Source organism: Nisaea sp., assembly GCF_017640745.1.
Taxonomy (GTDB): domain Bacteria; phylum Pseudomonadota; class Alphaproteobacteria; order Thalassobaculales; family Thalassobaculaceae; genus Nisaea.
The window spans coordinates 227,298-284,968 of sequence record NZ_JAEPQA010000002.1; the positions used below are offsets into that span (position 1 = coordinate 227,298).

At 63.3% G+C, this 57,671-nt stretch carries 47 protein-coding genes (2 of these 47 cut by a window edge); 24 read left to right on the top strand and 23 right to left on the bottom strand.

Translation table 11 applies throughout. The features are described from left to right. The 3 genes from JJ959_RS02940 to JJ959_RS02950 form a co-directional block, all read right to left on the bottom strand. On the bottom strand, window positions 1-442 hold the beginning of the coding sequence (locus tag JJ959_RS02940; RefSeq protein ID WP_292879768.1) for an EAL domain-containing response regulator. 734 nt of this gene lie to the left of the window's left edge; only the first 442 of its 1,176 coding nucleotides appear in the window; the start codon lies at window positions 440-442; its stop codon lies beyond the left edge, outside the window. After that, window positions 417-3,014, bottom strand: coding sequence for a PAS domain S-box protein (locus tag JJ959_RS02945; RefSeq protein ID WP_292879769.1), 2,598 nt, complete (start codon window positions 3,012-3,014; stop codon window positions 417-419). The genes JJ959_RS02940 and JJ959_RS02945 overlap by 26 nt, the downstream gene beginning before the upstream one ends. 133 nt (window positions 3,015-3,147) lie before the next feature. Continuing rightward, a complete protein-coding gene (locus JJ959_RS02950) occupies window positions 3,148-5,238 on the bottom strand; it encodes an acetate--CoA ligase family protein (RefSeq protein ID WP_292879770.1) in 2,091 nt (696 codons plus the stop codon). Window positions 5,239-5,417: 179 nt separating this feature from the next. On the opposite strand from JJ959_RS02950, the gene JJ959_RS02955 reads away from it, so the two are divergent. The 8 genes from JJ959_RS02955 to JJ959_RS02990 all read left to right on the top strand — a co-directional run bounded on the left by JJ959_RS02955 (window position 5,418) and on the right by JJ959_RS02990 (window position 17,532). Continuing rightward, a complete protein-coding gene (locus JJ959_RS02955; RefSeq protein ID WP_292879771.1) occupies window positions 5,418-7,802 on the top strand; it encodes a hypothetical protein in 2,385 nt (794 codons plus the stop codon). Window positions 7,803-7,928: 126 nt separating this feature from the next. Next, complete coding sequence (locus tag JJ959_RS02960; RefSeq protein WP_292879772.1) at window positions 7,929-9,515, top strand: HD domain-containing phosphohydrolase; 1,587 nt, start codon at window positions 7,929-7,931, stop codon at window positions 9,513-9,515. A 209-nt stretch (window positions 9,516-9,724) separates the two neighbouring features. Then, on the top strand, window positions 9,725-12,679 hold the full coding sequence (locus JJ959_RS02965) for a PAS domain-containing sensor histidine kinase (protein WP_292879773.1): 2,955 nt from the start codon (window positions 9,725-9,727) through the stop codon (window positions 12,677-12,679). 199 nt (window positions 12,680-12,878) lie between these two features. After that, a complete protein-coding gene (locus JJ959_RS02970; protein WP_292879774.1) occupies window positions 12,879-14,063 on the top strand; it encodes an ABC transporter substrate-binding protein in 1,185 nt (394 codons plus the stop codon). Window positions 14,064-14,180: 117 nt separating this feature from the next. After that, window positions 14,181-15,104: a branched-chain amino acid ABC transporter permease gene (locus tag JJ959_RS02975; RefSeq protein WP_292879775.1), complete on the top strand. Its 924-nt coding sequence runs from the start codon at window positions 14,181-14,183 to the stop codon at window positions 15,102-15,104. A 3-nt stretch (window positions 15,105-15,107) separates the two neighbouring features. Further along, complete coding sequence (locus tag JJ959_RS02980) at window positions 15,108-16,082, top strand: branched-chain amino acid ABC transporter permease (RefSeq protein ID WP_292879776.1); 975 nt, start codon at window positions 15,108-15,110, stop codon at window positions 16,080-16,082. Continuing rightward, entirely contained in the window at window positions 16,079-16,831 is a 753-nt protein-coding gene (locus JJ959_RS02985; protein WP_292879777.1) for an ABC transporter ATP-binding protein, read from the top strand. The genes JJ959_RS02980 and JJ959_RS02985 overlap by 4 nt, the downstream gene beginning before the upstream one ends. Next, on the top strand, window positions 16,831-17,532 hold the full coding sequence (locus JJ959_RS02990) for an ABC transporter ATP-binding protein (protein WP_292879778.1): 702 nt from the start codon (window positions 16,831-16,833) through the stop codon (window positions 17,530-17,532). Before JJ959_RS02985 ends, JJ959_RS02990 begins: the two co-directional genes overlap by 1 nt. 66 nt (window positions 17,533-17,598) lie before the next feature. On the opposite strand, the gene hemA is transcribed toward JJ959_RS02990, so the two are convergent. Then, window positions 17,599-18,810 carry a 5-aminolevulinate synthase gene (gene hemA / locus JJ959_RS02995; protein ID WP_292879779.1) on the bottom strand — a complete coding sequence of 404 codons (1,212 nt, stop codon included), beginning with the start codon at window positions 18,808-18,810 and terminating at the stop codon, window positions 17,599-17,601. 408 nt (window positions 18,811-19,218) lie between these two features. On the opposite strand from hemA, the gene leuA reads away from it, so the two are divergent. Then, window positions 19,219-20,889, top strand: a complete 1,671-nt coding sequence (gene leuA, locus JJ959_RS03000; RefSeq protein WP_292879819.1) for a 2-isopropylmalate synthase — start codon at window positions 19,219-19,221, stop codon at window positions 20,887-20,889. A gap of 6 nt (window positions 20,890-20,895) precedes the next feature. Here leuA and JJ959_RS03005 read toward each other — a convergent pair whose 3' ends face one another. Next, window positions 20,896-22,278 (bottom strand): DASS family sodium-coupled anion symporter, encoded by a 1,383-nt coding sequence (locus JJ959_RS03005; RefSeq protein ID WP_292879780.1) that lies wholly within the window; start codon window positions 22,276-22,278, stop codon window positions 20,896-20,898. A 37-nt stretch (window positions 22,279-22,315) separates the two neighbouring features. On the opposite strand from JJ959_RS03005, the gene JJ959_RS03010 reads away from it, so the two are divergent. Then, window positions 22,316-23,206 (top strand): metallophosphoesterase, encoded by an 891-nt coding sequence (locus JJ959_RS03010; RefSeq protein ID WP_292879781.1) that lies wholly within the window; start codon window positions 22,316-22,318, stop codon window positions 23,204-23,206. Here the strand turns inward: JJ959_RS03010 and JJ959_RS03015 are convergent. Then, window positions 23,203-24,066 carry a DMT family transporter gene (locus JJ959_RS03015; protein WP_292879782.1) on the bottom strand — a complete coding sequence of 288 codons (864 nt, stop codon included), beginning with the start codon at window positions 24,064-24,066 and terminating at the stop codon, window positions 23,203-23,205. The genes JJ959_RS03010 and JJ959_RS03015 overlap by 4 nt on opposite strands. Before the next feature lie 50 nt (window positions 24,067-24,116). Then, complete coding sequence (locus tag JJ959_RS03020; RefSeq protein WP_292879783.1) at window positions 24,117-24,728, bottom strand: LysE family translocator; 612 nt, start codon at window positions 24,726-24,728, stop codon at window positions 24,117-24,119. A gap of 214 nt (window positions 24,729-24,942) precedes the next feature. Here JJ959_RS03020 and JJ959_RS03025 point away from each other — a divergent pair, with 214 nt between their 5' ends. Beyond that, on the top strand, window positions 24,943-25,503 hold the full coding sequence (locus tag JJ959_RS03025; RefSeq protein ID WP_292879784.1) for a hypothetical protein: 561 nt from the start codon (window positions 24,943-24,945) through the stop codon (window positions 25,501-25,503). Between the two features lie 113 nt (window positions 25,504-25,616). Here JJ959_RS03025 and JJ959_RS03030 read toward each other — a convergent pair whose 3' ends face one another. Together JJ959_RS03030 and JJ959_RS03035 are read right to left on the bottom strand one after the other, a co-directional pair. Next, window positions 25,617-26,078, bottom strand: coding sequence for an Lrp/AsnC family transcriptional regulator (locus JJ959_RS03030; protein WP_292879785.1), 462 nt, complete (start codon window positions 26,076-26,078; stop codon window positions 25,617-25,619). Continuing rightward, window positions 26,075-27,325: an adenylate/guanylate cyclase domain-containing protein gene (locus JJ959_RS03035; protein ID WP_292879786.1), complete on the bottom strand. Its 1,251-nt coding sequence runs from the start codon at window positions 27,323-27,325 to the stop codon at window positions 26,075-26,077. The genes JJ959_RS03030 and JJ959_RS03035 overlap by 4 nt, the downstream gene beginning before the upstream one ends. Before the next feature lie 84 nt (window positions 27,326-27,409). On the opposite strand from JJ959_RS03035, the gene JJ959_RS03040 reads away from it, so the two are divergent. The 3 genes from JJ959_RS03040 (at window position 27,410) to JJ959_RS03050 (ending at window position 33,234) form a co-directional block, all read left to right on the top strand. Then, complete coding sequence (locus JJ959_RS03040) at window positions 27,410-30,190, top strand: ATP-dependent DNA helicase (RefSeq protein WP_292879787.1); 2,781 nt, start codon at window positions 27,410-27,412, stop codon at window positions 30,188-30,190. A 73-nt stretch (window positions 30,191-30,263) separates the two neighbouring features. Then, entirely contained in the window at window positions 30,264-31,370 is a 1,107-nt protein-coding gene (locus tag JJ959_RS03045; RefSeq protein WP_292879788.1) for an NAD(P)/FAD-dependent oxidoreductase, read from the top strand. Between the two features lie 103 nt (window positions 31,371-31,473). Beyond that, window positions 31,474-33,234, top strand: a complete 1,761-nt coding sequence (locus JJ959_RS03050; RefSeq protein ID WP_292879789.1) for an NAD(P)/FAD-dependent oxidoreductase — start codon at window positions 31,474-31,476, stop codon at window positions 33,232-33,234. 17 nt (window positions 33,235-33,251) lie between these two features. Here JJ959_RS03050 and JJ959_RS03055 read toward each other — a convergent pair whose 3' ends face one another. Further along, complete coding sequence (locus JJ959_RS03055) at window positions 33,252-34,736, bottom strand: hypothetical protein (RefSeq protein ID WP_292879790.1); 1,485 nt, start codon at window positions 34,734-34,736, stop codon at window positions 33,252-33,254. A gap of 353 nt (window positions 34,737-35,089) precedes the next feature. On the opposite strand from JJ959_RS03055, the gene JJ959_RS03060 reads away from it, so the two are divergent. Further along, the gene (locus JJ959_RS03060; protein ID WP_292879791.1) at window positions 35,090-35,752 is read left to right on the top strand and encodes an OmpW family outer membrane protein; all 663 of its coding nucleotides are present in this window, start codon (window positions 35,090-35,092) and stop codon (window positions 35,750-35,752) included. A 78-nt stretch (window positions 35,753-35,830) separates the two neighbouring features. Here the strand turns inward: JJ959_RS03060 and JJ959_RS03065 are convergent, their stop codons facing one another. After that, the gene (locus tag JJ959_RS03065; protein WP_292879792.1) at window positions 35,831-37,435 is read right to left on the bottom strand and encodes a lysine--tRNA ligase; all 1,605 of its coding nucleotides are present in this window, start codon (window positions 37,433-37,435) and stop codon (window positions 35,831-35,833) included. A gap of 203 nt (window positions 37,436-37,638) precedes the next feature. Here JJ959_RS03065 and JJ959_RS03070 point away from each other — a divergent pair, with 203 nt between their 5' ends. Further along, window positions 37,639-38,166, top strand: a complete 528-nt coding sequence (locus tag JJ959_RS03070; protein ID WP_292879793.1) for a hypothetical protein — start codon at window positions 37,639-37,641, stop codon at window positions 38,164-38,166. A gap of 124 nt (window positions 38,167-38,290) precedes the next feature. Beyond that, the gene (locus tag JJ959_RS03075; protein WP_292879794.1) at window positions 38,291-39,469 is read left to right on the top strand and encodes a multidrug effflux MFS transporter; all 1,179 of its coding nucleotides are present in this window, start codon (window positions 38,291-38,293) and stop codon (window positions 39,467-39,469) included. Window positions 39,470-39,482: 13 nt separating this feature from the next. Here JJ959_RS03075 and JJ959_RS03080 read toward each other — a convergent pair whose 3' ends face one another. Further along, window positions 39,483-39,905 carry a hypothetical protein gene (locus tag JJ959_RS03080; protein ID WP_292879795.1) on the bottom strand — a complete coding sequence of 141 codons (423 nt, stop codon included), beginning with the start codon at window positions 39,903-39,905 and terminating at the stop codon, window positions 39,483-39,485. Window positions 39,906-40,120: 215 nt separating this feature from the next. Here JJ959_RS03080 and rpmI point away from each other — a divergent pair, with 215 nt between their 5' ends. The 4 genes from rpmI to pheT all read left to right on the top strand — a co-directional run bounded on the left by rpmI (window position 40,121) and on the right by pheT (window position 44,305). After that, on the top strand, window positions 40,121-40,318 hold the full coding sequence (rpmI, locus tag JJ959_RS03085) for a 50S ribosomal protein L35 (protein ID WP_292879796.1): 198 nt from the start codon (window positions 40,121-40,123) through the stop codon (window positions 40,316-40,318). Between the two features lie 15 nt (window positions 40,319-40,333). Next, window positions 40,334-40,699 carry a 50S ribosomal protein L20 gene (gene rplT, locus JJ959_RS03090; RefSeq protein WP_292879797.1) on the top strand — a complete coding sequence of 122 codons (366 nt, stop codon included), beginning with the start codon at window positions 40,334-40,336 and terminating at the stop codon, window positions 40,697-40,699. 136 nt (window positions 40,700-40,835) lie between these two features. Further along, window positions 40,836-41,912 carry a phenylalanine--tRNA ligase subunit alpha gene (gene pheS / locus JJ959_RS03095; RefSeq protein ID WP_292879798.1) on the top strand — a complete coding sequence of 359 codons (1,077 nt, stop codon included), beginning with the start codon at window positions 40,836-40,838 and terminating at the stop codon, window positions 41,910-41,912. Continuing rightward, entirely contained in the window at window positions 41,909-44,305 is a 2,397-nt protein-coding gene (gene pheT / locus JJ959_RS03100; protein ID WP_292879799.1) for a phenylalanine--tRNA ligase subunit beta, read from the top strand. The genes pheS and pheT overlap by 4 nt, the downstream gene beginning before the upstream one ends. 111 nt (window positions 44,306-44,416) lie before the next feature. On the opposite strand, the gene JJ959_RS03105 is transcribed toward pheT, so the two are convergent. From JJ959_RS03105 to thrS, 5 genes are all read right to left on the bottom strand, one after another. Beyond that, window positions 44,417-44,914 (bottom strand): hypothetical protein, encoded by a 498-nt coding sequence (locus JJ959_RS03105; protein ID WP_292879800.1) that lies wholly within the window; start codon window positions 44,912-44,914, stop codon window positions 44,417-44,419. Window positions 44,915-45,181: 267 nt separating this feature from the next. After that, complete coding sequence (locus tag JJ959_RS03110; protein ID WP_292879801.1) at window positions 45,182-45,787, bottom strand: hypothetical protein; 606 nt, start codon at window positions 45,785-45,787, stop codon at window positions 45,182-45,184. A 334-nt stretch (window positions 45,788-46,121) separates the two neighbouring features. Further along, window positions 46,122-47,159: a ferrochelatase gene (gene hemH / locus JJ959_RS03115; RefSeq protein ID WP_292879802.1), complete on the bottom strand. Its 1,038-nt coding sequence runs from the start codon at window positions 47,157-47,159 to the stop codon at window positions 46,122-46,124. A gap of 152 nt (window positions 47,160-47,311) precedes the next feature. Further along, window positions 47,312-47,800, bottom strand: a complete 489-nt coding sequence (infC, locus tag JJ959_RS03120) for a translation initiation factor IF-3 (RefSeq protein ID WP_292879803.1) — start codon at window positions 47,798-47,800, stop codon at window positions 47,312-47,314. Window positions 47,801-47,907: 107 nt separating this feature from the next. Continuing rightward, entirely contained in the window at window positions 47,908-49,827 is a 1,920-nt protein-coding gene (gene thrS / locus JJ959_RS03125) for a threonine--tRNA ligase (RefSeq protein WP_292879804.1), read from the bottom strand. Window positions 49,828-50,127: 300 nt separating this feature from the next. Between thrS and JJ959_RS03130 the strand changes: the two genes are divergently transcribed. After that, window positions 50,128-51,003, top strand: a complete 876-nt coding sequence (locus JJ959_RS03130) for an FkbM family methyltransferase (RefSeq protein ID WP_292879805.1) — start codon at window positions 50,128-50,130, stop codon at window positions 51,001-51,003. Here JJ959_RS03130 and JJ959_RS03135 read toward each other — a convergent pair whose 3' ends face one another. Next, window positions 51,004-51,957: a glycosyltransferase family 9 protein gene (locus JJ959_RS03135; RefSeq protein ID WP_292879806.1), complete on the bottom strand. Its 954-nt coding sequence runs from the start codon at window positions 51,955-51,957 to the stop codon at window positions 51,004-51,006. Next, complete coding sequence (locus JJ959_RS03140) at window positions 51,944-53,164, bottom strand: glycosyltransferase family 4 protein (protein WP_292879807.1); 1,221 nt, start codon at window positions 53,162-53,164, stop codon at window positions 51,944-51,946. Before JJ959_RS03140 ends, JJ959_RS03135 begins: the two co-directional genes overlap by 14 nt. A gap of 63 nt (window positions 53,165-53,227) precedes the next feature. Here JJ959_RS03140 and JJ959_RS03145 point away from each other — a divergent pair, with 63 nt between their 5' ends. Together JJ959_RS03145 and JJ959_RS03150 are read left to right on the top strand one after the other, a co-directional pair. After that, window positions 53,228-54,010, top strand: coding sequence for an alpha/beta hydrolase (locus JJ959_RS03145; RefSeq protein ID WP_292879808.1), 783 nt, complete (start codon window positions 53,228-53,230; stop codon window positions 54,008-54,010). After that, entirely contained in the window at window positions 53,992-54,753 is a 762-nt protein-coding gene (locus tag JJ959_RS03150) for a tetratricopeptide repeat protein (protein ID WP_292879809.1), read from the top strand. Before JJ959_RS03145 ends, JJ959_RS03150 begins: the two co-directional genes overlap by 19 nt. Window positions 54,754-54,874: 121 nt before the next feature. Here JJ959_RS03150 and JJ959_RS03155 read toward each other — a convergent pair whose 3' ends face one another. The 4 genes from JJ959_RS03155 to JJ959_RS03170 all read right to left on the bottom strand — a co-directional run. Then, window positions 54,875-55,543, bottom strand: a complete 669-nt coding sequence (locus JJ959_RS03155) for a glutathione S-transferase family protein (protein ID WP_292879810.1) — start codon at window positions 55,541-55,543, stop codon at window positions 54,875-54,877. 43 nt (window positions 55,544-55,586) lie between these two features. Then, window positions 55,587-56,345, bottom strand: a complete 759-nt coding sequence (locus JJ959_RS03160; protein WP_292879811.1) for a sulfite exporter TauE/SafE family protein — start codon at window positions 56,343-56,345, stop codon at window positions 55,587-55,589. A gap of 30 nt (window positions 56,346-56,375) precedes the next feature. Continuing rightward, window positions 56,376-56,939, bottom strand: a complete 564-nt coding sequence (locus JJ959_RS03165) for an N-acetyltransferase (protein WP_292879812.1) — start codon at window positions 56,937-56,939, stop codon at window positions 56,376-56,378. Between the two features lie 256 nt (window positions 56,940-57,195). Next, window positions 57,196-57,671, bottom strand: the 3' end of a protein-coding gene (locus JJ959_RS03170; protein ID WP_292879813.1) for a dipeptidase. Its footprint extends 922 nt past the window's final position; 476 of the gene's 1,398 nt are visible here — the last part of the coding sequence; its start codon lies off the right edge, out of view; it ends in the stop codon at window positions 57,196-57,198.

The following is a 57,671-nucleotide window of genomic DNA, read 5'->3' on the forward strand; positions in this document are numbered from 1 at the left end:
AAGCTTCGCGGTCCAGTGCTTCGCGGATTTCGTCGATGGAGGTGACGATGCGGCGGGCGCTACCGGCCGGTTTTCTCTGTCCGAAATTCGCGATTGCGCCGGCGATCTCGTCAATGCCGATCGGCTTTTCCAGCACGGCGAGAACCTCGATGCCGTGCTCCTCGGCAAGTTCCCGTGCGGAATTCAGGATCGTGGCATTGTGCCCGCTCATCAAAACGACAGCGGCTCTTGATTTATTGTCGCTCAGGAACCGGATGACCTCGATCCCATCCATGCCGGGCATGAACAGATCGAGAAAGATAATGTCGGTCTTTCTTGTGTATTTGGCGCTGAACTCGGCATCTGAGGATGCGGTCTCAGCGTCGTGCCCGAGTTCGCGGGCTGCTTCCGCCACGAAATCGCCGAAATCGGCTTCGTCATCGACGATCAGGAGCTGCAGCACGATACTTCCTTTCGTCGAGTTTGGCTCTTACCGAAGTTTTCAGCGCCGAGCTGCTGTACGGTTTGGGAAGGAGGTCGGAGCCCCATTTGACCAGGCTCCTCTTGTCGAAGAGCTGGCCGGAGAATCCCGAGGTCAGCAGGACCTTGATGCCTGGCCTGAGGACCTCTGCCGCCTTCGCTAGGGCGATGCCGTTGAGGCGGTCCGGCATGACGAGGTCGGAAAACAAGAGGTCGATCCGGGTGTCCGAGTTCAGGATCTCCAGCGCCTCGCGGACCGAATCCGTTTTCAAGACGGTGTAGCCGGCGTCCTGCAGAATATTGCTCGCGATTTCGGTCAGGGCCGCTTCGTCATCGACCACAAGAACGGTCTCGACGCCGCCGCGGATCTCCGGTGCCGACGTGCTTTGCAGTGCGGCCCGATGATCTGTGGTTTCCGTGTCGTCGACGGCCGGCAGGTAGATCCGGAACGTCGTCCCGTAACCTTCTTCCGAGTACACGGCGATATGCCCGCCAGACCGCTTCACAAGGCCGTAGACCATCGCCAGGCCGAGCCCCGTTCCCTTCCCCTGAGCCTTGGTCGTGAAGAACGGCTCGAAAATCTTCTCGATTGTCGCTTTCGACATGCCGCTTCCGGAATCCGTCACCGAGATCTGGACATAGGAACCCGGTTCAAGTTCCAGAAGGACGAGATTGTCGACCTTACTCACGTCGACGCGGCCTGTTTCGAGAACAATACTTCCCCCGTCCGGCATGGCGTCGCGCGCATTCACGATCAGATTGAGCAATGCGTCCTCGAATTCGCTCTTGTTGGTTGTTGCAAATGGCAGGTTCGGGTCGAGCACGGTTTTGAGTTTGATGCGCGCGGTCAGGGATCGTGTGAGAAGGTCGTTCAGGTCGGTGATTGTCTGATTGATATCGACCGGGACCGGGACCAGCGTCTCTGGCGACTGCTGGGAGAAGTTCAGGAGCTGGCGGGTCAGGTTGACGCCGCGCTTCGCTGCGGTGATGGCTTTCCCCACCTGATCGTGAACTTTGCTGCCGGGCTCCATTTTGCGCTGCATCAGCTCGAGATTGCCGAGGATGATTCCGAGCAGATTGTTGAAATCATGCGCAACACCGCCACTGAGCTGACCGATCGCCTCCAGCTTGCTCGCGCGGCGGAGCTGGGCCTCGAGCGTTTTCACCGTGCTGAGGTCGGTCAGGGCACCGATGAAGTGCCGGTTTCCATCGAGAGCAAGCTCGGAGACACCGAGATGGAGGGGAAATGTGGAGCCGTCCTTCCGCTGGCCACGGACCTCGCGGCCGATGCCGATGATTTTCCTGTGCCCTGTGGACAGAAAAGCCCCGATATATCCGTCATGGCGGGAGCGGTCCGGTTCGGGCATGAGCATCGAGACATTCTGCTCCGCCACCTCGTCGGCGGCGTAGCCGAACATTTCTTCCGCTTTCGGGTTGAAGAAGCTGATCCGTCCTTCGTTGTCGATCATGATGACGCCGACAGTCATGCTGTTGAAGGCGGTGCGGAGACGTACCTCTGCTTCGGCGAGCATCCTGTCGCGCTTCAGGATCGGGTCGACATTGCTGCCGGTCCCGCGATAACCCCTGAAATTTCCCTTACCGTCGAAGACCGGGACGCCGTTGATCGATACGGCGATCGGCGGACCGCTCAGTGTCCGCATCTCGTAGACAAAATTCCGGAACGGACGGTGCGCCTCCAATTCTGCCCGGAATTTCTGCCATTTCTCCGTTGTCGTGTCCTCAACGGTGAATTCCTCGCGGACCCGTCCGACGATCCTTTCCTCGGCGATCGCCTCGTCAGGCCGGTTCTTGACTCCCAGACTGACGAAGCGAAAGTTTTCATCCTGCATCCAGAGCCAGTCCGAGGCCGAGTCCGCAAAATCCTGAAATTTCTGCTCTTCGGCTTTCAACGCGCCGATCACGACTGCGGTTTGCCGGTAGGTGAAGGTCGCTCCAAAGACCGCCACGAGGGCCGCAACCAGAAGCGTTGGTATCGCCGCCTGCAGGAAAGGCTGCTGCAGCTCGGTGACATGAATCTCGGCGGCCACGACCCAGTTCATGCCCTTGACCGGCGCATAGGCGACCAGAACTTCATGGCCGCTATGGGCCTTGGTCCGCATGGTTCCGGACTTCCCCGCCAGCCCGGCCAGAAAGGGGGCGGCATAGGATGAGGTCTTCTTGATTACGTTCGGATGGTCCTGTTCGCTGCGGTTCAGCCGGTTCTGGTGAACGAGGACATACAGGGAGTCGTTTCCGCCATCCGCCACAAGCAGGATTTCGCCTGAACCGCCGAACCCGTCGGTCAATTCCATGGCGTTCCGAACCTGGCTCAGTGTGGCTCCGGTCGAGCCCTGGGGGTGGTCATTCGCGCTATAGGCCCGATCGAACGCGCTGATCGACGAGATCAGCCCCGCTGTAACTGTCGCGAGCTCGTGCATCAGCTCGTCATCCTGCTTCAGGATGGCTCGGTGGGAGAAATAGAGCGCCGATGCCGTCGCGACGCAGGCGACGGCAACAAGAGCCAGCACAAGGCGGCTGATAATTCCGTGACGCATGATCCCTCGGTCCCGATGCGTCCGGTCCCGAACTCCAGACTAGCGAATGATGATTAAAATATCCTTTGCATATTGGTTTTTGTGCATGCCGGATGGTGACGGTTGTCCGGAATCCTCAGTCTGGATAGTCGGGTTAGGTTCGGATCAATGCGTCCAGCATCACCACGCCGACGCCTTCTTCGCCAACGAGGACCGGGTTTGCTTCCGCTTCCTCTATGCGCGCGTGCCCGGCGAGCAGGGAGAGTGCGCTGACGGCGCTCGCAAGGGCTTCGAGGTCGCCTTTCGGTCGGCCGCGGAAACCGCGCATCAGCTCGAAGCCTTTGACTTCGCGTATCATCTTCCGCGCTTCCTCGACGCTCACCGGCGCAGGGCGTACCGCGCTGTCCCGGTAGATCTCGGTCATGACGCCGCCCATGGCGACCGTTACGACCGGGCCGGCGACCGGATCCCTCGAGAGGCCGATCAGGGCCTCGCCGAGACCTTTGGCGAGTTCCTGGATGAGGATGCCGGTGAGGCGGAAGCCGGGATGATAGCGCTCCGCCGAGGCCCGCATATCTTCAATTGCTGCCGTAAGCTCATCCTTGTCCGCTATTCCGACCTTGATCGCTCCGGCGTCCGTCTTGTGGGGCAGGTCCGGGGAAACGAGTTTAGCGACAACCGGAAAGGCGAAAGGCATGGCATCCGGTATCGGTGCGTCCGGATCCAGAACGAGCTGCCCGGGCCCCTGCAGGCCGATGGCGCCAAAGATCCGGGCCGAGGTGACTTCGTCGGCCGTGCCGGGCGCGAGCGCATCGATCTGTGTCGAAGCGGATTGCGGCAAGCTCGCCTCCGGGGCCGTTGCCGGCTCCGCATCGCTCATCAGCATGGCAATGGTCTCGGCGCAGCTCTCCACTGTCCGGAAGGTTGGGACGCCGCCGGCCTCGAGCAGGCGCATGCTGTCCGGGGCGTGCGGGAGGGGAAAGGCGAGCACGGGCGCCGCGCCCTCCGGTGCCGCGGCCACGGCGTCGACGATCGGCTTCACCGCCAGTTCCGGGTCGAACTGAGCCGAGGAGCCGATGGCGACGATTAGCACACCGGTCTCTGGATCGCGGATCAGCGTCGAGACTGCTTCCTTCATCACCTCGTAGCGCGCGCCCGCCAGAGTCACGTCGACCAGTTTGCCGTGACCGCTCGGAATGCCGTGTTCCGCGAAATGTGCTTTCGTCGCGGCACTGGCGCCGGCGATCTCGACGCCGCGGGCGCTCAGCTGGTCGACCACCATGGCCCCGCCGCCGCCGGTCGTGGCGATGACGGTCGCGGTCTTCGGACGGTTTGGCTGCAGGCGGGCCCTGGCGAGTGCGCCCGGCGCCTCCAGCAGGGTTTCGAGCTGTTCCGCTTTCCGGATGCCGATGCTGCGGAGGAGGGCATCGACAGCTTCGGCCGATCCCGTCAGCGCGCCGGTATGGGAGACGGAGAGCGCCTGGCCTTCTTCCGATTTGCCGATCATGTAGGCGACCACCGGCTTGCCTGCCGCGTGCGCCTTCGCGGCGAATGCGGCCAGAGCCTCCCGGTTCCGGACCGTCTCCATGAACAGCAGGAAGCCGTCGATTCCGTCGTGGTCGACCAGAATTTCTCCGATCTCGCCGATCCCGGCCGCGGCCTCGTTGCCGACGGATACGAAGGTGGAGAAAGCGATATCGCGCGCCGCGCCCCGGCTGAGCAGGGTACCGATGACGCTGCCGCTCTGGGAGATCACCGCCAGCCGGCCGCGCCCGATCTCCGCCGCGCCGAAAGCGGCATTGGTGGTCGCGGCAAAGCCCGACGCCGTATGCACCACTCCCATGGAGTTGGGGCCGATCAAGAGCATCCCGGCATCTTCCGCGATGCGGCGCACTTCCTGCTGCCTGCGTTCGCCCTTTTCCCCTGCCTCGGCGAAGCCGTCTGCGAGGATCGCAACGATTTTGACGCCTGCCGCCGCGCAGTCTTTCAGGGCCTCGATCGCAGGGTCTGCATCGAGCAGGATATACGCGAATTCAACCGGTTCCGGGATGGCTGAAACGGACGGCCAGGCCTTCTCGCCGAGCACCGTGTCGCGGGCCGGATTGACCGGATAAATCCGACCCGCATAGCCGTGCCGTTTCAGAAAGCGCATAGGCCGCGCCGTGAGTTTCGTCTCCGTATTCGAGGCGCCAACGATCGCGATGGAAGCCGGGGAAACAAGGGCGTCGAGCAGGGAGGCACGCATGGGGGGACGGTCCGTGTGAACTGGAATCGGGAAAGGCGGTCGGGTGGACGGATCATGCCGCGCGCCGAAGCGATCTGACAAGTCATGCTCCCGCCAAGCAAAAAGCGTCTGCAATCTTCATCCCGGCACGGTAAAAGCTAGGGGTGCGGGACCGTGCCTGAACGAAGGGACAATCACGAGTGGATCTACAGGCGCTAGTAAACGACGCCTTCGCACGGCACCAGTCAGGCCGGCTCGACGAGGCGCTCCGTCTCTATCGTACGGTTCTCGCCATGCATCCGCCGATCGCGCTCGTACTCTCGCTTGCCGGTGATGCAGCGACCACGTCCGGCGATGCCGCATCCGGCAGGGCCTTGCTGCGCCAGGCCCTCGCCCTGGAGCCGCGCAAGAGTTCGTTCCGCCAGCTCCTCGCTTTCGCGGAGGCCTCGCTCGGGAACATTGTTGCCGCCGAAGACAATTATGCCGCCGCCGTCGAGGTCGATCCCGGCAATCTCTCCGCAATGAGCGATTGGGCCAACCTGATCCGCGTCCGTCGACCGGAAAAGGCACGCGCCCTTTTGCGGAAATGCGTCCTGGCAGACCCCGGGAACGCGCCTCTGTTGAGGCATCTGGCCGAACTCACCGTGCGCGAAAGCTCGAAGTCTGGCCTGCGCATGCTATCCAAAGTGACGATCCTGATGCCGTCCGACGAGATCGCCTGGAAAAGGATGGGCCTGGTCGCACTCGTTGAACAGGCCGGCGGGGCTGCAATGCGGTCCCTCAAGAGAAGCCTTACCCTCGCGCCGGCGGACGCAGCGACCTATGCCAGGCTCGCGGACGCCGACGGGGAGGCGCAGAGCGCTTTGGAGCGCCTGAATATTCTCCGATGGGCTTTGACCCTCAACCAGCGAAACGCGGATGCCTGGTTGTCGCTTTCGAACATCCTGCACAGCGAGGATCGCAAGGCGGAGGCCGGCCTTGGCTTCCGCCGGGCGATCCTTCTCCACCCGGGTCACCCGATCGCCGTAGGCAACAGCCTTGTTCTGGCCGCGGAAACCCGAACCTCCGGCAGCGCCGAGATCCACACCGGTTACAGGCGGGCCCGCTGCATCAATCCGGTCCAGACCTCGACGCTCGTCAACTACGCCAAGTTTCTTATGGAGCAGGGCGCCCTTGGCGAAGCGATCGAGGCCGCACGCAGTGCGATGGTCGCCGGGGACGCGCATCTGGACATGTTCATAGGACTCGCCAATGGACATCGCCAGTCCCGTCAGCACGCAGCGGCCGAGCTTTGTCTCAGGCGGGCGGCAACGGTTTTTCCCGATGCCGGAAATGTTCAATCCGGCCTGATCATGGGGCAAAACTACGAAACCGGCGTCAGCGCGGAGTCCCTCTATCGGCGGCATAGGGACTGGGCCGAACGGTGTGCTCCTGCGGAAGAACCGCTGTCCTACGACGTCGATCTCCGGCCAGATCGCCAGATCCATCTCGGGTTTCTCTCCCCTGATCTGAAGCGCCATCCCGTCGGTTTTTTCATGATGCCGGTACTCAGGCATCTCGACCGCACGGGGTTCCGCGTTTCCATCTATTCGGATCTCGCCAAGGAAGATCTTTTCACCGAAGAATTGCGCCGCCATGCGGAGGCCTGGCACGACACGGGCCGCGTTCCGGATTCCGATCTGCGCCAGCGGATCATGGATGACCGCGTCGATATCCTCTTCGATCTGGCGGGACATTCGGCCGGCAACCGGATGCGGCTGTTCGCCCGGAGAGCAGCCCCTTTGCAGATGACCTGGATGGGGTATGTCGGGACGACCGGATTGTCGACGATGGATTATCTCGTCACGGACCGGTTTCAGACCGCGCCGGGGACCGAGAGGTTCTATTCCGAGAAATGGCTGGTTCTCCCTGACGATTACATCTGCTTCTTTCCCTCGCCCACCGCTCCGCCCGTGGCTCCCGCGCCGGCGCTGGTGAATGGATATGTGACTTTCGGAAGCTTCAACAATCCGGCGAAATTAACGGATGAAACGCTGGCGCTCTGGTGCGACGTGCTGAAGGCTGTTCCGGGCGCCCGGCTGCTGCTGTCATACCGCGGCTTCGACGATCCGGGCATCCAGGCCGGTATCCGCGGATTTCTCGCCGCCCGGGGGATCTCGCCGGAGTTGGTTTCCTTCGAGACTAACCGGTTCCACGAGGAATTTCTCGGCGGTTACGGCGAGATCGATATCGCACTCGACACGCTGCCCTATTCCGGCGGCCTGACGACCTGCGAGGCGCTCTGGATGGGAGTTCCGGTCGTAACCCTGGCCACGCAGGATCATTTCGCAGGCCGGCATTCTCTCAGTCATTTGAGCAACGCCGGATTCTCGAGCTGGGCCGTCCGTAGCCGGGAGGATTTCGTCGGGCTGTCGAAGGCCCTTGCTTCCGATCACGGCCGCCTGGGGCAGATCCGCCAATCTCTGCGCAACGCGGTCGCCGCATCCCCGCTCTGCGATCGTCAGCGCTATGCGCGCAATGTCGAGATGCGGCTGAAAGACGCCTGGGCGGATTTTTGTGCTGCAACTGCACGCGTGGCTCGTTAATCGTTAGTTCAGTTTTAGCAGGTATTCCTGCAGGTAACGCATTCCCCGAGCAGCGAATTCGGGTGGCGGAATTTTGAGGGGGAGCCCGTATCGTGCTTTTTGGGGCGGGCGGTGCTTGGTATCGAGATGTCTCAAGAAGACCTGAATATTCTCGACTTCATCGTTGACGATACAGCTGTGTCCGCCAGTTGTGCGGAGCCCTGGAAAGTTCTCATCGTTGACGACGATCATGACGTCGCAGCGACCACGTCGCTCGTACTGCGCGACGTCGAGGTTGAGGGGCGTCCGCTCAATCTACTGTCTGCATATTCCGCGGCGGAAGCGAAAAAACTCTTGTCCGAGCATCCGGACGTCGGGCTTGCGCTGATCGACGTGGTCATGGAGACGCCGAATGCCGGTCTCGACCTTATCCGCTTTATCCGCGAGGACATGGGCAACAAGCTGATCCGCCTGGTTGTCCGCACCGGCCAGCCCGGCCATGCCCCGGAACAGAGCGTGATCACCGACTACGATATCAGCGACTACAAGGAAAAGACCGAGCTGAGCGCGCAGAAGCTATTCTCGCTGGCCTATGCCGGTCTGCGTTCCTATCAGCAATTCCTGGCAATGGAACAGAGCCGGCGCGGACTGATGAAGGTCCTGCAGGCCTCGACCGCGCTTTTCGAGCAGCCGACCCTGGACGGGTTCGCCGACGGCATTCTGGAAAACCTCGAATCCCTTGCGAACATGCACCGTGGCGCGGGAGACAAGATCGGATCTTCGGCGGTTCTTGCGGTAGCAAACGGAAACAGCGATGCGGCCGAGAAATATGACGTAGTTGCCGGGCACGGGGCGGGCGCGGGTGCGCGCAACCTCGCGGAAATGGGGTTGGGTGAGACCGACAAGCGATTGATCCGAGAGCTCGCAAAGAGTGGTCCGGGGATTCATACCAGCCGCAGCGAGGATGCGCTTCTCGCCGGTATCGTCGGTCGCGGTGGCCAGACCAGCCTGCTCTTCCTTCCGGAACTGCAGAATCTCGACGGCCCGGACGCGCAGATCGTCGAAGTGTTCATCGGACAGGTTCTGACAGCCTTCGAAAATCTGCGTCTGCATGACCAGACGGAGCGGGCGCAGCGCGAAATCGTGCTGCGTCTCGGTGAGGCGGTCGAGACCCGGTCCGGTGAGACCGGTCGTCATGTGTCTCGCGTTGCCCTCTTCGCACGAGAGATCGCCGCGAAGATCGGCCTTTCCGCCGAGCGTTCGGAGCTCCTCTTCAGGGCGGCTCCTTTGCACGACATCGGCAAGATCGGAATTCCTGACTCCATTCTCTGCAAGCCCGGCAAACTTGACCCGGACGAGTGGGAGGCGATGAAGGAGCACACGACGATCGGATATGAAATGCTGCGGACCTCGGATATGCCGATCCTGCGGCTCGCGGCCCGCATCGCCCTCGAGCATCACGAGAAATGGGCCGGCGGCGGCTACCCGAACAATCTGGAAGGCGAGGACATTTCGGTTGAAGGCCGGATCGTCGGGCTGGTCGATGTGTTCGATGCCTTGACGTCGGAGCGTGTCTACAAGAATGCTTGGTCGGTCGAGCGGGCGGTCCAGCTGATCCGCGACGAGCGGGGCAAGCATTTCGATCCTCGCATCGTCGATGCGTTCATGGACAATCTCTCCGCCATGATCGATATCAGAACGACATACGCAGACGAAAAGCTGGCAGGTGCCTGACTGGCAGAGCGCCTGATGCCGGAGTGAGACTCTGAATGGGTGACCAGTCGGCCTCCACGGGATACAGCCAAGAGATCGCGGACTATTTCTTCGAATGGCAATGCGATCACCGCGGTGCCCTCACTCATCTTTCCGACAATTTCCGGGTCTTGACCGGACTTGATCCTTCGAAGTTGTTGGGGACGGTCCCTCCCCGGATGATCGAGACGATGCGTTCCGCAGCGGACCGGAACGAACCGTTTCGCGGTCTCCGGGTGGCGCTCTCCGACGGTGCCGCGGCCAGGACGGTTGTTCTCAGTGGCCGCCGCGCAGAACCGGTCCGTCCCGGGGGCGGCGGTTTTCACGGCTACGGATCCTGCCTCGACGAAGACTCGGGCATGGCCGAGGAGGCCGGCACCGGCAATCCCGGGCTTGGGGTCGACCGGGCGACGATCCTCGACCGCGCTCAAAAGCTTGGCAAGATCGGCTATTCGATCATGGAGCAGAGGTCTGGAGACGTCGTCTTCCACGGACCGATGCGGGATATTCTGGGCATTCCGGACGGCCGTATCTCGCTCGAGGAGATCAGGGCCCGTCTATTGCCGGAAGACGTTGCGGTATACGACGCTGCGCGTCAGGAAGCTTTCGAGACGAGCCGGCCGGTGCTCGTCGAACTTCGCTATGGCCGGGACCGGACGGATTGCAAACATGTCCGCCTGCAGTTCGAGCCGGTCATCACGAGTGACGGATCGGTCGCGTCGCTGTTCACCGTTCATCAGGACATTACCGAGCACCGGGCGGCCGAGAAAGCGTTGGTGCGCGCTCAGGAACTCGGGCGCATGGGCCATTGGCGGCGATACGAAACCGGCGAGGAGCCCTATTGGTCCGACACTCTGCTCGAGATTTTTGGCGTCGAGGAATTGCGCGATCGGGGAGAACTTCCCCGGAAATTTGCATCTCAGCTCATCCATCCGGACGATCGTCCGGATTTCATCGCCTTGCGGGATGCGGCGGCGAAGGCCGGTCAGGATTATAAGGCGGTCGTTCGCGTAAACCGTCCCGACGGCAAGATGATCTGGGTGGAAATCAGGGGCCACCCGATCGTCGACAGTGAAGGAAATTTTTTCGGAACGCTGGGCACGGTTCAGGACGTCACCGCCTTCAAGCAGCTGGAACAGGAGATCCTGCAGAGAGATCAATGGTTCAAGCGGGCTCAGAGGCTCGGCGGCCTCGGTCATTGGGCTTTCGATCCCGAAAAAAGGCGGATCTATTTTTCTGAACAGGCGCAGATCACGTTCGGCTGTCCCGGCAGCGAGTACCTGACCTTTCAGGAAGCGATGGACCGGATCCATCCGGACGATCATGTCATTTTCGAGCAAATGCGCGAAAAAGTCCTGAAAGGCGAGCCCGGGTTTGAATTCGAACTCCGTGTGGTCCGGAAGGGCGGCTCGATGGCGCATCTCCGGATTTCCGCCGAGTTCGACTTTGCGGATAACGGCCGCCTGAAACGCACCTTCGGTGTGATGTCCGATGTGACCCGGCTCGTCGAGGCGGAGGCGGCCCGCAGCGATGCCGAAGCCGTCATGACGGACATTTTCGAGAATGCGGACTCCGGAATTCTCGTTCGCGATCTCTCCGGCCGGTTCATCCGGGTCAATACCCGAGCGGCGATCCAGCTTGGCCTGCGGATGGACGACATTCTCGGCCATACGGTCGACGAGGTTCTTGCCCAGAGCGATCGCATGGAACCCGCCAAGCAACTCAACGACGCGGCTCTGCGGGTGACCGCCACACGCGGCTCGGTCACATACGACTATAGTTTCGTGCCGAAAGCGGGAGGGCCTTCGACGCAAATCAGGGTGGTGAATTTCGCCATTTCAGGACGCGACGGCGCGATCCTCGCCATTGCGAGCATGCGATACGACATCACCGAATTCGTTCAGGCCCAGACGGCTCTGAAAAGCCTCAACGAGAGCCTTGAACAAACCGTCCGAACCCGCACCACGGAGCTGCGCCGCAGTGAGGAGAGGTTCCGCAACATTGCGTCGGCCTCGGCAGACTGGCTTTGGGAACTGGACGCGGATCTCAACATGGTCTGGTGCTCGGAAAACTTCTTTGAAAACACCGGACGTCGCCCTGACGACTATTTGGGCAAGTCTTTTCTGGCTCTTGCCTCGGACCGGGAAAGGCTTGTCGACCAGCGTGAGGCGTGGAGCGCGTTCGAGGAAAAACTGAAGTCGCGGAGCCAGGTCCGCGGACTTGAGATCGAACGGCAGCATCCCAACGGAACCCGTATGGTGCGCATCAATGCCAAGCCGGTCTGGGCTGACGGCGTCTTTTCCGGATATCAGGGCTCGACAGCTGACATCACCGAACTCAAGCAAGCGCAGAGCCGCCTGATTGAATCGGAACGTCTCGCGTCGCTGGGCGGCCTTGTTGCGGGCATATCCCATGAAATCAACACGCCGGTCGGGGCCAGTTATACCGTTGTCACGAAACTGACGCGCTCGCTTCTCGAACTTCGGACCGCCTACGAGACGCGAAGTATCAGCCAGTCTCTGTTCACGCGGGTCATGACGGAGCTGCAGGAAGGGCTGGGGATCATCCAGCGCGGGCTGGAGCGGACCTCCGAACTGATTTCCCATTTCAAGCAGGTCGCGGTCGACCAGACCAGCCATAAGCGCAGGTCGTTCGAGCTGGTCGAACTGACCCGGGACATCGTGGCGACGATGGAGGCGACGATATCAGGGCGCGACATCGCGATCGTTGCGAGCGTGCCCGAGGGTATCGAGCTCGATTCCTATCCCGGACCTCTCGGGCAGGTGATGATCAATCTGATCCAGAATTCGATCCTTCATGCCTTCGATCAGGACGGCGGGAACTCCGCCAGGATCGACGTCACGGCCATTCTCGAAGACTCCGGCTCGCTGTCGCTCACGGTCTCCGACAACGGGAAGGGAATGTCCGCGAAAGTCGTGCGCCGGGTATTCGAGCCGTTCTTCACCACGCGGTTCGGGAGCGGGGGGAGCGGGCTCGGCATGCATCTCGTCTATTCGATCGTGCACACCGTTCTCGGAGGCGACGTTTCGGTTTTCTCGGAGCCTGGAAAGGGCACGAAGGTGGTTATTTCGATGCCGCTCGTCGCGCCCGAGGTCGCAGAACAAGAGGCGTCAGCTGAAGCTTAATTATTTTAAGCTTCAAATAATTTTTGACCGCGATTAGTCTTCAAAAATGCGATCCGTCATTTTCGGAAGCCGCTTGGCGTTCCGAGGATCGGGATTGCCAAGAACGCAAGTATAATGCAACTTCGTACCAAGGTGTGCACTATGTTGCATATCGGGGGCAGTGGCATCCGTGCCGCATCACTCTGGGAGGCTTAGTAAAATGTACAAAAAGATAACGGCCCTTGCGGCCCTGGGAGCGTTGCTGGCGGCGCCGGCGATGGCGGCCGACAAGGTCAAGATCGGGTTCGTCACGACCATCACGACGCCGGCCGGTGTGATCGGCCAGGACATGGTCGATGCGGTCAATCTCGCGATGGACGACATCGGCGGCAAGATGGGCGGTCTCGATGTCGAACTCATCATCGAGGACGATGCCTTCAATCCGCCGGTCGGCAAGCAGAAGGTCGACAAGCTGGTGAAGCAGGACGATGTCGATTTCGTCGCCGGCTTCATCTGGTCCCACGTCCTGCTGGCCTCGAAAAAGTCGGCGCTGGATGCGGGCAAGTTCCTGATCAGCTCGAACGCCGGTCCGTCGCAGCTCGCCGGCGACCAGTGCGACAAGAACTTCTTCTCCGCGTCCTGGCAGAACGACCAGACGCCGATGGCGATGGGCGAAGTCCTGAACCAGAACGGCGTCAAGTCCGTCTACGTCATGGCGCCGAACTACGCCGCCGGCAAGAACATGATCGCCGGCGTCGAGCGGACCTTCAAAGGCAAGATCGTCGGCCGCGATCTCACCAAGTGGGGCAAGGACGCGCAGCTCGATTTCTCCGCCGAACTCGCCAAGGCGAAAGCCTCCGGCGCGGATGCGCTCTGGGTGTTCTACCCGGGCAAGGCCGGCGGCGCGCTGATCAAGCAGTACGAGCAGGCCGGCCTGCTCGGACAGCTGCCGCTCTATACGGTCTTCACCGTGGACTCGATCGCCCTGCCGAAACTGCAGGAAGGCAACCTGAAAGGCGTGATGGGTTCCCTCAACACCCAGCACTGGGGCCCGGATCTCGACAATCCGCAGAACAAGAAGTTCGTCGAGGGCTTCAAGAAGAAGTACGGCCGTTATCCGTCCTTCTACGCGGCCCAGTCCTACGACACGATGTTCATGATCAAGAGCGCGGTCGAGGCGGTGAACGGCAACCTGGACGACAAGGACGGCATGCGGGCCGCGATGAAAAAGGCCGACTTCCCGTCGACCCGCGGCAAGTTCAGCTTCGGGAACAACCATTTCCCGATCCAGAACTTCTATCTGCGTGAAGTCGTGGCGGATGCGGACGGCGTCTGGACGACCAAGATCGTCAAGACGGTCCTTGAGAACCATCAGGATCCGTACGCAGGTGAGTGCAAGATGTAATCACCCCTGTGGGTGATGCGGGAACCGGCGGAGCGCTCGGCTCCGCCGGTTTCAGTTTCAAGTTTAGGACACGGGCAGCGCAAGACTGCCGTCAAATAAGAGAACAGGGGCGTCCTGGTGGACTGGGGACTTTTTACAATACAGATGCTGAACGGTCTTCAGCTCGGGGTGCTGCTGTTTCTGCTCGCCGCCGGCCTGACCCTGGTCTTTGGCATCATGGACTTCGTCAACCTGGCGCACGGCTCGCTCTACATGATGGGCGCCTATTTCTGCGCCACGCTGACGCAGCTGACGGATTCCTTCCTGCTCGGTGTGGTTCTGGCTCTGCCGCTTACGGCCTTGCTCGGATGGTTGGTCGAGCTGATTGTGGTCCGGGCGCTCTATACCCATGACCATCTGGACCATGTTCTCGCGACCTTCGGATTGATCCTCTGTTTCGATACCGCTGTCGACTACATCTGGGGTCCGACCGGGATGGCGATCCCGCTGCCGGATTTCCTCAACGGTCAGGTCACCCTGTTCGGCGGGCTGGAGTTCCCGGTCTTCCGCCTTGTCATCATCGCATCGGGGCTGCTCGTGGCCGCGCTGCTCTATGTCATGGTCGCGCATACGCGCCTCGGCATGCTGATCCGCGCCGGTGCCTCGAACCGGACCATGGTGATGGCACTCGGGGTCGATATCGGAAAGCTGTTCGCGCTGGTCTTTGCCGTCGGGGCGGCGTTCGCCGGGTTCGCCGGCATGCTGATCGCGCCCATCACGGAAGCCAGCATCGGCATGGGCAACGACATCATCATCGTCGCCTTCGTCGTGATCATCATCGGTGGCATCGGCTCCATCAAGGGCGCCTTCGTCGCCGCCATGATCGTCGGCCTGATCGACACGATGGGCCGGTCCTTCCTCGACCAGTTGCTGAAGGTCTTCATGTCGGCGCAGAACGCGGAAACCTCCGCGCCTGCGCTCTCGGCCATGGCGATCTATATTCTGATGGCGGTGGTCCTCGCATTCCGGCCGCAAGGCCTGTTCCCGCCGAAGGTGCGCTGAGCCATGACCTCTCTGTTTCGCACTGGGCTTCCCGCCTATGCCATGGTCGTCGGGCTGCTGTTCCTGGCAGGGCTTCCCGTCCTTGCCGTGTGGGCCGACAACATCTTCCTTATCGACCTTTACCTGCGGCTCATGATTCTCGCGATTGCCGCGGTCAGCCTGAACCTGATCCTCGGTTATGGCGGCATGGTCAGCTTCGGGCACGCGGCTTATCTCGTGGTCGGTGCCTATGCCGTCGGTATTCCGGCCTATTACGGGATCTATAACGGCTTCCTGCAGTTTGCGATCGCGATTCTCGCCTCGGCGGCGATCGCCCTCGTCACCGGCGCAATCGCGCTCAGGACGAAGGGTGTCTATTTCATCATGATCACCATGGCCTTTGCGCAGATGGTGTTCTTCACCTTCGTCTCGATCGAGGAATATGGCGGCGACGACGGGCTGGTCATCGACACGCGCAGCGAGTTCGGGGGGCTGCTCGATATCAACGATAACTTCACCCTCTATTACTTCGTGCTCGCCTCACTCATTTTGACGCTCGGCCTTGTGCACCGGATCGTGCATTCGCGCTTCGGCATGGTGATCTCGGGCTCGAAGGGCAATGACCGCAGGATGCAGGCGATCGGATTCCCGACCTACCGCTATCGTCTCGCCAGCTATGTGATCTCCGGCGCGATCTGTGGCTACGCGGGCGCTCTGCTCGGCAATTTCACCAATTTCATCACGCCGGAGATGGGCGACTGGGTGCGGTCCGGCGAACTTATCTTCATGGTCGTGCTCGGCGGCGCCGGAAGTCTTTTCGGGCCGGTGCTGGGGACGGCCATGTTCGTGCTGCTTGAGGAATATCTCTCGCGCATCACTCAGTACTGGCACTTCCCGTTCGGCGCGATGCTGATCCTCGTGGTGATTTTCACCCGCGGGGGGATCAACGGCATGTTCCGCTGGCTCGGCGGCCGGATCGGACTGGGAGCGCGGTCATGAGCGGCGCCTTCCTTGAAGTCCGGAATCTCTACAAGAACTATGGCGGGATTGCCGCGACCGACCATGTCGACCTGGATGTGCGGGAGTCCGAACTTCACGCCATCATTGGACCGAACGGTGCCGGCAAGACGACGCTGATCTCGCAGCTTTCGGGCGAGGTGCCGCCCGATGGCGGCAGGATCCGCTTTGCCGGAAGAGACATCACCTCGACCCCGGCCTACAGGCGCTCCCTGCTCGGCCTCGCCCGTTCCTTCCAGATCACCAGCCTGATGCTGGACATGACGGTGCTGGAGAATGTCTCGCTCGCGGTGCAGGCCCATGCGGGGCATTCCTTCCGCTTCTGGAAAGCGGCCCGATCGGAATCCGAACTGGTCGAGCCGGCGATGGAGGCGCTCCGGTCCGTCGGCCTCGGCGAGAGGGCGCATGACGTCGCGCGGGCGATGTCCCATGGCGAACACCGGCAGCTGGAGATCGCCATGGCGCTCGCGACCCGGCCGACCCTGCTGCTGCTCGACGAGCCGATGGCCGGCATGGGCGTCGAGGAGAGCCAGCGCATGGTGGAAATCCTCCGGAACCTCAAGGGCGAGAAGACGATGCTGCTGATCGAGCACGACATGGACGCCGTCTTCACCCTGGCGGACCGGATCTCGGTGCTGGTCTATGGGCGCGTGATCGCGACCGGAACACCGGAAGAGATCCGCAACGACGAGGCCGTGCGCCAGGCCTATCTCGGCGACGAGGTGGCGTGATGCTGAGAGTGGAGTCCATCGAGACCTTCTACGGCGCGAGCCAGGCCCTCTTCGGCATGAGCCTCGATGTCGGCGCCAACGAGGTCGTGACGCTCATGGGCCGCAACGGCATGGGCAAGACCACGACGGTCAATTCCATCATGGGCATCGTCCGCCCGGCGGCCGGCCGCATCACTTTCGAGAATGACGAGATTTCCGACGCGCCGGCGCATCGGATCGCCCAGCACGGGCTCGGCCTTGTGCCGGAGGGGCGTCAGGTCTTCCCGAACCTTTCGGTCCGGGAGAATCTCGTCGCCACGGCGGCGAACCGCTTCGGTGCGCGGGATCCGTGGACGGTGGAACGGGTGCTTTCCATGTTCCCGGAACTGGAGGCACGATTGACCTCGATGGCGAACCTGCTGTCCGGCGGTGAACAGCAGATGCTGGCGATCGGCCGGGCGCTGATGACCAACCCGAAGCTGCTCATTCTTGACGAGGCGACCGAGGGGCTGGCGCCGCTGATCCGCAAGGAGATCTGGCACTGCCTCGAACGGTTGAAGCAGCAGGGGCAGGCGATCCTCGTCATCGACAAGAATATCGACGACCTGAAGCGCATCGCCGACCGGCACTACATCGTCGAGAAGGGCCAGGTCGTCTGGTCGGGGAGCACTGCCGAGCTCGATGAGAATGCTGCGCTGGTGCAGGAAAAGCTCGGGGTTTGATCCTCAGAAAATGGTCGTCATCCCGTGTCAAGCCCGGGATGACGACCTTATTTGGAATAATTGAGCTTAAGCCCGCTTCCGGATCCCAGCTTCCGCGAACATCGGCACCAGGATCTCCACCAGTTCCTCGATCATCGCGTCCGTGTGCTTCGGCGTGGGCGTGAAGCGCAGGCGCTCCGTGCCCTTGTCCACGGTCGGATAGTTGATCGCTGTCACGTAGATATTGTGGTCGTAGAGCAGCCGGTTGGAGAAATCCCGCGCCTTGGCAGGGTCGCCGACCAGCAGAGGCACGATATGGCTCTCCGACGGCATGACCGGCAGGCCGGCATCGGCGAAGGCCTGCTTCAGGCGGGCTGCCTGCTGTTGCTGCATCGCCCGTTCCTGCCCGCTCACCTTCAGGTGCCGGATGCTCGCCGCCGCCGCGGCAGCGGTGATCGGGGGCAGGGAGGTCGTGAATATGAAGCCGGGGGCGACGCTGCGGATATAGTCCAGCACATGCGCCGGTCCGGCGAGATAGCCACCATGGACGCCAACCGCCTTGCCGAGGGTGCCTTCGATCAGGTCGACCTTGTCGAGCACGCCGTCCCGCTCCGCGATCCCGGCGCCGCGCGGGCCGTACATGCCGACCGCGTGCACCTCGTCGAGATAGGTGATGGCATTGAACTCGTGCGCGAGGTCGCAGATCTCCTCGATTTTCCCGATATCGCCGTCCATCGAATAGACGCTCTCGAAGGCGACCATCTTGTGGCTTTCGGGGTCGGCCGCTTCCAGCAGCTCGCGCAGATGCTCGAGATCGTTGTGGCGGAAGATGTGCCGCCGCGCCGTTCCCTTGCGGATGCCCTGGATCATGGAGGCGTGATTCTTCTGGTCGGAGAACACGTCCATGTTCGGCGCCGCGCTGAGCAGGGTCGAAAGGCTCGCTTCGTTGGCGATATAGCCGGAGGTGAAAAGCAGCGCGGCTTCTTTCTGGTGCCAGTCAGCGAGTTCCGCCTCGAGCTCGACATGGTAATGGCTGGTGCCGGAAATGTTCCGTGTGCCGCCGGCGCCGACGCCGGTCTTTTCGACCGCCTCGTGCACCGCGTTTACCAGCACGTCGCTCCCGCCCATGGCCAGATAGTCGTTCGAGCACCAGACGAGAACCTGCTCCACGCGGCCGTCGCGGTAATGCTTGTAGTACGGATATTTGTCCGCCTGCTTCTCCAGATCGGCGAACACGCGATAGCGGTCCTCGGCCTTGATCCGGTTCAGCTTGTCCTGACAGATATCAAAGAGGTTCACGGCCTCTCTCTCCCAACATTGTGCGGTCGTGTTTTCTCGCGTTTTTCGCCTTGGATTAATGATCCAGGTCAATCCGCACGTTCGCAGCTTGACTGATACACCAGTCTTTGACTAGTTTTCGCGCGTTATGTTGACGCACACGGAATTCGGCCTCGCGCTGCGACTTACGATCCCGGCTCTCTAGAGAGACCGGGTCACGTCGCTCGTGTATGCTTGAACCGTGCCGATGCGCTGGGGATGGGCTCCCATCCCGACATCACATTTTCAAGACAAATCATAGCCTTCACGCCTCGTTTCGGGGTAGAGGTTCGGCATCGGGCGCATTCAGGAACGAATTTTGAATGTAACCGCGAGCAGGCGCAGCCGTGGAATGCGCGCCGCTCCGAGGGAGTTGAAGTGATGAACCAGATGCATATCGAGAAATATCAGGCCTATCCGCCGGTCAATCTGCCGGACCGTACCTGGCCGTCGAAAGTGATCGACCACGCGCCCGTATGGTGCAGCGTCGATCTGCGCGACGGCAACCAGGCGCTGGTCGATCCGATGGACAGCGCGCGCAAGCACCGCATGTTCAAGACACTGGTCGAGATGGGCTTCAAGGAGATCGAGGTCGGCTTTCCGAGCGCCTCCGATACCGATTTCAATTTCGTCCGCGAGATCATCGAGGGCGGCCTGATCCCCGACGACGTAACGATCCAGGTCCTGACCCAGGCGCGCGAGCACCTGATCGAGCGCACCATCGAGAGCCTGATGGGCGCCAAGAGCGTCATCGTCCATCTCTACAACTCGACCTCCGAACTGCAGCGCCGCGTCGTCTTCCAGCAGGACCGCGAAGGGGTGAAGCAGATCGCGGTCGAGGGTGCGAAGATGGTCAAGGACCGTCTCGCCCGGCTGGAAGAGGCCGGTACCAAGGTGCGCCTGCAATATTCCCCGGAAAGCTTCACCGGCACCGAGCTGGATTATGCGCTGGAGGTCTGCGAGGCGGTGATGGATGTCTGGCAGCCGACGCCGGATAATCCCGTCATCATCAACCTGCCCTCGACGGTCGAGATGTCGACCCCGAACATCTATGCCGACCAGATCGAGTGGATGCACCGGCATTTCACCCGCCGGGATTCGATCATCCTCTCCGTGCATCCGCACAACGACCGCGGCACCGGCGTCGCGGCGACGGAACTGGCGGTGATGGCCGGAGCCGACCGGGTCGAAGGCACCCTGTTCGGCAATGGCGAGCGGACCGGCAACGTGGATATCGTCACCCTCGGGCTGAACCTGTTCACCCAGGGCGTCGATCCGGAGCTGGATTTCTCCAACATCAACGAGCTGATGGAAGTCGCGGAATACTGCAACCAGCTGCCGATCCATCCGCGTCATCCCTATGCCGGCGAACTGGTGCATACGGCCTTCTCCGGCTCGCATCAGGACGCGATCAACAAGGGCATGCAGGCGATCCGCAAGAGCAACGACCCGCACTGGGAAGTGCCCTATCTGCCGATCGACCCGCAGGATATCGGCCGCAATTACGAGGCCATCATCCGGGTGAACAGCCAGTCCGGGAAGGGCGGCGTCGCCTACCTGCTCGAGACCGACCACAAGATCAAGCTGCCGAAGCCGGCCCAGGCCGACTTCAGCCAGGTGGTGCAGAAGATCACCGACGCGACCGGCAAGGAGATCAACAGCGAGACCATCTGGTCGACCTTCAAGGCTGAATATCTCGACCAGCCGGAAGGCGCCTTCAAACTGGTCTCCTTCTCCTCCAGTCCGATCGAGGGCTCGAACGAGCGGGAGCACATCAAGGCGGTGGTGACCCGCAACGGCGAAAAGCACACGATCGAAAGTGATGGCAACGGCCCGATCTCGGCGTTCGTGAACGCGATGCGGCGGGAGTTCGGTCTCAATTTCCGGCTCAAGGACTATACCGAGCACACCCGCTCGGTCGGCTCCCGCGCCGAGGCGGCGGCTTATATCGAGCTGACGGTTCCGGACGACAAGGGCCGCAGCGTCTTCGGCGTCGGCATCGATACCTCGATCACCATGGCGCCGATCCGCGCCGTGATGAGCGCCGTCAACCGGATCTGACGCCGCTCAGATCAATATCCAGCCGAGCGCGGTCAGTAATATGACCGCGCCGGCATTCATCCAGAGTCCTGCTCGCGCCATGTCGGCGACCTTGAGGCCTCCGGCGCCGAACACAATGGCGTTGGGCGGCGTTGCAACCGGCATCATGAAGGCGCAGCTCGCCGCCAGCGTGACCGGGGCCAGCATCGCCAGGAGCGGCAGGCCGAGCGCCTCCGCCAGTTCCGCGGCGATCGGCAGGAAGGCGGCGGCCGAGGCCGTATTGCTGGCGAGCTCGGTCGCGAAGAGCACGATCCCGGCGCCGAACCCGGCGGCGAGTTCCTGCGGCAGATAGCCGGCCAGCGTCGAGAGACTACCGGCGAGTGCCGCCGCAAGGCCGCTCTCGGTAATTGCGCCGGCGAGCGAAAGTCCGCCTCCGAAAAGCAGCAAAATGCCCCAATGGATTGTGCGCGCCTCGTCCCAGGTCAGCAGCGCGCGCTTTTCGGAGCCGGCCGGAACGGCGAACAGCAGCAGTCCGGCCGCCAGCGCGATCGTCGTGTCGCCGACGCCGGGGAAGTAATCCCCGATGAGCGGCCGGAAAATCCAGGCGAGCGCCGCGGCAGCGAGCAGCAGGGCGACCCGCTTCTCGCGCGTGCTCATCGGTCCCGGATGCGGCAGCGCCTCCGTTTGCAACGCTTCCAGCGGGCCGAAGGCAAGCCGGGTCAGCACCAACCAGGCGAGCGCCAGCATCGCGGCCGAGACCGGCAGACCGATCGAAAGCCATGTCGCGAACCCGAGAGGCATGCCGTAATTGCTGTCGAGAAAGGCCGCCAGCATCGCGTTCGGCGGGGTTCCGATCAGCGTCGCGAGCCCGCCGATGGAGCAGCCATAGGCGACCGCGAGGAGCAGTGCCTTGCGCAGCCGCGACGGTGCGCCGTCCAGCACCGATTGCGCGACCGGCAGCAGCATGATTGCGCTCGCCGTGTTGCTGATCCACATCGAGGGCAGGGCACCGGCCAGCAGGAACCCGGCGACGAGTTGCCGGCTGCCGGTGCCGGTGCGATGCAGGATCGCGGCGGAGAGCCGGGCATGCAGGCCGGAGGCCGTGATCGCCGCGCCGAGCAGAAAGCCGCCGAGAAAGAGAAAGACGACGGGATGCGCGTAGGGCGCTGCGGCCTGATGAAGTTCCGCGATCCCGAGCAACGGGAAGAGCAGGATCGGCAACAGCGCCGTCGCCGGAAGCGGCAGCGCCTCGCCGATCCACCAGACCGCCATCAGCGCCGCGACGGCGACGGTGCGCCAGGCCGGGAGGGAGAGGTTGCCCGGCGGCGGCAGCAGAAGCAGGAGTGCGAATAGCGCGAGGCCGAGCAGCAAGGGGCGCGGACTGACGATATTCGGGTCTGATTGCTGCATTGCGGCCATTTGGTCCCTAGACAGAGAATAGTCATTGTTGCCCAATGGACTGGCGTGTGCCGCCGGTCCGGATGCCGGCGCCGATCATAACCTGCAGGAGCGGCTCCTGAACCCGCAATCTGACATCCAGCGCTACGAATGGCGGCAAGTGCCGCGTCCCGTCGCCAACGGCCACATGGTGATCGCCATCGGTGACGTGCATGGACGGGCGGATCTGATGACCGCGCTCCTCGAGGCTGTCGCGGAGGATGTCGCGCGTCTGAAGCCGGAGCAGGTGACGGCGATCATGCTCGGCGACCTGATCGACCGGGGCCCTAACAGTCTCGAGGTTCTGGGGTTGGCGATGGGAGGGCTCGGTGCTTTCACGAAGCGGCCGGTCAAGGATGTCTGCCTGATCGGGAACCACGATTACTGGCTTCGCCAGGCGGTCGACGGAAGCCTCGAAGACGAGGATCTGCGGTTCTGGGGCGCCAATGGCGGCGAGGCGACCTGGCGCAGCTTCGGCATCACCCGCGTCGTCGGCGCGCGGGACATGATCATGCAGACCCGCCGGCGCCTGCCGGACCCGGTCCTGGAATTCGTCATGTCGATGTCGGTGACCTACCGGGTCGACGATTATCTCTTCGTTCATGCCGGGATCGATCCGCGCCAGCCGCTGAACAACCAGACCCTGAAGACGCTCTGCTGGATCCGCGATCCGTTCCTGCATCCCGAGGTCTGGCCGTTCGAGCTGACCGTCGTGCACGGTCACACGGTGGAATGGAACCATGGCGAGCCGCTGGTTCACCCGCACCGGATCGGCATCGACACGGGCGCTGTGAATACCGGCGTGCTGACCGCGCTGGAGATCAATTCGGGGCAGATGCGTTTCGTCCAGGCCTGGGACGAGCGGGCGCTCGAGGAGGAGCGGCGCCGGCACCACGGCTAACGCCGCAGCACCAGCACGTTGCCGGTCAGGATCATCGCCGTGCCCGCGATCATCAGCGGGCCGAGCACGACGTTCTCGAACAGGATCGACATCGCCAGTGCCACGACCGGGACGGTCGTGAAGGTATAGGCGGCCCGTCCGGAGCCTACCCGGGCCACCAGAGCGAAGAAAATCAGGAAGGCGCCGGCGGACGCGACGATGCCGAGATAGGTGAGGGAGCCGAGATAACGCAGCGTCGGCTCGATGGTGATCTCCATGCCGCCCGCAAGCGCGATGGCGAGGCAGATCCCGGCCCCGCCGAGCCCGCCCCAGAAGTTTACACTATAGGCCGAGATCCCCCGTCGATGGTTGCGGGCGCCGATGATGGTGCCGATCGCGGTCCCGAGCGCGGCGCCAAGCGCCCAGAGCATGCCGCGGATCACCTCGCCGCCCGCCTCGAGCTTCGCGAGGTCCGGGGCGACGATGAGGGCGAGCCCGGCCATGCCGGTCACCATGCCGGCGAGCGCGCGCAGGCTGATGGTCTCCCGGAACAGCAGGAAGGAGATGATGGTGGCGAAGATCGGCGAGGTCGAGAGCGCCAGCGTCGCGACGCCGCTCGGGATGTAATGGGTCGAGGTGTAGAAGCAGATGAAATTGAGCGCGAAGAAGGTCGCGGCATGCACCGCGATCCAGGGCACGTCCTGCCTGTCCAGGCTGAGCCGGGTCCGCGTGGCCAGAATGACGACCAGCATGCACGCCGCCATCAGCAGCATGCGGTAGGCGACGGAGACCGGGACCGGAACGGGTCCGGCCTGAAGCGTCGTCACATAGGCCCCCGTGCCCCAGATCAGGGCGGAGAGCGCGAAGAGGATGAAATGCACGGGGTCCGTCCAATCGGCGGCGGATAGGTCAGCAGACCTATCCTATCGCCTCAACGGGGGATCACGGCAAGGGCAACCGAGACCAGCAGCAGGACCGCCATGGTGATGTTGAAGGCCCGTCCGACCTTCGGCGAGCGGATCAGGTTGGCGAAGATTCCGCCGAACACGAGCCAGCTTCCGTTCACGAACAGCATCACGCAGGTCAGGATCGCGAGTTTGGTGAGCGTATCCCGGATCGGATCGGTCTCGATCAGGATGTTGCCGGCATAGAGCGCGGTGAAGACGGTGTAGGCCTTCACGTTGGTCAGCGCCACGACCAGCCCCGCGCCGAAGCCCGGCGGGTCCGGATCCTCGGTTCCGTGCATGCCCGGCGGCGGTGCGGTCGCGATTCTGTAGGCGAGATAGAGCATGTAGAGCACAGCGGCCATGACCAGCACCGGTCCGACGCCGGGCAGGGCGAGCAGCAGGCCGGTCACGCCGCTGGCGGTCAGGCAGAGCACGGTGAAGACGCCGGCATAGATGCCGAAGAGGAACGGCAGCCCGGCCCTGATGCCGAATGCGGCTCCGTTCGCGGTTATGGCGACGATGGCGGGACCGGGGCTACCCATCAGCGGAAAGGCCATGGCGAGCAGCGCGAGGACGCTGTCGAGCGTCGGAAACATTAAGGGCAGCCCTCCCAAGCCGCGGTATTTTTTGGTATTCTGTTCATTCAGGCACACATGAGAGAAGTGCGGCCGGCCGCATCACACTCACGCCGGTTCGTGTTCAGTGTCCGGCAGTGGCCGGATCTCGATAGAGTGGCCGGGGGCCGTCTCCCGGTCCCTTGCGAACAAGTGCGCGGCCCGTTGGGAGCCGCCAAGGTCAGCGGAGTTCATTTTGATCGTCTTAAACCTGCTCCGGCAGGCAACATCGGTTCTTACCTTTTCCACTTTGCTTTTCATCCATGCGGCCAGTCCGGCCGCGGCCGCCGACACATCGGGATACGATGCCATTTCGACGGCCGAGAAATTATGCCTGCAGCTTCCGGCCTACGATCTCGAGAAGATCTCCGCCGCCGTGGACGAGATCGCAGGCCGCCATGTCAAACCGGAAGTCGGACCGGACACGACGCGCTGGACTCTGTTCGGGCCGGAGGGAAGGAAGCTGGTCCTGCTCCGCGATTCCCGTCCGGGCCGGCTGAAATGCGCCTTTCAGGCGGAGCGCGTGGACTTCAGCGCCGCGGAAAAATGGCTCGACTATGTCTCGGCCGGATTCGCGGCCTCGGTCAACGGAGAGCGTCAGGAAATCGTCAGGAAAAGCGATCCCGGGAAGGGCTCTGGCGCGATCACGACGGTCAAGACCGAGCTCGGGCAGATGTTCTTCGGAATCTGGAGCACGCCGGACGGCGGCGCGGTGACGAGCATGGGACCGCTGAAGGAGTTCATGGCGAACAGGTGAGTGCGCGCCCATTTCTCAGCCGTCATCCCGGCGGACGCCGGGACCCGGGGAGCGAAGTTCGCGCTCTACGATTTCTGGCCCCCGGCCTGCGCCGGGGTGACGATGGTTAAGCATTAAACTGGCAGTACCGCGCTTTCCTTCGGCGATTTCAGTGCGATCACCGTCTGGCTGCGGGTCACCCCCGGCAGCAGCTTGATGCGGTTGGAGATCACGTCCTCCAGCGCGTCGTTCGAGCGGGTCCGGATCTTCAGGAGATAGGACCAGTCGCCGGTCACATGATGGCATTCGAGCACTTCCGGCATCGCCAGCACGGCCTCCAGGAAGGACTCGTTATGCGCGCTCCAGTCGATCAGCACGGAGACATAGGCCAGCACCTCGAGTCCGACGGCAGAAGGCTCCAGCACCGCGCCATAGCCGCGGATCGCGCCCGCGGCCTGCAGCTTCTTCAGCCGCTCGTTCACGGCGGAGACGGAGAGGCCGGCATGGCCGCCGATCTCGGCATATGCGGCACGGCCGTGCCGCTGGATATAGTCGAGGATCGCGCGGTCGGTCTCGTCGAGGCGGGTGTCGGTCATTCGGATGCTTTCAGAGGGTCGGCGGGGGCGTAGAGCGCGCGTTCGCCCTTCACCCCGCGCAGTTCGGTGCGGGTCAGCAGCCGGGTCTTTCCCGGCAACAGGCTGGCGATGGTCTCGGAAAGGATGATGTCGGTGCCGAGCGAGCGGCAAAGGCTTTCCATCCGGCTCGCCTCGTTCACCGCCGGGCCGATCACGGTGAAGTCGAGCCGGTTGCGCGAACCGACATTGCCGAACATGACCTCGCCCAGATGAAGGGCGACGTTGAGCCCCATCGCGGGGCGCTCCAGATCGGCCTCGGTCTCGGCGAGCTCGTCGACCGCCGCGAGCGCCGCCTTCGCCGCCTCCAACGCCTTGCCGGCGGTTTCCGCCTCGCGGCCGGCCTCGAGCGGAAAGATCGCAAGGAAGCCGTCGCCGAGGAATTTCAGCACCTGTCCGCCCGCCGCATGGACCGGCTCCAGCATGACGTCGAAATAGCGGTTGAGAGCGGAGACCATCGCCTCCTTGGAGACAATGTCGCTGACGCTGGTGAAATCGGTCAGGTCCGCGATCATCAGGGCGGCGTTGATGCTCTCTGCCATGCCGCGCCGGATCTCCCCCTTGAGGATCCGACCGCCGACCAGCGGGCCGACATAGGTGTCGAGAAGGTTGCGGGCGATCTCCTGATCGACATGGGCCTGGATCGCCGAGGTGAGGGCGGGGACGATGGTGTCGATCAGCGCGATGTCGCGGTCGGAGAAGCCGTCCGGGTGCCGGCTCGACCAGCGCAGGATGGCGCCGCAGCTCCGTTCGCCCTCCCGGATCAGGCGCAGGGTGTCCCGGCCGCCGAACATGCAGGCGTAATAGTCCGTGAATCCCTCGTCGCGGAATTCGGCGAGCGCCGGAAATTCCAGTTCCGCCTCCGGACCGGTCAGCCGACGGCGCAGCTTCATCGTGCCGGTCGCCATCATGTGGCGCAGCGGGCTCGCCTTCCATTCCTCCGATTCGTCCTTCGAATAGGCGATTTCGTGGCGCAGGCCCGTATCCGGCCTGTTGTCGGCGCGGTCCCAGTCGAACATCAGCGAGCCGGTTTCCGGATGCAGCGTGTACATCGCCACCCGGCAGCGGTCGAGCGGCAGACCGGCGGCGACAAGGCGTTCCGCGGTCGCCGCGACAAGCTGTTCGTTCGGTGCTTTCTCCCACGACTGGTGGACGAGCCACTGGATCAGTTCCATCTCTTTCGGATCCGTCACCGGCCTGTTCTCGTACATCCGTCTTCCCCGCCTCGCCCGGCGACAGAATGCAGGCTCCATGCACTTCTGGCAAACCCGCCGCTGCCTTGATAAAGGGTGGGGATGTCCGATCCTGACCGCCAGATCCGCCTGCCCGACCTGCCGAGCCTCGTGCTCGCGCCCCGCGTCGCGGTCTGGCTCGGCGCGGACGGCGATCTGGAGGAGATTTCGCACGAGGAGGCCGCCGGTCGCCTGCGCGCCGGTCCCTGTATCGTCGCCCATGCAAGATCGATCGTGCGCCGCCTCCGGCTCGACGGTTTCGCGGCGGTGGACGTGCTCGAACTCTTCGCTTTCGTACGGCCCGCCGCCTTCTGCCTGCCGACGCCGCGCGGGCTCGCCCAGGCTCTGATGCTCGCGCCGCCGAAGGACCATGAGGACGAGGCGCTGGTGCTGCGCGACGCGGCAGCGGCTCTGCTCGCCGAACTCGCCGAGCGGGAACGCGACCCGAGCGCCCGGCCGATCGCCGAGACCATGCGCAATTGCGGCTGGGCCTGGGGCGAGGCGGTGCTGCATGCGCTCGGCGCGGGAGAACTTCCACCGCCGGGCCCGGTCAGGCCGAGCGGGCTGCAGGTCTGGCGGCGGCTGGAGGAATGGTCGGAGCATGCGCCGGAACCGCCCGCCGGTAACAAGCCGGTGACGGAAGACGAGGCGCGCGGGCGCCTGAAACAGTTGCTTGGCAGCGATGCCGAGGCGCGGCCGAGCCAGGCAGACTACGCGTCCGCCGCCGCCTTCGCCTTCACCCCGCGGGACGAGGAACGGCGCCCGAACGTGGTGCTGGCGGAAGCGGGGACCGGCGTCGGCAAGACCCTCGGCTATATCGCGCCGGCGAGCGTCTGGGCGGAGAAGAACGAGGGCGCAGTCTGGGTCTCGACCTATACCCGCAACCTGCAGCACCAGATCGACGGCGAGCTCGACCGGCTCTATCCCGACCCGGTCCGGAAGGCGCTGAAGGCGGTGGTGCGCAAGGGGCGGGAGAACTATCTCTGCCTGCTCAATCTCGAGGAGGCGGTGAACACGCTGCCGACCATGCCGCAATACGGCACCGCGCTCGGCCTGATGGCGCGCTGGGCGGAGGCGACGCGGGACGGCGACGTGCAGGGCGGCGACTTCCCGGCCTGGCTTGCCGACCTGCTCGGGCGCGGGCGCACTGTCGGGCTCGCGGACCGGCGCGGCGAATGCATCTATTCCGCCTGCCCGCATTATTCCAAATGCTACATCGAGAAATCGATCCGCCGTGCCCGTCGGGCCGAGATCGTCGTCGCCAACCATGCGCTGGTGATGATCCAGGCGGCGCTTGGTGGGATCGACGACGGCGCGCTGCCGACCCGCTATGTGTTCGACGAGGGGCACCATGTGTTCGATGCGGCGGACAGCGCCTTCTCCGCCCATCTGACGGCGATCGAGACGGTCGAGCTCCGGCGCTGGCTGATCGGCGCCGAGGGGCGGCGCTCGGGGAGGGCGCGGGGGCTGAAGAAACGGGTCGAGGACCTGATCGCCGACGACGAGGAGGCGCTGGAGGCGCTCGAAGCCGCGCTCCATGCCGCCCGCGTGCTGCCGGGCGAGGGCTGGATGACCCGGATCGCGGAGGGCGAGACGCGGGGCGAGACCGAGCGTTTCCTGGCGCTGGTCCGGGCCCAGGTCTATGCCCGCACCGATCATCCCGACAGTCCCTATTCGATGCAGACCGAGACCCATCCGCCTGTCGAGGGCCTGCTGGAGGCCGCGGAAGCGCTGGACGCCGCGCTGGCCCGCATCCTGACGCCGATCAAGCAGCTGAAGAAGCGGCTTGAGGACAGGCTCGACGAGGATGCGGACGAGCTGGAGAGCGCAATCCGGCTGCGTCTCGAGGCGGTCGCGCGCTCCCTGCAGCGCCGCGGCGAAATGACCCTCGGCGCCTGGCGCGACATGCTGAAGGCGCTTGCCCACGAGACACCGGAGGCTTTCGTCGACTGGTTCGAGATCGAGCGCGGCGACGGACGGGACATGGATATCGGCCTGCACCGGCACTGGATCGATCCGGGCCGGCCCTTCGCCGAGACCGTGGTGAAGCAGGCGCAGGGTGTGCTGATGACCTCTGCCACCCTGCGCGACGGCACGGGCGAGGAGTTCCGCGACTGGCAGGCGGCGGAGGAGCGGACCGGAGCGGTCTGGCTGGAGGCGCCGGCGGTGCATGCGGCCGTCGCCTCGCCTTTCGACTATCCGGCGCAGACCCGCGTCTTCATCGTCAACGACGTGCGCAAGGACGACATGGCGCAGGTCGCGTCGGCCTACCGCGAACTCTTCCTCGCCTCGGGCGGCGGCGCGCTCGGCCTCTTCACCGCGATCCAGCGCCTCCGCGAGGTGCACCGGCGGATCTCCGGCGAAATCGACGAAGCGGACCTTCCGCTCTATGCCCAGCATGTCGACGGGCTCGACCTCACCACCCTGATCGATATCTTCCGGGCGGAGGAGAACGCCTGCCTGCTCGGCACCGACGCGGTGCGCGACGGGGTCGACGTGCCGGGCAACTCGCTCCGCCTGATCGTCTTCGACCGGGTGCCATGGCCGCGTCCGGACATCCTCTACAAGGCCCGCCGTTCGGCCTTCGGCGGCGGGAGCTATACCGACATGCTGACACGCCTGAAGCTGAAGCAGGCCTTCGGGCGGCTGGTGCGCCGGGCGGACGATCGGGGCGTCTTCGTGCTGCTTGATCCGATGATGCCGTCGCGGCTGCTCGGGGCCTTTCCGGAAGGCGTCGAGGTGCGCCGCTGCGGGCTCGCCGAGGCGGTACGCGAGACCCGTGGCTTTTTCGGGACGGCACCCGTTCCGGCAGAGCCGATTGACGCGGATGAGGTGCCGTTTTAACCGGTTGGATCAGAATAAAACCGTCATCCCGGCCTTCGCCGGGGTGACGAACTAAGAAGCGCGGAGGATTGAGGTGGCGGAACCGGTAGATGCGGTAGTGGTCGGAGCGGGCGTCGTGGGCCTTGCGGCGGCGCGGGCGCTGGCGATGGCCGGGCGCGACGTCATCGTGCTGGAGCAGCACGACCTGATCGGCTCCGAGACCAGCTCGCGCCATTCCGAGGTCATCCATGCCGGGATCTACTACCCGCCCGGCAGCCTGAAGGCCGAGGTCTGCGTCCGCGGCAAGCATCTGCTCTACGATTTCGTCGAGAGCCACGGCGTGCCCTACAAGAAGCTCGGCAAGCTGATCGTCGCCACTTCCGAGGACCAGATCCCCGCCCTGCAGCAGATCAAGGAGCGGGCGGAGAAGAACGGCGTCCACGATCTCGAATTCCTCTCCCACAACGAGGTGACCGCGCGCGAGCCGGAGCTGCGCTGCGTCACCGCGCTCTGGTCGCCCTCGACCGGGGTGATCGACAGCCACGCCTACATGCTGGCCCTCCAGGGGGACCTGGAAGAGCATGGCGGCATGATCGCCTTCATGGCGCCGCTCGAAGGCGGCAAGGTCACCGAAGACGGCATCGAGCTGCATGTCGGCGGGCTGCACGGGCTGACCATGAAGGCGAAGACGGTTGTGGTCGCGGGCGGCCTGCACAGCCAGACCATCATGCGCCACATCGAGGGTTTCCCCGCGGCGTCGATCCCGCCGCAATATTTCTGCAAGGGGAACTACTACCAGCTGACCGGCTGCTCGGCCCCGTTCAAGAGCCTGATCTATCCGGCCCCGGAAGCGGCCGGGCTCGGCGTGCACCTGACGCTCGATCTCGGCGGCCAGGCCCGGTTCGGCCCGGACGTGGAATGGATCGACGAGATCGACTACGACGTCGACCCGCGCCGCTCCGACAGTTTTTACGCGGCCGTGCGCAAATACTGGCCGGGCCTGCCGGACGACAGCCTGACTCCGGCCTATGCCGGCATCCGCCCGAAGATCCAGGCCCCGGGCGAGGCCGCCGCCGACTACATGATCCAGGGCCCCGGCGACCATGGCGTCGCGGGCCTCGTCAATCTCTACGGCATCGAGTCCCCTGGCCTCACCTCCTCGCTGGCGATCGCGGAGAAGGTGATGGAGAAGCTCGCCTGACGTCGTTCCGTTTCGGCAGCGTGAAATTGCCTTCCACCCGCGTTTACAGCTTTCCCGGCGAGTCCTAGTCTTCCCGGAAAAGAATATAACGGGAGGATGTCCGATGAACCTGATGGCAGACCGTGCCGTCGCGGCGGCGCTGGAAGACTGGCTCGCCGGTTTCAACGCGGCACTGGCGGCAGGCAATGTCGGGAAGCTGGAGACTCTTTTCGAGACGGAGAGCTACTGGCGCGACGTCCTGATCCTCAGCGGGCACCAGCGGACGGTCTCCGGCGGCGCTGCGATCGCGGAACGGCTGGCCGCGGAGGCGCCCCATGAAGGTCTCGGTCCGATCTCCGTCGCCGAGGGACACGAGCCGCCGCGCATCGTCGAGCGGGCGGGCGAGTCCGTGATCGAGGCGATCCTATCCTTCGAGACGGAGAAGGGCGTCGGGCTTGGCCTCGTGCGCCTCAGATATCCGGCCAACATGCCCCGGGCCTGGGTCTTCGCGACCACGCTGGACGACCTGAAGGGCTACGAGGAGGCGCGGATCTTCGAGGAGAAGGACGATCCCGCTTTCAACCCGAAATTCCACGGGCCGAACTGGGCGGACAAACGCGCGGTCGAGCGCGCCTACAAGGACCGTGACCCGGAAGTGCTGATCGTCGGCGGCGGCCATGCCGGGCTGACGGCGGCGGCAAGGCTCGCCCGGCTCGACGTGGACACGCTGGTGGTCGACCGGATGAAGCGGGTCGGGGATAATTGGCGCCTGCGCTATCACGGGCTCCGGCTGCACAATTACATCCACAGCAATCACCTGCCCTATATGCGCTTTCCCGAGGGCTGGCCGACCTACATCCCGAAGGACCGCATCGCCAACTGGCTCGAATCCTATGTCGACGCCATGGACATCAATTTCTGGACCGAGACCAGCTTCGAGGGCGCGGAGTGGGACGATGAGGCCGGCTGCTGGAGTGCGCGCCTCACGCTCGCAGACGGCACCGAGCGCGTCATGCGGCCGCGCCATATCATCATGGCGACCAGCGTCAGCGGCGCGCCTAACATCCCCGAGATCCCGACTCTCGACCGGTTCAAGGGTCCGGTGCTGCATTCGAGCCAGTTCACCGCCGGCAAGGACTGGAAGGGAAAACGCGTCTATATCTTCGGCACCGGCACCAGCGCGCACGACATCGCGCAGGACCTCGAAGGCAACGACGCGGACGTCACCATCATCCAGCGCAGCCCGACCCTGATCGTGAATATCGAGCCGAGCGCGCAGCTCTATGACGGGATCTACTGGGGCGAGGGGCCGAGCCACGAGGACCGCGACCTGATCAATGTCGCGACACCCTTCCCGGTCGTCCGCGTCGCGCACAAGATCATCACCGACAAGGTGAAGGAGATCGACAAGCCGCTGCTCGACGGGCTGGAGAAGGTCGGCTTCCGGCTCGATTTCGGCGAGGGCGGGACCGGCTGGCCGCTGAAATACCGCACCCGCGGCGGCGGCTATTATTTTAATGTCGGCGCCTCGGACCTGATGGCGGCGGGCCGCATCGGCCTGATCCAGTATGCGGATATCGCGCAGTTCGAGGCGGGCGGGCTCAGGATGAAGGACGGCGCGCTGCGCGAGGCCGACCTGATCGTGCTCGCGACCGGCTACAAGGGCCAGGACCATATGACCCGCGTGCTGTTCGGTGACGATGTTGCGGACCGAGTCGGCAAGGTCTGGGACATCGACCCCGAGATCCAGGAGCTCAACAACATGTGGACCCCGACGCCGCAGCCCGGCCTCTGGTACACCGGCGGCAGCTTCGCGCAGGGGCGGATCTATTCGAAATATCTGGCAAGGGCGATCAAGGCGGAGCTGGTGGGGCTACGGTCCTAGCGGCGCTTCTATGACCGTCAATCTGTGCTCGGGTCATCAAGAAGGTTGGCGATTTTGGTTTTTGCGGGCTCTGGGATTGCCGCTGCAATAGGATCCGAGATCATCGCCTGGCGCGATGCGTTCAACTGAATCGAAGTTGCCCGCTTCTTGGCAATCGCGAAGTTCTTGAATGCCTCGTTGCAGAACGCTTCAGGGCGCTGCAGCCCTGCGTCACTGGTAATACGGCATGCGACTCCCTGCATTCTGGCGAGGTCGTAATACATATCGAAATCATAGTCTTCTTCCCATTCCGTGCTGGGAAGAAGAGTGATCGCCTCGCGCTGCGCCCTGATTGCCACGTCATTCATTTCTCGAATTAGTCCGGTGCCGCGCTCTTCCGACTGCCCGGACGGAGTCTCGAGCCATTCCCGGGTGACAACGTTCAGAGTCAGAACGGCAATGATATTGAGCGGCGGAATGCGCTGCGTCGGCGATGTCAGTGCGGCCTCGTTATTCTCCCAAGTCCGCAAGAGCTTTTCCTGGGTTGCCCGCAGCTTCTTCGTCCAAAGAGGGTCCGTAGCCTGCGGCGGGTTGGCGGCCGCCTTTTGCATCGTCCGAGCCAGTTGGGTGGCGTTGCTCATTCTCTCTGGATCAAGGCTGTAGGCCTCCTCCATCTTTTCCAGAGATGCGAGCAGGTAGGTATTGTCCCAATCTTTCGTCAGGTTGCCGGATTTCGGGCGCGCAATATTGTAAAAGAACCGGCTCCACAGCCTCAGCGTGTCAGGTTTTTGTTTTGCTTCCGCGAGCGAGAATGCGCGAGCGATGACTTTGTCGCCTGCTTGGGCAATTGCCCGCCACGAGTCCGGATCCGTATGCTCTATCTGCGAGAGTTCTAGATAGAGCGCTGCCTTGTCCAGCAAGGCCTCGACCAGAAACTCCCGGTGATTGATTTGCTCAAAATACGCTATTGCGATGTCTGCCCACTTGAACGCCGTCGGCTTGGTTTCGCTCTCGATTTCCTGAATACGGTAGAGCCGTAACGTAAGGGAAAGCGCTTCGGAGACTAGCTGCGGCGGCAGCGCTGTCTTCTCGGTCGTCCTCGCGTTTTCCCAGGCCGTTTCGAAGTTGCTTCGAGATTGTGATAGGCCAACCGGAAGAGGCCGGCGAGGCGAAATGGCACCGCTCGATCGCGCTTCCTTCGCTGCGGCCACCCAATCCGAGGAAACCGTTTCCAGATCGGAGAACAGTTTTTGCGTAATGCCGGGCGGATTGACGCCGTAAATAACAAGGAAAATTGCAAGGGCGCCCCCGGCCTTGGCATAGGGCAGTTCGATACGCAAGAAACCGGGTATGAAAGCTCCGATCAGGCCGCCGCCCAGAGCTGAGACCACCCGGAGGTAGCGCTCGGCATCGGTCGCCCGGTCTGGTCCGACCAGAAAGAACCCGAGCGGCAGTATCAGCAGGAATACGCCGACAAGAAGGAGCCAATATGAGGGTACCGGTGTGTTCTGATCTTCGGGCATTCGCCGATACCTTCTCCGTGCAGCCATCTATAATGGTGATCGTAGCAATATATTGCCTGCAAAGAGAGTGTCTTGGCGTGCTCATGAAACAGCATGCGGACATTCGGACAGTGCACCTTACTCGGGAGCGTGGGATCCGGCCAAGGTCCGAGAGGGGACTCACAAGTCACGATCAAACCTGTCCGCCGCTCTCGACCTGCTTCATCGCGCCTGTCGCCAGTTGATCTTTGTCAGAAAATAATCGCTCAAAAACAACAAGATAAATAACTTCTCCTGTTGATCTGCGTCAAAGCGGCAGGACGCATCCGGGTGCAGTTTGCAGCGCAGCAATTCTGCAATATGAGGACAGATCAATGAAACTCTCGGGGAAATGGACGGCTCTGGCCGCCGCCGTCGCCGTGTTTGGTTCACTCGTGGCCGTCAGCGGCCCGGCGCTCGCCCAGTCCGACGAATTCAAGCCCAAATCGGCCGGCGATTTCGTCATCCGCGCCCGCGGCATCGCGATGATGCCGGATGAATCCACCTCCTCCAGCGACCTGACGGTCGGCAAGGGCGAGCTGACCGACGACTACGTGCCGGAGGTCGATTTCTCCTATTTCGTCACCGACAATATCGCGCTCGAACTGATCGCGGCGACGACCAAGCACGATCTCGACTGGAAGAACCCGAATGTCGATCTCGGTTCCGTCCGCCTGCTGCCGCCGACCCTGACGCTGCAGTACCACTTCATGCCCAAGGAGCGTTTCAGCCCCTATCTCGGCGCGGGTCTCAATTACACGTTCTTCTATAACGAGAAGCCTGGCTCGGCGCAGTCGATCTCCTATGAGGACGGCTTCGGCTACGCGCTCCAGGCCGGCTTCGACTACGCGATCACCGGCGCCTGGTCGTTGAACTTCGATGTGAAGAAGGTGTTCCTCGATACCACGATCAAGACGAATCTCGGCGCGGGCCCGATCAATGTCGATGCGGATCTCGATCCGTGGATCTTCGGCATCGGGATCGGCTACCGCTTCTGATCCGGAAGCGTATGCCCTGACGCAAACGGCCCTGTCCGCGAGGACAGGGCCGCTTTCGTTGGAACTCAGCTTGCCGGATCAGGCCGCGAGGTTCTCGCCCTTCAGCGCCTTCTCGATCAGCTGGATGGTCTCGTCCACACCGTAGAGCGCGATGAAACTGCCGAAGCGCGGGCCCTGGTCCTGACCGAGCAGGACCTGGTAGAGCGCCTTGAACCAGTCGCGGAGGTTCTCGAAGGCGTGCCGTTTGCCGACCTCGTAGACCTGGGTCTGGATCGCCTCGCCGTCGGCATCCGCCGGCAGGGCCTTCAGCTCGGTGACGAGATCCTCGAAGGCGGCGCGCTCGAGTTCGGTCGGGGCGCGGTAGTGCTTCGCCGGGCGGGCGAAGTCCTGATAGTAGTTCACCGCGTAGCCTGCGAGCTTATCCAGCGTCGGATGGCTTTCCGGCGTCGCACCCGGCGCGTAGCGGGCGATGAAGCCCCAGAGCACCGACTTGTCCTCGGCGTGGCAGACGGACGCGAGGTTCAGCAGCAGGCCGAAGCTGAGCGGAACCTGGTCGGCGTTGCCGCGGCCCTTGCCCTGGGTGATGTGCCAGGTCGGGTTCTCGACCTTCTTAGCGTCGTCGGTCTCGGTTTCGAGGCTGTCGAGGAACTGGAAATATTCGTCCGTGTTCTTCGGGATGACGTCGAAATAGAGCCGCTTGGCGCGCTTCGGATGCTGGAACATGAAAAGCGAGAGGCTTTCCGGCGAGCCGTAGCGCAGCCATTCCTCGACCGACAGGCCGTTGCCCTTGGACTTGGAGATCTTCTCGCCGTTCTCGTCGAGGAAGAGCTCGTAGTTGAAGCCTTCCGGCGGCGGCGTGCCGAGGGCACGGCAGATCTTGGAGCTCTGCTTGACGCTGTCGATCAGGTCCTTGCCGGACATCTCGTAATCGACGCCAAGCGCGTGCCAGCGCATCGCCCAGTCGCACTTCCATTGCAGCTTGCAGTTCCCGCCGGTGACGGAGACCTCGACTTTCTTGCCGCTCTCCGGGTCCTCGTAGACCACGGTGCCGGCATCGACGTTGCGCTCGAGGATCGGCACCTGCAGCACGTTGCCACTGGTCGGGCAGACCGGCAGGAAGGGCGAATAGGTCGCCTGCCGCTCGGCCCCGAGGGTCGGCAGCATGATGGCCATGATCTCGTCGTAGTGCTGCAGGGTCTCCAGCAGCGCCTTGTCGAACATGCCGCTCGTATAGCATTCGGTCGAGGACATGAACTCGTACTCGAAGCCGAAGCTGTCGAGGAAGGATTGCAGCCGCGCGTTGTTGTGCGCGCCGAAGCTCTCGTGCGTGCCGAACGGGTCCGGAACCTTGGTCAGCGGCTTGTTCAGATACTGCTTCAGCATCTCCTGGTTCGGCAGGTTGGTCGGCACCTTGCGGAAACCGTCCATGTCGTCGGAGAAGGCGATCAGGCGGGTCGGAACGTCCGGGCGCAGAAGTTCGAAAGCGCGGCGCACCATGGTGGTGCGGAAGACCTCGCCGAAAGTGCCGATATGCGGCAGGCCTGAGGGGCCGTAGCCGGTTTCCAGGATCACATGACCTTTCTCCGGTTTCTTGCCCCCGAGCCGCGCGGCGATTTTACGCGCTTCCTCGAACGGCCAGGCGCGGGCGTTCTCGGCGATCTCGGTGGAAATACGGGAGGTCATGGATCCTGTCCTTGAAGTTGTTTTGGTGCGGCGGAAGCTAGGGCCGGGCGGAGCGGAGGTCAACGATTCCGAATCGCGGTTTTCGATAAAGCGAATCTGCTCGCTTCATTGAAGTGCAGCAATTTCTCCCTAAACTGATAAACTTGTACGTCCGGCTAGAAGAAATCGGCGTAACTTGAGATTGACAGGGGGCAAAGCCGCCCGTGATCGACCCGAGCGATATCAAGGTCTGGTACCCGGAAACGGAGCAGGGAAAAGTCGACCATGAACGGTCTGTTTCCTTCCTGTCCTATTGCCTGAAGAAAAAGCCGAATGGCGCCTTCGCGGACCGCAAGGATTTCTCGGGTGAGACGCTGAAACCCTGGCTTGGCAACATCATGGTTCTGGAACTCGACCGCGAGCGGCAGGATTTCCGTTACCGGCTCTACGGCAGCGAGATCGCGTCCAGGTCGGGTTTCGACATGACCGGAAAGTGGGTTTCCGATTTCCGTTCGGAGATCGGGGACATCTTTCGTTCGCAGTACAATACGGCGGTGCGCGAGAAGCGGCTGATCGTCAGCCGGAACCCTTACTTGCATTCACGAGCGCCCTGCGACTGGGAGCGGATCATCTGTCCGGTCGCGAGCGAGGACCGGATCCAGCTCGTGGTGTCCAATCATATGGTCGAGCTGACTGGACCGGTGCGCGAAGCCCGGCTGGAGAAGCTGCGCGCCGGCGAGCGGGGCGCGTGAACGTCCGGCGTGTCCGGCCTCGCCCGGTCAACGAGCGGTCGTAACGCCTACTTTCATTCTGTATAAGCAAGGGCACCGGTGCTCGGCCGGATCCTCTTCTCCGCTCGGATACAAGGAACGTTTCATGACGCTTGGCCTCTGGCGCGCCGCGCTGGTGCTTGGGCTGCTGTCCCTCGTCGCACCCTTCGCGATCGACATGTACCTGCCTGCGATGCCGGAGATCGTTGCGGATTTCGGAGTCGGCGAGGCGGAGATCCAGGCGACCATCACCTCCTATTTCATCGCCTTCGGCATCGCGCAGATGATCTACGGTCCCTGGGCGGACCAAGCGGGGCGGAAGATCCCGACCATAGTCGGTCTGCTCGTCTTCCTCGCGGGTTCGGCCGGCTCGGCGCTATCCGGCTCGGCGACGGAGCTGGTGCTCTGGCGGTGCCTGCAGGGGCTAGGCGGGGCCGCGCTCATGGTGCTGCCGCGGGCGATCATCCGCGACATGTATACCGGCGCGGCGGCGACCAAGCTGATGGCGCTCATCATGCTGGTGATCTCGATCTCCCCGATGCTGGCGCCGTTGACCGGCAGCCTGGTCATCCCGATCGGCGGCTGGCGGGCGATCTTCGCCATCATCTGCGCTGCTGCCGTCGTCAGCCTATTGATCACGTTGACGATGCTGCCGGAGACTCTCCCGCGGAGCGAGCGCGTGCCGCTCAACGTCCGGGCGCTGGTCCGCGGCATGGGCGGGCTGCTGCGCGACCGCAACTTCATGGCCTATACCTTTATCGGCGCCTTCGGGATCTCCGCTTTCTTCGTCTTCATAGCCTCGGCCGCCTTCGTCTATCGCGGCCAGTACGGGCTGGCCCCGACAGAGTTCGCCATGGCCTTCGCGGTCAACGCCATCGGCTTCATCGGCGCCTCGCAGGTAGCGGGTCCGCTCGCGGAGCGTTTTCCGCTGCGCAAGGTAATCCGCGGCGGCACCGCGTTCTTCGCCGGAGCGGCTATGCTGCTGTTCGCCTGTACCCTTGCCTTCGAGGTGCCGCTTTTTCTGTTGGTAGGGCTTCTGGTTCTTGCCTTTTCCGGCTTCGGACTGGTCTTCCCGACCACCATGGTGATGGCGCTGGAGGAGCATGGCGATAATGCGGGGCTGGCGTCGTCCTTCGGTGGGACGCTCCAGATGCTGACCGGCGGGCTGATCGTGATCGCGGCCGGGCCGTTCTTCGACGGCACGGCCGTTCCGCTAGCGGGCTCGATCGCGGTCTGCGCCATCATCGCTTTCGCGCTGACATTCGCGATCCGCACCCGGTCCTAGGTACGCTGTCCTCTCAGGCTACCGCCTTCGCCGCGAGCATCTCTTTCAGTTTCGAGGCAACGGCGGCCCGGACGGGCCCGTTATCGCCGAAGGTCAGCATCTCGAAACCGGATGTGTCGACGGGCAATTCAAGTCCTTCTCGGACAAGAACCAGCGTCGGCACGCCGATGCCGTGGGCGATACCGAGCTCGTAATAGACATGCGGGCTCTGCGCTGTCGCCACGGCGAGCATAACGGCCGATCTCTCGATCGCGCTCCAGATCGCCGACGAAAGCCGGTCTCCATATTCAACGTCGTCTGAGCGGATGACGAGAAGTCCGGCATCGTGGATTGCAGGCTCGACGACGCTGTCCCGGAGCTCGTAGGCCAGCGGATCGTGTGAGGTCACAATGAAACAGAGGCGTTGTCCGCCACTCGATTGGCTTTGGCTGTTCATAGCATCACCACCAGAGTACGAGGGAGCGGTCCCGGTTCCGAATATCTCACATCGGCGCTGCGCGGACAATTTCCCGAGCCGAGAGACCGCTTGATTCTCCCGCGTCCGCTCTGTATAAACCCGCCTCCCCAAGAGCGATCTTGGGGCAGCGCCGCGTCATGGCTTGTAGGGCATGCCTGGCCGGCAAGGGAAAACCGCCAAAAACGGAGATCGAAATGCCCAAGATGAAGACCAAGAGCGGCGCCAAGAAGCGGTTCCGGCTCACTGGCAGCGGCAAGGTTCGCGGCAACGTCGCCTACAAGCGCCACCAGCTGTCCAACAAATCCCAGAAGATGAAGCGCAAGGCCCGGGGAACGATGATCCTCTCCGACGCCGATGCACGCATCGTCAAACAGTTCCTTCCGTACGCTTAAGAGAGGGCAGCAGAGATGGCACGTGTAAAACGGGGCGTCACGGCTCACGCCCGCCACAAGAAGGTTACGGACAAGACCAAGGGGTATTACGGCCGTCGGAAGAACGTCTTCCGCGTTGCCGTGCAGGCGATGGAGAAGGCGGCCCAGTACGCCTATCGCGACCGCCGCACCCGCAAGCGCGATTTCCGCGCGCTCTGGATCCAGCGCATCAACGCCGGCGTCCGCGCTTACGGTCTGACCTATTCCAAGTTCATGAATGGTCTGAAGAAGGCCGGTGTCGAGCTCGACCGCAAGGTGCTCTCGGATCTCGCGATCCACGAGCCGGCGGCGTTTAAGAGCCTGGTCGATCAAGCCCAGGCCGCGCTCGCAAAAGCCGACTAATTCGGGGGCGCCGGACTTGTCCGGCAACCCATCGGTAAAAGAGTTGAAAAGGGGTCTGGCCTTTGCCGGGCCCCTTTTGCTTTAAGGAACCCGCGCCGGGTCGGACCGGTCTCGTCAGCGAGGTAAGAAGAGGATCATGCAGGACGTCGAAACACTGAGAGCGGAACTCGCCGCCGCCGTCGAAGGCGCGGGCGATCTGGCCGCGCTGGAAGAGCTTCGGGTCAGTGCGCTCGGCAAGAAGGGCCGCATCACCGGGCTGATGAAGCAGCTTGGCGGTCTCGATCCCGAGCAGCGCAAGGAGACCGGCCAGGCGCTGAACCGTCTGAAGGACGAGATCCAGGGCGCCATCGAGGCGCGCAAGACCGCCTTCGAGGATGCGGAGCTGAATGCGCGCCTCGCGGCCGAACGGATCGACGTCTCGCTCCCGCCGCGTCCGGAAGAGGCGGGCCGCGTGCACCCGCTGACCCAGACCACCGAGGAGCTGATCGCGATCTTCGCCGAGATGGGTTTCTCGGTCGCCGAGGGGCCGCATATCGAGAGCGACTATTACAACTTCACCGCCCTCAACATCCCGCCGGAGCATCCCGCCCGGCAGGAGCACGACACCTTCTACCTGCCGCCGGACGAGAGCGGCACGCCGCGCGTGCTACGCACCCACACCTCGCCGGTGCAGATCCGCACCATGGAAAGCAAGACCCCGCCGATCCGCGTGATCTGCCCGGGCCGCACCTTCCGCTCCGACCATGACGCGACCCACTCGCCGATGTTCCATCAGGTCGAGGGGCTGGTGATCGACAAGGCGCCCCATATGGGCCACCTGAAGGGCTGCCTGATCGATTTCTGCCGCGCCTTCTTCGGCGTCGACGACCTGCCGGTGCGCTTCCGTCCGTCCTACTTCCCCTTCACCGAGCCGTCGGCCGAGGTCGATATCGGCTGCACCCGCAAGGGCGGCGAGTTCAAGATCGGCGCCGGCGACGACTGGCTGGAGATCCTCGGCTGCGGCATGGTGCACCCGAAGGTCCTGCAGTATTGCGGCATCGACCCGAACGAGTATCAGGGCTTCGCCTTCGGCATGGGGATCGAGCGCATCGCCATGCTGAAATACGGCATTCCGGACCTGCGTCCCTTCTATGACAGCGACATGCGCTGGCTGAAGCATTACGGCTTCATGCCGTTCGATGTTCCGTCTCTGGCCGGAGGCCTCAACCGATGAAATTCACGCTGTCCTGGCTGAAAGAGCATCTCGAGACGGAGGCCAGCCTCGAGGAGATCTGCGACGCCCTGCCGATGCTGGGCCTCGAGGTCGAAGAACTCATCAATCCGGCGGAGAAGCTGAAGCCCTTCACCATCGCCTACGTGGTCGAGGCGGTGCAGCATCCGAACGCCGACCGGCTGCGCGTCTGCAAGGTCGATACCGGCAAGGAGATCATCCAGGTGGTCTGCGGCGCGCCGAATGCGCGCACCGGCATGAAGGGTGTCTTCGCGCCCTCCGGCAGCCACATCCCCGGCACGGGCGTCGACCTGAAGCCGGGTGTCATCCGGGGCGAGGAGAGCAACGGCATGCTCTGCTCCGAACGCGAGATGGGGCTCTCGGAGGATCATGACGGCATCATCGACCTGCCGGAGGACGCACCGGTCGGGGCTTCCTTCGCGGAATATGCCGGGCTCGACGATCCGGTGATCGACATCGCCATCACCCCGGACCGGGCCGATTGCCTCGGCGTCCGCGGCATCGCCCGCGACCTCGCCGCGGCCGGTCTCGGCAAGCTGAAGCCGCTCGATATTCCGGAGGTGAAAGGCAGCTTCAAGAGCCCGATCCAGTGGAACGTGGACGTGCCGGAGCCGTCGCTGGTTCCCTATGTCGTCGGCCGCTACTTCAAGGGCGTGAAGAACGGCCCGAGCCCGAAATGGATGCAGGACCGGCTGACCGCGATAGGCCTGCGCCCGATCTCCGGTCTCGTCGACATCACCAACTACATGATGATGGATGTCGGCCGTCCGCTGCATGCCTATGACGCCGACAAGGTGTCCGGCGGCGCGATCCGCATCCGCCTTTCAAAGGCCGGCGAGAGCTACGAGGCGCTGAACGAGAAGACCTACACCTTCGAGGACGGCATGCTGGTGCTCGGCGACGAGCACGGCATCGACGACATGGCCGGCATCATGGGCGGCGAGCGTACGGGCTGCACCGACGAGACGGTGAACATGTATCTCGAGGTCGCGATCTTCGATCCGATCTCGGTCGCCATGACCGGCCGTAAGCTGAACGTGCTGAGCGACGCGCGCTACCGTTTCGAGCGCGGCCTCGATCCGACCGGCCCGACCTGGGGCGTGCATCTCGCCTCGAAGCTGGTGCAGGAGATCTGCGGCGGCGAGATGAGCGAACTCGTGGTGCACGGCCAGGAAGAAGACTGGAAGCGCACCATCACGCTCCGCCATTCCCGCATCCGTTCCCTCGGCGGCATCGACATCCCCGAGCAGAAGGCGAAGCAGATCCTGATGGATCTCGGCTTCGAGGTCTCCGGCAGCGGCGAGAGCATCAGCGCCGTGGTGCCGCCGTGGCGCCGCGACGTCGAGGGCGAGGCCTGCCTGGTCGAGGAAATCCTCCGGATCAACGGCTATGACGAGATCCCGGTGGTCTCGATGGAAACCGGCCATGTGGTTCCGGAGCCGGCGCTCTCCAAGGAACAGGTCCGCGAGGGTCGGGCGAAGCGCGTGCTCTCCGCCCGCGGCATGCTGGAGGCGGTGACCTTCTCCTTCCTCTCCCGCGCGGAGGCCGAGCTTTTCGGGGGCGGCGCGGCGGAACTGACGCTGGTCAACCCGATCTCGAGCGAGCTCGACGTGATGCGTCCGTCGATCCTGCCGAACCTGCTCGCGGCCGCCGCGCGGAACGCGAACATGGGCAACGGCGACGCTTCGCTCTTCGAGGTCGGTCCGCAATATGCGGACGCGACACCGAAGGGGCAGTCCAAGGTGATCGCCGGCATCCGCGTCGGCCGCACCGGTCCGAAGGACTGGGCAGGCGCGACCCGGCCGGTGGACGCCTTCGACGCGAAAGCTGACGTCGTTGCTTTGTTGGAAGCTCTGGACGCGCCGGCGGGCAACCTGCAGGTCTCGACCGATGCACCGGCCTGGTACCATCCGGGCCGCTCAGGTGCGCTGCGTCTTGGCCCGAACGTGCTGGCCTATTTCGGCGAGTTGCACCCGAAGGTGCTGAAAGAGATGGATGTGAGGGGCCCGGCGGTGGCGTTCGAGATCTTCCTCGAGAAGGTGCCGGTACCGAAATCCAAAGGCGCGGCGAAGAGCTTCCTCAAGCTCTCTCCGTTCCAGCCTCTGACCCGCGACTTCGCCTTCGTGGTGGAGAAGGACGTGCCGGCGGAGAAGCTGGTCCGGGCCGCGGCCGGTGCCGACAAGGCGCTGATTTCCGGCGTGCGTCTCTTCGACGAGTATCAGGGTAAGGGGCTCGGCGAGAACGAGAAGTCGCTCGCCATCCAGGTTACTCTCCAGCCGGTCGACGCGACCCTGACGGACGAGCAGATCGAGGTCGTTGGACAGAAAATTGTCGCCCAGGTCGAAAAGGCTGTCGGGGGCCGGATCCGTGGGTAAGTTCCGGGTCGAGTATCAGAACGGCAAAAGGCCGGGCAGACGCCCGGCCTTTTTTGTTGGTCGCGTCATCCCGGAGCAGGTCCGGGATGATGTCCGTGTAGAGGGTGGTTCTTAAACCGCGGCCTGCAGCTCCAAGGCGGAATAATCCGGCTTCGCCCGTGTCGGGCCCTTGGCGCGGACACCGCCGGAGTAGAGGGCGGTCTCCAGCATGCGCTCGCATTTGCGCTGGAATTCTTTGGGCGCCTTGTAGCGGATCGCGCCGGCGAGCTGCGCGCGGGCCTCGCGGATCTTCATCGCGCGCCGTTCGATCTCGTCTTCGCGGCCGGCCTCGATGGCGGCCCTTGCGGCGACGGAGGTCGCCTTCATGAAGGCCTGCAGCATCAGCGCATCGATCGCTGCGTTTGCTTCCTCGGTATAATCTTTCGGCAGTTTCGCATTCCGGATCGCCTCCTTGAGGCTCCTCGCCGACTCTTCGCAGCGGTCCATGTGGCCGTGTTCCGCGCGCTGTTTGATCCGGGAAAGGGCACCGTTTACCGCTGGTGCCAGAACGTGAATCCGGCTGAGTGCCGCGGCGTCCTCGACCGTTCTGGTCTCTGTCTGTCCGAACATCTGCATCCCTCCAACTTTCTGTTGATGGTGCATGGTTAACGATACGTAAATATTAAAATGCTTTTTATGTAATTACCATCTAAAAATGCACGCGCTCGCGGAATCGTTGTGCCAGCCGAGCGAGGTGTCAGGAATTCAACGTTTTCACTGGGAGGTCATCATCCCGTCGGGCAGCGGGATCCACCGATTGTGGAACGACAAGAATGCATCCCGCACCGTTCCGGGACGAGGGAAGAGGAGATTGAGGGGAGAACGCGTGACCGGGCCTCAGGCGCCGACAGGCTTCTCGTAATCGTGCAGCGGCTTCACCTTGCGTTCCCCGGCCTTGACAGGTTTCTTCGCCTTGTTCGGCGGTGGCGGAGCGGTGTCGGCCGGTTTTGCCTTGTTTTCGACCTTCGGCGCGGTATCGAGCGGCTTGGCCTTGGTCGGGCCTTTTGCTTTCACGCCGCCGGACATCATTGCGACCTCCAGCATGCGCTCGCACTGCTGCTTGAAATCCTGCGGCGCCTTGTACTTCATGGCGCCGGATAGCTTCTCGCGCGCCTCCTTGACCTTGGCGGAGCGGGTCTCGAGATCGTCTGCCTTGCCGGCATCGATCGCGGCCTTGGAGGCGAGCGCGGTCGCCTTCATGAAGGCGTGCAGCATAAGCCGGTCCACGCCGTCGCGCGCCTGTTTCGCGTAGTCCTTGGGAAGCTTCGGATTTTTCAAGGCCTCGGTCAGGCGCTTCGCGCCGGCCTCGCAGCGATCGGTCAGACCCGCTTCAGCCTGCTTCTTCATCTGAACGAGCGCTCCCTCGATCGAGACCTTCATGGCTTCGATCCGGCGTTGTTCAGCTTCCTCCTCGGCAGTCTTTTCTTTACCGAACCCGAACATCTACAGCTCCTCGCCTAAAATGATGACGGAATCGCATATTGTTTCACTAATATGATAATGGAATTGTTAAGGAAAGCTATAGAAAACGAAGGTAAGTCATTGAGCCTTTTTGGCAATTTTAAATCGCATTTGAGGTTTTCTTGGGTGAAATTAAAGCAATGAAAGGTTAATTTCGGAGTTTCTCTGTCGTGTTCTTTATTGCATGGAGGGCGCCGGGAAACCTTACGGTTCCGCCGGACTCTAAAAGATGCCTTGCAAGAGAACTTGCGGCGCTACGGGCGCGAGCTTATCGCCGCCGCCGCACGGATAACGCTGTCAGCCGCCAGGTTTGATGCTAGACCCAGCCCGCCAGCTCCTGTTTCACCAGTGCCTCGATCACCCTCATCCCGTCCTCGGTGTCGTTCAGGCACGGGATATAGGTGAAGTTCTCCCCGCCCGCTTCCTCGAAGGTTTCGCGGATCCCGATATTGATTTCCTCGAGTGTCTCAACGCAATCGGCGGAGAAGCCGGGGCAGATGATGGCGAGGTTCTTGACGCCTTTTGAGGGCAGTTGCTCCACCGTGTCCTGCAGGTAGGGCTTCAGCCATTCCTCCCGGCCGAAGCGGGACTGGAACGCCACCATCATCCGGTTCTCCGTCCAGCCGAGCTTCTCGCGCATCAGGCGCGTGGTCTTGAAACAATGGCAATGGTAGGGATCGCCGTTCCGGAAATAGCGTTCCGGCAAGCCGTGGTAGGAGGTAATCACCAGATCCGGCGTCCAGTCGAGACCCTTCAGGTGACTCTCGACGGAGTTGGCCAGCGCCTCGATATAGGCCGGATGGTCGTGATAGGCCGGCGCGGTCCGGATCGCCGGCTGCCAGCGGATCTTCATCAGCGCCTCGAAGGCCTTGTCGTAGGCCGTCGCGGTGGTGCTGGCGCTGAATTGCGGATAGAGCGCGACCAGGAGGACGCGTTCGCACCCCTGTTCCTGCAGTGCGCGGATCCGACTCTCCGTGCTCGGGTTGCCGTAGCGCATGCCCCAATCGACGACGATGTTCGGGTGTTTTGCGGACAGCATGGCGCCGAGTTTTTCCGCCTGGTTGCGGGTGTAGAGCCGGAGCGGGGACTCGTCGGTCTCCTTCAACCAGATCTGCTCGTAGGCGTGACCGGTCTTGAAGGGCCGGGTCGGCAGGATGAAGAGGTTGAGGATGATCTGCCATTTCAGCGGGTTCAGCTCGATGACCCGGCCGTCCGAAAGGAACTCCTTCAGATAGCGACGGATCGACCAGTAGTCGGTCGCATCGGGGGTGCCGAGATTGAGGAGCAGGACGCCGATCTTCTCGTCCGGGAGGGCGGGATGGTCGGTGGGCAGGTGTCTTTCGGCGAAGGCCATCTGAACTTTCCGGAACTCTGAAACTTGAAACGAGTTGAACATAGGCTCCGGGCGCGCCGGGACCAGTCCGAAAATGGGCCGGAAATGCCAAGGCCCCGCGAAAGCGGGGCCTGTGGAACCGGTGGGCGACCGAATGTCGCGGAATGTCCGGATCAGCGCGGTGCGATGACCATGATCATCTGCCGGCCCTCGAGCTTCGGATGGGATTCCACCTTCGCGGCTTCGTCCATCTCGTCGCGGACCCGGTTCAGCACATCCATGCCGAGTTCCTGGTGCGCCATCTCGCGGCCGCGGAAGCGCATGGTGACCTTCACCTTGTCGCCCTCGGTGATGAACTTGCGCACATTCTTCATCTTCACCTGGAAATCGTGCTCGTCAATATTCGGACGAAGCTTGATCTCCTTGATTTCGATGACCTTCTGCTTCTTCTTGGCCTCGTTTTTCTTCTTCTGCGCCTCGTACTTGAATTTGCCGTAGTCGAGGATCTTGCAGACAGGCGGTTCCGCGCTCGGAGAGACCTCGACCAGATCAAGGCCGAATTCCTCTGCGCGCCGGATACCTTCCTGGACGGTCATGACGCCAAGCATTTCCCCTTCGGGGTCGATGCAGCGGATCTTGTCGACGGAAATGTCATGGTTCACCCGCGGGCCGTCCTTGGCCGGCGGCTGATTAAACGGTGTTCTGGCGATCTAACGCCTCCTTCATTCACTGTTTCGGTTGCGGTTTAAGCATGAAAACACGGCCCGGATCAAAGGTGATCCGGGGCCGACGCCTCATCCTTAAGTCTAGTAATGGCTTCGTCAAGCGCAAGGACTTCTTGTGCCTGTCCGCCGAGCCGCCGTAGCGCCACCTTGCCTTCCTCCGCCTCGCGGCGGCCGACGACGAGGATCGCCGGGATCTTGGCATTGGAGTGCTCGCGGATCTTGTAGTTGATCTTCTCGTTCCGGCGGTCCATCGCGACGCGCAGTCCCGCCGCCTTGCAGGCCTCCATCACCTTCGCGGCATAGTCGTCCGCGTCGTTGGTAATGGTGGCAACGACGCCCTGCACCGGCGCGAGCCAGAGCGGGAAGCGGCCGGAATACTGTTCGATCAGGATGCCGATCCAGCGCTCCATGGAGCCGAAGATCGCCCGGTGCAGCATGACCGGCCGCTTGCGGCTGCTGTCCTCGGCGATATAGGACGCATCGAGTCGTTCCGGCAGGACGAAATCGACCTGCAGGGTACCGCACTGCCAGTCGCGGCCGATGGCGTCGGTCAGGACGAATTCCAGCTTCGGTCCGTAGAAGGCGCCTTCGCCCGGGTTCAGCGTGGTCTCGAGACCGGCCGCATCGCAGGCATCGCGCAGAGAGCTTTCCGCCTTGTCCCAGATCGCGTCGGAGCCGGCGCGCACTTCCGGGCGGTCGGAGAATTTCACCCGCACGTCGGTGAAGCCGAAATCCTTGTAGACCGCGGACAGCAGCTCGCAGAATTTCACACTCTCGGAGGTGATCTGGTCTTCGGTGCAGAAGATATGCGCGTCGTCCTGGGTGAAGGCGCGCACCCGCATGATGCCGTGCAGCGCGCCGGACGGCTCATTGCGGTGGCAGGAGCCGTATTCCGAGAGACGCAGCGGCAGGTCGCGGTAGCTCTTCAGTCCCTGCTTGAAGATCTGCACATGGCCCGGGCAGTTCATCGGCTTCAGGGCGAGTACCTTGTCGTCCTCGGCATTGGCCGTGAACATGTTCTCGCGGAACTTCTCCCAGTGGCCGGAGGCTTCCCAGAGCGAGCGGTCGATCAGCTGCGGGGTCTTCACCTCGTTGTAGCCGGCGCGGTCGAGCTTCTTCCGCAGGTGGTTCTCGATCGTGCGGTAGAGGGTCCAGCCGTGCGGGTGCCAGAAGACCGAGCCCACAGCCTCTTCCTGGATGTGGAAGAGGTCGAGCTCGCGGCCGAGCTTGCGGTGATCGCGCTTCTCCGCCTCCTCCAGCATGTGCAGGTAGGCATCGAGCTGCTTCTGGTCCGGCCAGGCGGTGCCATAGATGCGCTGCAGCTGCGGGCGGTTGCTGTCGCCGCGCCAGTAGGCGCCGGCCACGCTCATCAGCTTGAAGGCATGGCCGGTATATTTCGTCGACGGCATGTGCGGGCCGCGGCAGAGATCCAGGAACCCGCCCTGGCGGTAGAAGCTGATGGTCTCGCCGGAGGGAATGGTCTCGACCAGCTCGACCTTGAAGGGCTCGTGCACCTTCTTGTAGTGCAGTACCGCCTCGTCGCGGTCCCATTCCTCGCGCGTGATCTGCTCGTCGCGGTCGACGATCTCGTGCATCCGCTGCTCGATCTTTTCCAGATCCTCGGGCGTGAAGTGCTCTTCGCGATAGAAATCGTAGTAGAAGCCGTTCTCGATCGCCGGGCCGATGGTGACCTGGGTTTCGGGATAGAGCTCCAGCACGGCCTCGGCCATGATGTGGGCGCAGTCGTGCCGAATCAGCTCGAGCGCCTCGTCGTTTTTCTTGGTGACGAGCGCGACTTCGCTGTCTTCGGTGATCGGAACCGAGAGGTCGCTGAGTTTGCCGTTGATACGGACGGCGATCGCCGCCTTGGCGAGGCCGGGTCCGATATCGGCGGCGATTTCCGCGCCGGTGACGGCGGCGTCGAACGAACGGACGGAACCGTCGGGAAGCGTAATGGCAGGCATGGGGGTGAACCCTTTTATTGAAACGTGTCGTGACGAAGGTGCGAAAGGCCTTGGCGGGGGATGTTCCCGAATCCGTATGCCGTCTCGGCCGGCCAGGCCGAAACGGCTAACTAGTCACGATCGTCTGGATCGGATGCCACATAGGTCCGTAATTCTGCCGTTATCCGTGGTTGGGCTATGTAGCGCCTGGGCATGCTGACCGCAAGGGGAGACTGTCGGGCCATCCCGGACGGTGCGTCTTGTTCACCAGAATTCAAGCGTCTATAGCTCGGTTATCCGGACCCAGGGAAAAGCCTGCCGATGACATCAGAAGCCGACGTGCGTTTCACCAACTGTATCTGCACGGATTTCCGCTACGGGCGGATCGTGTTCCCGGCCCGGGACCGTTATCTCTATCACGCACTGGCGGAATGCGGCGATTACGGCTTTGGCGAGACTGTCGTTTTCCAGCCCTTGTTGAAGCCCGGAGATCATGTCGTCGATGTGGGAGCGAATATTGGCGCCATGTCGCTTTTTTTCTCGGATGTTGTCGGTGTGGAGGGAACGGTCCGGGCTTTTGAGGCCAGTCCTTTCGCCTTCGGGTTGCTCCGTCACAATATCGAGCTGAACGGGCGTGCCAACGTTATCTGTCGCCGTGCGATCGTTTCTGACGTGTCAGGCTCCGGTTCCTTCATAGACCCGGACGTGGCGCGGATCGACACGGTGGATTTCGGCTCCCTCTCTGTCGCGGTCCATCCGGGACGCATTCCCGGAGAGTTCGTGGAGACCGAAAAAGTCCGCATCGATGATCTCGGTATTGAGCGTTGCGATCTCATCAAGGTGGATGTCGAAGGTCACGAGGCGTCCGTGATGGCGGGCGCCCTTTCGGTGGTCGAACGGTTCCGCCCGTTCCTGAGTATCGAGGCCGGTGATGAAAGGGACGACCTTTCCTGGATTGCGCCGTTAATCGCCCTCGGCTATCGCGTGTTCTGTATCGCGACAAAAGTCTTCACCTGGCCCAACTACAAGCATCGCGACATCTCGGACTTGTCGCGCGATATCAGCCTCAATGCCATTTGCATTCCGTCCCATCGGAGTCACATGGAACTTCTCGGAGACATTCCGCGCCGCGAGGTTCGCAGTGTCACGGATTTGGCGGCGGAGTGTGGCCGTTTCGTCAAGCGGCCGCGGATATAGTCATCTGTCGCGTGAGAGGAGCGTTTCCGCAGCCGCCGCAACTTCGTCGACGGTGAGGTCGGAAAGACTTTCGGTCACAAGCACACGGACATTGTCGCCGCGCGGCGCAGCCTTGTCCGGAAAACTCGCGGTGGAGAAGATCGCAACGGTCGGACAACCGGAGAGGGCCGCTATGTGCATCGGTCCGGTATCGTTGCCGATCGCAAGACGGGCGGCGCGGGCCAGTTCGGGCAGGTCGTAGAGCGAGGTCTGGCCCGAGAGATCGCGGGACGCAGGGCAAATCACGCGGATGATCTCCAGCGCGCCCGCATCCTCCGCTCCGCCGATCAGCACCGGCAGGATTTCCTGGCTGTCGAGCCAGTTCGCGATTGCGCCGTAGGATTCCGCCGGCCAGCGCTTGACCGCCATCTTCAGCGAGGAGCCGGGGATCAGCAGCGCGAAGCGCTCGGGCAGCTCGAAGCGCGAGATGTCGCTGGTCATGAAGGAGAGATCTGAGGGCCGGACATCCTCGATCCCGGCGATCCGGAGCTGGGTGCGCTGGCGGTCCTGGGTGTGGATCAGGGTCGGACGCTGGTAATGATGATAGAGCCCGCCGCCGGGAATGATTCCCGACCATTCCGGGGCCTTTCCCGGGCGGAAGAGGCGGTAGTAGAAGCCGGTCCGGTCCGAGGTCTGCAGATCGTAGACCCGGTCGAACTTCCCGCGCTTCAGTCTTGAGCGGAGCGCAAATACGCCCGGCAGGTTCCACGCTTTGGGCTCGCTGTCGGTCCAGACAGCGTCGAACAGGCCCGTCCGCTCCCCGAGCTCCGCGTAGGCGGGGCGGGTCAGCAGGGTGATCTTTGCATCCGGATGATGGCGGCGGATCGCCTGCATCGGGCCGACGGCATAGATGAAATCGCCGAGCGCCCCGAGCTTGATGACCAGGATACGGTCGTAGCGTTTACTTGCCGGCATTTGGCGAGAGCGGAAGGACTTCTTCATAGACCGAAAGGGTCCGGAGACACATGTCCCGCGTCGTGTAGTGCTCGCGGGCATGAGCGATCGCCTTCTCGGAAAGCGCGGCCCGCTCTTCCGAGGTGAGCGAAAGCGCCCGGCGGATCCCGGCGGCGAGCGCGTCCGGGTCGTTCGGCGCCACGAGGAAACCGGTCTCTCCCGGCAGCACCGACTCTCTGGCGCCGCCATGGTCGGTCGCGACGATCGGGCGGCCCATGGCCTGCGCCTCGATCATCACCCGGCCGAAAGGCTCCGGATCGATCGAGGCGGAGACCACGACGTCGGCAATCTTGTAGACGCAGGGCAGATCCGATGCGGCGCCGGTGAACATGACCGAGGCGGTCAGCCCCGCCTTGGCGATCTTCTCTTCCAGTTCCGCCTTGAAGCTTTCCTTGCCTTCGTAGGATCCGACCATGATGCAATGCACCGGCTGGTCTCCGAGCCGCCGCAGGGCCTCGATCAGCACTTCGTGGCCCTTCCAGCGGGTCACCCGGCCGGGCAGCACGACGACCGGCACACCGTCGGGCAGGCGCCATTCACGGGTCAGTTTGATCATGCGCTCGGCGGAGACGCCGTCAGGATCGAACAGGTCGGTGTTCACCCCGCGTGGGATGATGCGCAACTTGTCGCTGCCGGTACCGAAACGGCGTTCGATTTCGCTGGCGATGAAATGCGAGATCGCGATCACGCGGTCGCCCCGGACCATCACCGAATTATAGAGCTTCTTCAGCGGGTTGGTGTCCGGGAAGCGGCCGTGGAAGGTGGTCACGAACGGCACCTTGTTCTTGCGTGCCGCGCGCCAGGCGATCCAGGCGGGCATGCGCGAGCGGGCATGCACGATGTCGACATTCTCGTTGTGGATGACGTCGACCAGCCAGTCGAAATTCTGACGCCAGCTCATCGGGTTCTTGGAGCCGAGCGAATGCTCGATATGGCGCGCGCCGACGCGGGTCAGCTCGTGCACCATCGGGCCTCCTGCCGAGACCACCAGCGCGTCCCAGCCGGCCTGCACCAGCGCATTGGCGACGTCGATCGTGCCGCGCTCCACGCCGCCGGAGACGAGGGCGGGGAGCACCTGCAGGACGACCGGCTTCTTTTCGTGAGCCGGATGGCGGAACATATCGAAATCGCCGCTCGATTGGCGGAGCTTCGGTATGTTAGGCCTCATGGACGGGCCGTCGTTCACCGGCGTTCCAAGCTTTCAGTTTTCATTGTCAAAAAGTTTACCACAATGACAGAGCAAACCCAGCAGCCCGAGATGCCTTCTCCTCTCTATGCGGAGAAGCCGGACGGCGCGCGTCTCGCTTATCACAAACTGGACGGACTTGGACCCACAATCGTCTTTCTCGGCGGTTTCATGTCGGACATGACCGGCACCAAGGCTATGGCATTGGAGGACCTCGCGCAGGCGCGTGGGCAGGCTTTTCTGCGCCTCGACTATCAGGGGCATGGCCAGTCGTCAGGGAAATTCGAGGACGGCTGCATCGGTACCTGGCTCTCCGATGCGCTCTACCTGATCGACGAAGTCACGGAAGGCCCGCTGGTGCTGGTAGGCTCTTCCATGGGCGGCTGGATCATGCTGCAGACGGCGTTGCAGCGCCCGGCGCGAATCGCGGGCCTGGTCGGCATCGCACCGGCGCCGGATTTCACCGAGGATCTGATGTGGGCCGGTTTCTCCGACGAGATCAAGCGGACGCTGGAGAGGGACGGGGTCTATTACGAACCGTCCGAATACAGCGACGAGCCCTACACGATCACCATGAAGCTGATCGAGGACGGGCGAAACCATCTGGTGATGCGCGAGAAAATGCCGATCACGGCGCCGGTCCGTCTGTTGCATGGAATGCGGGACGAGTCGGTACCCTACGATCTGTCGCTCAAGATTTCCGATAATGTCGCGAGCGAGGACGTGCAGATCCGCTTCATCAAGGACGGCGATCACCGGCTCTCGACCGAGCGCGATATCGCCATCCTCAAAGGCACCGTGGCGGCGCTGTGCGACTCCGCTGCCTGATCCTGTTCTCGGCGGCGCTGATGCTGCCTTTGACCGATACGCCGGCGTTGGCTGCGGAGATCGATCACGAGCAGGAATACGCGGCCTGCATGCAGCTTGCCCGCGAGCGCCCGGAAGAGGCCTACAAGGCCGGGCTCGCCTGGCACAAGCTGGGCGGAGGGTTTGCGGCGCGCCATTGCGTCGCCGTCGCTCTGCTGGAGTTGCGCCAGTACGACGAGGCGGCGGCCCGGCTTGAGCGCTTGGCAATGGATCTCGGAACCGCGCGCACATCGCTGCTCGCCGAAATTCTCATGCAGGCCGGTCAGGCCTGGTCGCTCGCGGGGCGAGCGGAAAAGGCCCTGACGCTGCAGAACAATCTGCTCGAAATCGCGCCGGGCGACTCCGAGCTCTGGCTCGACCGAGCCGTCTCGCTTATGGATCTCGAGCGCTACGAGCAGGCGCTCTCCGATCTTGACGAGGCGATCCGGCTCGATCCCGATCTCGTCGAGGCCCGCACCTACCGCGCCGTCGCGTTGCGCCAGCTGGACCGGCTGGACGAGGCCTGGGCCGAGGTCGAGACCGTGCTCGCGATCCTGCCTTACCAGTCGGACACGCTGCTCGAGCGCGGCATCCTCAGGCAATACCAGGGCGATCTCGACGGCGCGCGGACCGACTGGCTGCTGGTGATCCAGAACGACCCCGACAGCCGCGCCGCCGCTGCCGCGCGGGCGCGGATCGAGGAAATGGACGTGCAGGTGCGCTGAGCGCGCCAAATTTTGTCCGTCATCCCGGCGCAGGCCGGGACCCAGAGAGCGTAAGACGCCCCCTTCGATCCCCGGGACCCCGGCCTGCGCCGGGGTGAGGATGGTGGGGAAGTGCGCCGGTTCAGAAATCCAGATTGGCGTAGTGCGCCGGCGGGCGGACGCCCGGGATGTGGTCGGAGAGCAGGGGGCGGAAGCTCGGGCGGGACTTCACCCGGGCATACCATTCCTTGGCTTCCGGATACTTCTCCCAGGGCACGTCGCCGATATAGTCGACCGCGGACAGCTGTGACGCCGCCGCGATGTCGGCGAGGCTGAAATGGTCGCCCGCGAGCCAGTTCCGCCGCTCGCCAAGGAAGCTGATATAGGCGAGATGGGTGGCGATGTTGGTGTGCCCGGCGCGGATCGCCGCGCTGGAGGGCTCGCCGGTGCCGAGGAAGCGCTTCATCAGCTTCTCGCCGACCAGCATCTCCGTCACTTCAGCGTTGAACTTGAGATCGAACCAGGCAACGAGCCGCCGGATCTCAGCCCGGGCCGCCGCGTCGCCCGGCAGCAGCGGGACTTCCGGTCGGGTTTCCTCAAGATATTCCGAGATCGCTGCAGAATTCGCCACCACGGTTCCGTCGTCGTCGACGAAGACCGGCACGGTGCCGTCCGGGTTCATGGCGAGGAAGTCCGGGCGCCGGTCCCAGACCTGCTCGACCTTGAGCTCGGCCTCGATCTTCTTCTCGCCCAGAATGACGCGGATTTTCCGGCAGAAGGGGGAAATCCAGAGGTGATAGAGGGTCGGCATTGAATTCACCGGTGGGTCTGAGGATGCCGTCAGGTTGGCGGCGCTAACCTATCAGAACCTTTCCGATTCCGACAATCGCCAGCAGCCCGAGCAGGGCGATTGCCGCCCGTTTGACGACCTCCGGCCGGGTGATGCCGAAGAGCTTGTGCCCGAGCGAGGTTCCAATGGCCATGATGGGGATCAGGACGGCGCTCCGGAGCATCATGTCCGTGTCGATCAGTCCCTTGTAGACGGCAAGCGCCAGTGCGAAGACGTCGACGACAATGAAGAAGGCGATGCCCGTCGCCCGCGTGATCGAGACCGGGAGCGGCGAGGAGAGATAGAGCAGGACCATCGGCGGCCCCGGCACCCCGGCGGCCCCCGACATGAAGCCGGAGACGACGCCCGTCCCGGCCAGCATCCCGCTGCCCGGCACGGAGGCGAGCCGGAAGCCGCGTGCGATCAGCAGCACCGAAACGAGGATGCCGAGATAGATCGCGATCTTCATCGGTTCGGGTTCGACCAGCAGGAGACACGCGAAGCCGGCGGGAACACCGATGACCGAACCGAGCACGAGCAGGCGGATGCCGCTCCAGTGCACATCCTTGTAATTCTGCGGCAGCAGCGTGAAGCCGGCCAGCAGATCAAGGATCAGGGCGAGAGGAACGACCGAAACCGGATCGGCGACCAGAAGCAGGGCGCTGATGACAATAAGGGCGAAGCCGAAACCGGTGAAACCGCGGACGATCCCCCCAAGCAAGGTTGCCGCGACGGCGACGGCCCAGATATGGGCGCCCCATCCGAAGAAGTCGGTCTCGAACATGTAACGGCGTGCCTTGAGTGCGGCGGAGGATCAGGCGGCGTGGATCGTGCCGCTGATGTTTTCTACGCCACTTGCCTTTCCGCTCCAAGGCCGTACCGGACGCTTCCTCTTCGTCGCCAACAGTGCCTCCAGGATCTCCGGCGTGCCGCGGACTTGGAAGCGGCGCTGCTCGACCGGGCCGGGCAGCTCGAAGCCGTATGGCTCCGCCGGGATGAAGCCGTAGGGCTCGTAATAGGAGGGCTCGCCCACCACGAGGCAGAGAGTCCAGCCGTCCTGATCGGCCTCCTCGAGCGAGCGTGCGACCAGCGTCCGGCCGAGACCCTTGCCCTGCAATTCAGGGTCGACGACAAGCGGGCCGAGCACCAGGGCGGGGATCGTCTTCCGGCCGTCCTTGACGTCGATCGGCCAATAGCGGATCGACGCGCCCACGCGGGCGTCGAAACCGGTCCGGGCGACGAGGCTGAGTTCCGGCAGGGGCTGTCCCACCCGGAGCTGGTAGACGGTCTTGCCCATGCGGTCGGGACCGAAGCCGATATCCAGCAGGGATTCGATGGCGGCCGCGTCGGCGGCGGTTTCTTTTTCGATGACGATCATTGGGCGGGTCTTCCGGCCTGGAGAAAGCCGCCCCGCAAGGGAAACGGCCTAGAGCTTGATGACGGACAGCGCAAAACGCGCGGCGATACGTCGTCGTCGCGGGTTTGCTCGTCGGAGGTCTCTAGCCTGCGTGATCATCGTGATCCGTTTCCCAAGTCGAGATTCGCAGATACTGCATATGCCCCGGGTAGACCAGCGAAAAATGCGCTGCGGCGCTAGACCCGCAGCGCTATTCCGCCATGCAGTTTATGCGTTGCTAGCGCTTGATCTCCGCCAGCCGGGCCATGATCGCCGCGTTGGAGCGGATGCCCCGGTGATAGCAGACCAGCTCGAACTTCTCGTTCGGACTGTGCACCCGGTCGTCCTCCAGCCCGAAGCCGACCAGCAGGCTGTCGATGCCGAGCAGATCCTTGATCGAGCCCACCGCGGGGATCGAGCCGCCGCAGCCGATCAGCAATGCGTCGGTCGCGTATTCGTCCTTCAGCCCCGCGAGCGCGGATTGCAGATAGGGTGAGTCCGTCGGCACCCGGCGGGCGGGGAAGCCGCTGGCATGGACGATCTCCAGCTTGAAGTCGGCCGGCAGCCGGTCGGCGACGAACTTCTTAAGGCCCGCGATGACCTTTTCCGGATCCTGGTCGGGCACGAGGCGACAGGTGATCTTGGCCGAGGCCTCGGCGGCGATCACGGTCTTGCCGCCCGGCTCCTGGTAGCCGCCGGTGATGCCGTTGATGT

Coding starts and splice junctions, on each gene's coding strand:
- JJ959_RS02945 (WP_292879769.1), bottom strand. CDS start 3,014: ATGCGTCACGGAATTATCAGCCGCCTTGTGCTGGCTCTTGTTGCCGTC.
- JJ959_RS02950 (WP_292879770.1), bottom strand. CDS start 5,238: ATGCGTGCCTCCCTGCTCGACGCCCTTGTTTCCCCGGCTTCCATCGCG.
- JJ959_RS02960 (WP_292879772.1), top strand. CDS start 7,929: ATGTCTCAAGAAGACCTGAATATTCTCGACTTCATCGTTGACGATACA.
- JJ959_RS02965 (WP_292879773.1), top strand. CDS start 9,725: ATGCGTTCCGCAGCGGACCGGAACGAACCGTTTCGCGGTCTCCGGGTG.
- JJ959_RS02970 (WP_292879774.1), top strand. CDS start 12,879: ATGTACAAAAAGATAACGGCCCTTGCGGCCCTGGGAGCGTTGCTGGCG.
- JJ959_RS02980 (WP_292879776.1), top strand. CDS start 15,108: ATGACCTCTCTGTTTCGCACTGGGCTTCCCGCCTATGCCATGGTCGTC.
- JJ959_RS02985 (WP_292879777.1), top strand. CDS start 16,079: ATGAGCGGCGCCTTCCTTGAAGTCCGGAATCTCTACAAGAACTATGGC.
- JJ959_RS02990 (WP_292879778.1), top strand. CDS start 16,831: ATGCTGAGAGTGGAGTCCATCGAGACCTTCTACGGCGCGAGCCAGGCC.
- leuA (WP_292879819.1), top strand. CDS start 19,219: ATGCATATCGAGAAATATCAGGCCTATCCGCCGGTCAATCTGCCGGAC.
- JJ959_RS03005 (WP_292879780.1), bottom strand. CDS start 22,278: ATGCAGCAATCAGACCCGAATATCGTCAGTCCGCGCCCCTTGCTGCTC.
- JJ959_RS03020 (WP_292879783.1), bottom strand. CDS start 24,728: ATGTTTCCGACGCTCGACAGCGTCCTCGCGCTGCTCGCCATGGCCTTT.
- JJ959_RS03030 (WP_292879785.1), bottom strand. CDS start 26,078: ATGACCGACACCCGCCTCGACGAGACCGACCGCGCGATCCTCGACTAT.
- JJ959_RS03035 (WP_292879786.1), bottom strand. CDS start 27,325: ATGTACGAGAACAGGCCGGTGACGGATCCGAAAGAGATGGAACTGATC.
- JJ959_RS03040 (WP_292879787.1), top strand. CDS start 27,410: ATGTCCGATCCTGACCGCCAGATCCGCCTGCCCGACCTGCCGAGCCTC.
- JJ959_RS03050 (WP_292879789.1), top strand. CDS start 31,474: ATGAACCTGATGGCAGACCGTGCCGTCGCGGCGGCGCTGGAAGACTGG.
- JJ959_RS03055 (WP_292879790.1), bottom strand. CDS start 34,736: ATGCCCGAAGATCAGAACACACCGGTACCCTCATATTGGCTCCTTCTT.
- JJ959_RS03060 (WP_292879791.1), top strand. CDS start 35,090: ATGAAACTCTCGGGGAAATGGACGGCTCTGGCCGCCGCCGTCGCCGTG.
- JJ959_RS03065 (WP_292879792.1), bottom strand. CDS start 37,435: ATGACCTCCCGTATTTCCACCGAGATCGCCGAGAACGCCCGCGCCTGG.
- JJ959_RS03075 (WP_292879794.1), top strand. CDS start 38,291: ATGACGCTTGGCCTCTGGCGCGCCGCGCTGGTGCTTGGGCTGCTGTCC.
- JJ959_RS03080 (WP_292879795.1), bottom strand. CDS start 39,905: ATGAACAGCCAAAGCCAATCGAGTGGCGGACAACGCCTCTGTTTCATT.
- rpmI (WP_292879796.1), top strand. CDS start 40,121: ATGCCCAAGATGAAGACCAAGAGCGGCGCCAAGAAGCGGTTCCGGCTC.
- rplT (WP_292879797.1), top strand. CDS start 40,334: ATGGCACGTGTAAAACGGGGCGTCACGGCTCACGCCCGCCACAAGAAG.
- pheS (WP_292879798.1), top strand. CDS start 40,836: ATGCAGGACGTCGAAACACTGAGAGCGGAACTCGCCGCCGCCGTCGAA.
- pheT (WP_292879799.1), top strand. CDS start 41,909: ATGAAATTCACGCTGTCCTGGCTGAAAGAGCATCTCGAGACGGAGGCC.
- JJ959_RS03105 (WP_292879800.1), bottom strand. CDS start 44,914: ATGTTCGGACAGACAGAGACCAGAACGGTCGAGGACGCCGCGGCACTC.
- JJ959_RS03110 (WP_292879801.1), bottom strand. CDS start 45,787: ATGTTCGGGTTCGGTAAAGAAAAGACTGCCGAGGAGGAAGCTGAACAA.
- hemH (WP_292879802.1), bottom strand. CDS start 47,159: ATGGCCTTCGCCGAAAGACACCTGCCCACCGACCATCCCGCCCTCCCG.
- thrS (WP_292879804.1), bottom strand. CDS start 49,827: ATGCCTGCCATTACGCTTCCCGACGGTTCCGTCCGTTCGTTCGACGCC.
- JJ959_RS03130 (WP_292879805.1), top strand. CDS start 50,128: ATGACATCAGAAGCCGACGTGCGTTTCACCAACTGTATCTGCACGGAT.
- JJ959_RS03135 (WP_292879806.1), bottom strand. CDS start 51,957: ATGCCGGCAAGTAAACGCTACGACCGTATCCTGGTCATCAAGCTCGGG.
- JJ959_RS03140 (WP_292879807.1), bottom strand. CDS start 53,164: ATGAGGCCTAACATACCGAAGCTCCGCCAATCGAGCGGCGATTTCGAT.
- JJ959_RS03145 (WP_292879808.1), top strand. CDS start 53,228: ATGACAGAGCAAACCCAGCAGCCCGAGATGCCTTCTCCTCTCTATGCG.
- JJ959_RS03155 (WP_292879810.1), bottom strand. CDS start 55,543: ATGCCGACCCTCTATCACCTCTGGATTTCCCCCTTCTGCCGGAAAATC.
- JJ959_RS03160 (WP_292879811.1), bottom strand. CDS start 56,345: ATGTTCGAGACCGACTTCTTCGGATGGGGCGCCCATATCTGGGCCGTC.
- JJ959_RS03165 (WP_292879812.1), bottom strand. CDS start 56,939: ATGATCGTCATCGAAAAAGAAACCGCCGCCGACGCGGCCGCCATCGAA.